The following is a 57,671-nucleotide window of genomic DNA, read 5'->3' as shown; positions in this document are numbered from 1 at the left end:
AAACTTTTCATAAGCGGCATCGGCCGTTTGAAAAAGAAGATATTTAGTAGCTGGACTGCCCCGCTTGATGCGGGCCTCAATCTGACGGGCGTACACATGAAAGAACACGCGCGCGTTCAAAAAAGGGGATTGTGATATTAATGGAGAATGCTTGGCTCATTCCGCTGTTCCCGCTTGTATCCTTTCTATTCCTTCTGCTGTTCGGAAAAAAGCTTAAAGAAGCGAGCGCATTCGTCGGAATCCTTGCGACGCTAGCCTCACTTGTCTACTCCATCCTTGTGCTCCTTGAGCGCCTGGAGAGCCCGACACATAAAGCTGAAGCCGTTTGGCTCACTATTGGGAATCTGGAACTTACTGCGGGTTTTGAAGTAAATCAATTAAACGCACTGATGCTGGTAATCGTATCTCTTGTCAGCTTCCTTGTACATACCTACTCAAAAGGATATATGCATGGTGATGAGCGATTCCCGGTTTTCTATGCTTATCTTGGACTCTTTACTTTTGCAATGCTTGGTCTCGTCATCTCGCCGAACCTTTTACAAACTTATATTTTCTGGGAATTGGTCGGTGTTGGTTCATTCCTGTTGATTGGATTTTACTTTTACAAGGAAAGCGCCAAAGCGGCTGCAAAGAAAGCCTTCATCATGACCCGTATCGGGGATGTCGGACTTTTGATCGGAATGATTCTTTTATTCTGGCAAACTGGAAGCTTCGAATATGATGAAATTTTTGCGGCAGTAGAAGAAGGCGCGATTTCCGGAACGATGATTACCTTGACTGCGATCCTGATTTTCATCGGGGCAGTTGGTAAATCAGGTCAGTTCCCGCTGCACACATGGCTTCCAGACGCGATGGAAGGTCCTACGCCAGTTTCTGCGTTAATCCACGCAGCAACGATGGTTGCGGCTGGTGTGTATTTGGTCGCTTCACTGTTCCCGCTGTTCAACGCTAGTGAAACAGCAATGCTGACGGTAGCGATCATTGGAGCGTTCACAGCAATTTTTGCGGCAACGATCGGCCTTGTCCAGACTGACATTAAACGAGTGCTTGCCTTCTCGACTGTCAGCCAGCTTGGCTACATGATGCTCGCATTGGGATCTGCCGGTTATGTGGCCGGAGTATTCCACTTGATGACCCACGCTTTCTTCAAAGCATTGTTATTCCTTGCAGCAGGAAGCGTCATCCATGCTGTACATACTCAGGATATTGAAAAAATGGGCGGGCTATGGAAAAAGCTGACCTTCACAGGACCTTTGTTCCTGATCGGAACGCTGGCCATCAGCGGTGTCCCATTATTCTCGGGATTTTTCAGTAAAGATGAAATTTTGATCGCTGCATGGGCACATGGCAATTATATTCTGTTCTGGCTGGCAGTGATTGCGGCATTTTTCACAGCGTTCTACATGTTCCGCCTGTTCTTCATGGTCTTCTCTGGTGAAGCACGCAGCGACATGAAGAATGTCCATGAATCGCCATCCGTCATGACGATGCCGATGGTTGTCCTTGCAATCCTGGCAGTCATTGCTGGTTATGTGAATACACCTTGGTTCGGCACATTCCTTGGTGACTGGCTTGTCGAAGGCAACGAAGTACTCGGACATGGCCATATCGAAGGACCTGGCTGGATTATGATTGTCGCGACGGTTGTCTCCTTGCTTGGCATCCTGCTTGCATGGATGATGTACAGCAAGAAGTCGATTTCACGCGACTGGCTGTCCAGCAGGGCGCCAATTGCCTATGGCATTGTGAAAAATAAGTACTATATCGATGAAATATACAATCAAAGCATCGTGTTTGGCGCAAAGGCAGTCAGCTTGTTCCTGCGTTTCATCGAGCTCTTCCTTGTTGAGGGACTCGTGAAGCTGACAACGGCAACTGTCCAGGGCCTTGGTAAAGCCGGTGCGAAAATCCAGAACGGTCAGGTACAGACTTACGGCACAATCGCCTTCGTCGGCCTTGCAGTCCTGATTGTCATCTATGCGTTAACAGGGGGGTATTTATAATGGATTTCAACTATTTTCTTACCTTGCTGGTATTCTCCCCTTTACTAGGAATCCTGCTTTTGGTCTTCATGCCAAAAGCGAACGAGTCAGGCATTAAAATGCTTGGCGTATTGGCAACACTGCCATCTTTGATCCTTGCGCTGATCGCGTACTTTTCGTATCGCGGAGGCAGCGATCTCGCTGGCTTTTCTGAAAAATTCCGCTGGATCCAATTCGGCGGGCAGGGTGCCGAGCAGCAGGGCATGTTCTCTGTCAACTACGAACTTGGCATCGATGGGTTCGGTTTGATCATGGTGGTACTGACAGCGGTAATCGCAACACTTGCGGCAATCGCATCCTTCCATATCAAAAAAGAGTGGAAAGGCTATTACATGCTGTTCCTGCTTCTCGAAATCGGGATGCTCGGAGTATTTACATCGCAAAACCTGATCCTGTTCTTCCTGTTCTTTGAAATCACCTTGATCCCGATGTTCTTCCTGATTGGGAAATGGGGCTATTACGAAAAAGAAAAGGCTGCCTACAGCTTCTTGATTTATAACGGCCTTGGCTCAGCGATCCTGCTGATTGTCATCATGGTGTTGTTCTCAAGAACCGGCACCTCAAATATCGAAATGCTAAAAGTCATGATGAACACAGATAATGCGCCGCTGTTCGCGCCTGTGTCTGATTCCTTGAAGATGGGATTATTGATTGCCTTGCTTGTCGCTTTCGGTGTCAAGCTGCCAATCTTCCCGCTGCACAGCTGGATGCTGCGCGTCCACGTTGAAGCACCGCCATCGATCGTCATGATCCACTCAGGGATCCTGCTGAAGATCGGGGCATTCGGTTTGATCCGCTTCGGGATGGGGATTTTCCCTGAACAGTTCGCTGAATTAGCCGGGCTGCTTGCAGTACTGGGTGTCATCAACCTGCTTTACGGAGCGTTCCTTGCTTTTATCCAGACAGATTTCAAAATGGTCCTTGCTTACTCTTCTATTTCCCATATGGGAATCGTTTTAATCGGACTTGGAGCATTAAATGAGGCGGGAATACAAGGTGCTATTTTCCAGGTTGTATCACATGGCCTGATTTCAGCATTATTGTTCTTCCTTGTCGGTGTACTTTATGAACGCACACACACAACCACACTTGCCAATCTTGGCGGCATGGCAAACGGAATGCCGCTTGCCGCAGGCTTCCTGCTCGCAGGCGCGATGGCTTCACTTGGACTGCCTGGCATGTCAGGCTTCGTCAGCGAATTCATGGCATTCCTCGGTTTGTTCGAAGAGATGCCAGTTCTGGCTGCAGTCGGTACACTGGGCATCATCATGACTGCGGTTTACCTGCTGCGTGCCGTGCTGGCCATCACGTATGGCAAAGCAGAACGTGAATTTGTCGGCGTAAGTGACATCCGTTCATTCGAATGGGCACCGGTGCTTGTCCTTGTCGGCTTGATCGTCCTGATCGGTGTATATCCGGCCGTTCTTAGTGAACCGCTTCAGGCAACATTAGAGACTATCTTGATGGGAATAGGGGGGTGATGAAGGATGGATCTAGATACACTTCTATCATTTGATTGGGGGACGATGGCTCCGGAATTCATCATCCTCGGTTTTATTGCACTTTTATCAGTCGCTGATTTGTTCATGCCAAAGCATGTTGACCGCAAGATCCTTGGATTGGTTGGTTTTGCCGGGGTGGTAATGGCGCTGGTTTCACTGGTAACTTTGATTGGTACCGATACAACATCAATTTTACATGATACATTCAGGCTTGATTCATTCGCGATCGCCTTCAAGTTGATCCTTCTTCTTGGAGCGGCGCTTGTCATGCTATTGGCGATTGACTTCAGAGCGAATGAGGGGCTTGAGGACTACAAAGGTGAATTCTATTACCTGTTCCTTACTGCCTTGCTTGGAACCATGTTCATGGCATCAAGCGGCGACTTGATCACTTTGTTCGTCGGCCTTGAATTGCTGTCGATTCCGTCTTACATCCTTGCAGGAATGCGTAAACGCAACCTGAAATCGAATGAATCAGCAATGAAATACGTCCTGAATGGCGGCATTTCATCTGCCATCACTTTGTTCGGTATGAGCTATGTGTTCGGAATTGCCGGCACAACGAATTTAAAAGGGATCGCCCAGGTTTTCAATGGCTTGAGTGACCCTCAGCATATTTACATTCTTGGACTGGCATTCTTCATGATTTTCGTTGGCCTATCCTTCAAGCTGGCATCTGCACCATTCCATATGTGGGCACCTGATGTTTACGAAGGAGCGCCGACTCCAGTGACGGCATTCCTGAGTGTCGTCTCCAAAACAGCTGGATTTGTCATCATCCTGCGCATCCTGCTATCCATCTTCGGGTATGTACCGGTTGCACAGGAGGACGGCCAGCCAATTCCGCTGCTGTTCGCGATGCAGGATTACATTGCATTCCTTGCGGGAGCAACGATGATCATTGGTAACGTCGTCGCCTTAAGGCAGCGCAACATCAAGCGCATGTTCGCGTACTCAAGCATCGCCCATGCCGGTTACATCCTTGTCGCGCTGACAGCGATGTCGTTCGTGACCTTCGATGCCATCTGGTTCTACCTGCTGGCATACGTTTTGATGAACCTAGGTGCGTTCGCCGTAATCCAGGTCATCACAGCAAAAACCCGTTCAGAGGATATCAGCCATTTTGCCGGACTTTACCGTCGCTCGCCATTACTAGCAGTCGGAATGGGAATCTTCATCCTGTCACTCGCAGGAATCCCTGGTACAGCAGGCTTCATCGGAAAGCTGAACATCTTCATGGGAGCCTTGATGGTCGACGAGGCACATTACGTGCTCGTTTCGATCATGATTGCGACTACAGTCGTATCCTATTTCTACTACTTCGGAGTCATGACACAAATGTTCTTCCGCCCGGCAGCTAACGATGAAAAGATCAAGCTGCCAGCAGGAACAATCGTGGTCATCCTGGTAGCAGTAATCGGTACAATCCTGTTCGGAGTCATGCCAAACCTGGCCATCGACTTCATGCAAAATAACTTCAACCAGTTCGTTGACTTTATGAAATAACCAGAATGAATTTTGGGGAAAATCCATTCATGGAAACAAAGGGGTAAATTCAGCTGGCCTGCGATTTTTGCGGGCCGGTTTTTTATTTGAAACTTTTTCATAAGTAATACGTCTATAAATAAGGGAAAGTATCGCCTTTATGGTAAAATAGCATGTGAAGGGAGGAGAGTATATGCTAACAGGTTTTGGCGGCTTTGCGCTGACCAGCATTCTGACACATCTAGTTTTTATTGCTCTTTCATGGTGGGCTCTTCAGGCACTGCAGTTTGACAAACTGCTGCGAGCGAATCATGTTCTTCAAGCCCGCGTACTATATATCCTGCTTTCCATTGCACTCGGATCTACAGTCAGTAATTTCTTCCTTGATTACCTCCAATGGTCGCAGCAGCTTCCTATGATTTTTCAGTAGCTGTTAAGTCATACCCAAATTGGTAAAAAATTAGGTCTTCATACATGTTTTCAAAACGAACAATATCAAGTATTATTCTCTTTGTGTTTGTTTTTTTGAACAAACATGTTTGTTTTTTCACAATCTATGAACACCCGGGCAAGTTGGTACATAGAATGATGTCAAAAAGTGACGAGAATTCCCAAGTATGTGATTCGCTCTCCTGGTAAGAATGGTAATAAGGGGAGAGTGAAGCAGATATGAAGAAGATTCCATTTATTTTATCAATTTTTGGCATTATTGGTTTTATTGTGTTCCAAGCTGGGAATAAGACGACTGTAGCTGACGCTGATCATGAAATAAAAACTCTGGCCTCGGTTTTGCAGGACGAAGATATTTTAATCACTGGTTGGTCTTTATATGCAAGGGAAACATTGGAACAACAAAATGTCGAAGCATTGGTGAAGGATTTGAAGGTCCAGCTTTCTGAGTGGACATGGTCAGGACACGATGGAGAACTGACAGCTGTCACGAACTCATCTGGGATTCAGGAAAAAATTAAAATTGTTTCTACCGACACAAAGGGACCTTTACATACGTATGTGATGTATGAGGTCAGAGGTCAGTACTGGAATAAAAATACAGAAACCTTTTTAAACGAAAATTTACCAGGCAGAATATTTGACATTTTTCGAGGAAACGCAACAACTTTCTCTTGTGTAATAGGCGAAATCAATGATAAGATAGAGTCGGCTTTACCTGTTTATAAAAGTAAATTGCTTAAGGCTTTCAACGCTCGTGAAGTTGAAGGGCTGGCAGAAGAATCATTCATTTCCTCTTCCGCCGTTTCGCCTTTGTTCGACAAAACACTGAGCAATGAACATGACATGAATATGCAGCTTGGATTACGGAAAACTGAACGATTGGGCGCAAAGACTACCGTCGTAGTTGGCACACCCATCATTACGATTGAATATTAATATAGAGAAATTGGACGCGGAGGGGAATACACTTGGAAAAAATCATCGTCCGCGGCGGACAAAGGCTAAGCGGTTCTGTAAAGGTTGAAGGAGCTAAGAATGCCGTCTTGCCTGTTATCGCTGCAACATTATTAGCAAGTGACGGAAAAAGCGTAATTCGTGATGTGCCAACTCTCTCCGATGTATATACCATCAACGAAGTATTACGTTCTTTAAACGCCGTAGTGGAGTTTGAAAATAACACGATTACAGTAGATGCATCCAGAGAGTTAAAAATTGAAGCACCTTTTGAGTATGTTCGAAAAATGCGTGCTTCTGTATTGGTTATGGGATCCCTGCTTGCCAGGAATGGCCGTGCTCGCGTAGCATTACCAGGCGGCTGTGCAATCGGTTCCCGTCCTATCGACCAGCACCTTAAAGGCTTTGAAGCAATGGGTGCTACAGTCAAGGTAGGCAACGGTTTTATCGAAGCCGAAGCAGTCAATGGTCTGCACGGAGCTAAAATATACCTTGATTTCCCTAGCGTTGGCGCTACGGAAAATATTATGATGGCTGCTGTCCTTGCAAAAGGTACAACAATCATTGAAAACGTCGCAAAAGAACCAGAAATCGTCGACCTTGCAAACTTCCTGAACAAAATGGGAGCAAAGGTAAAAGGCGCAGGCACTGGCACGATCAAGATCGAAGGTGTTGAAGTACTGTTTGGTGCTGACCACAACATCATTCCTGACCGAATCGAAGCAGGAACATTCATGGTTGCGTCTGCCATTACTGGCGGAAACGTGCTTGTAAGGGGCGCAGTTCCTGAGCATCTTTCTTCATTAGTAGCAAAGATGGAAGAAATGGGCGTTACTATCACCGAGGAAGAAGATGGTCTTCGTGTCATCGGGCCTGAAAAACTGAAAGCAGTCGACATCAAAACGATGCCGCACCCTGGATTCCCGACGGATATGCAGTCCCAGATGATGGCCTTGCTATTGCGCGCACAGGGAACAAGCATGATCACCGAAACTGTTTTCGAAAACCGCTTCATGCACGTGGAAGAATTCCGCCGCATGAACGCAAACATCAAAATTGATGGCCGCTCTGTCATCATGAATGGGCCATCTGACCTTCAAGGAGCAGAAGTGGCAGCAACTGACCTGCGTGCCGCAGCATCACTGATCCTGACTGGCCTTGTAGCAGATGGAGTTACACGCGTTACAGAACTGTATCACCTGGACCGCGGCTATGTTGACTTCCATCTTAAGCTTGCCGCACTTGGCGCAGATATCGAACGCGTAAGCGAAGTAGAAGAACAGCCAGTAACTGAAAAATTAGTCTCAGACATGAACGCATAAATAAACTGCTCATAAAACCGGAGAATTGTGCTTTAACGTATAGTTCTGCGGTTTTTTGATTTTAGGATTGGATTTTTTTAAAGGCCCTTTTCTCTAACTTTATTGCTATTGACTACCAAATAGGTTTGAATTCCCTAAGTTTCTTATTATGAGAAAAGGGCTTGCAAAAATCGGCTTAAGGATTATAACAACAATCTTTATGACAAAAACAGCCTTTCTAAAAATAACTGTCCAATTTCGACCGACTTATTATGAGCATCATGAAAGAAAATATACAAATGGCGAGCTTTTTCAATTTCTGTCATAAAAGCTTGTCCGCCTCCATATGAATGGAATGAGACGGTTAACGGCCGTGAAATTTCATAATGGAGGCTTTTTTATGTTAAAATTCAAACCAATCATCGTACTAGCTGCAATCCTTTTCGCGGTCACACTCTTGATCCCATCCTTGCTCGTCCTCCCTTTTATGGAAGAAAAGGCAGGCGGAAAGCTTGGGGAAGAGCTGCAAAATGAAGCAAAGGAGGCTGCCGCTATGCCTACAGCAGATTCAGCAATCGAGGTGGCTGTCTACCGGACAGCGTTATCCAAAACCGAAAAGCTTCCACTTGATGACTACTTGATTGGCGTCGTAGCCGCTGAAATGCCAGCCGAGTTCGAGCTCGAGGCATTGAAGGCACAGGCGCTGTCAGCGAGGACTTATTATGTGAGACAAATGCTAATCCCAAACAAGGTGGGAGTCCCTGAAGGTGCACAGCTGAATGATACCGAAATCCACCAGGTTTTTAAAAATAAAGAAGAGTTGAAAAAGCAGTGGGGTGCCGATTACAAATGGAAGATGAAGAAAATCGCCGAAGCTGTAAAAGCCACCGATGGTCAGGTACTAACTTATGATGGATCGCCGATCGACGCCACATTCTTTTCGACATCGAATGGGTTCACAGAGAACTCAGAGGAATACTGGTCAAATTCACTGCCATATCTGCGCAGCGTAGAAAGTCCATGGGATCTGAAATCACCGAAGTTCCGCAGCCAGGAAGTGAAGACAGTGGCCGAGGTGGAATCCAAGCTGGGCGTAAAGCTCCCAAATTCCGCGGAGATTGGCAAAGTCATCTCCAGAACCACTGGAAACCGTGTTGCAAAAATTGATATCGGCGGCAAAGTCCTGACTGGAAAAGAAGTTCGTGATAAACTCGGCCTGCGCTCAAGCGACTTCAGCTGGGAACTGAAAGGCAACAACGTCATCATCACCACCGAAGGTTTCGGCCACGGCGTCGGCATGAGCCAATACGGAGCCAACGGCATGGCCACCGAGGGGAAGAACTATCAGGACATCGTCAAGCACTACTACAAAGGCGTTGAGATAAGTGAAGCGGATAGTATGCTGGCGAAGGTGACAGCGAGGAAATAAAAGATTAATGACCAGGCCAGGGCGAAGAGCAGCCCTGGCTTTTTAGCGCGGATTGATTTGGTGGTTTGACTTATTAATTCTTCGCGAGTTCAGGATGGCACTTTTCTATGTCGAGTTCAGGATGTTATTTTTTCGCTGAATCGAAGAAGGTTTCGATGTCTGGTGGCATGTGGTAGATGCGCCCATGAGTGGTGCCAGTGAAGGGAAGATTCAATGAAATTAAAAGATCACTGGCTGTTTTCGAAGATATACCAATGCAAAATTCTCTACACATCTTGTTCTTAATTGCTGGATTAATAAGTAGGAAAAAATCTTTTACAGTTTTACGATGAGCAGTTTTGGATTTATGTTCACACACAGCACAACGCCAAAACCATTTTTCCCGATGCATGCCATATGATAAACAGGCTGGGCATTGAACTCCCTTTTGAAGGTCGTCTGGAGTGAGGGAATATTGTTTCAGAATGTCAGGGTGGTGTGGAGAATGATTCTTTACAAGTGACCTGGATAACTTTTTTGCTTCTTTATCAGTAAAAGTTGGATTTGAAGTCCTATCATCAATTTCATGAACCCGACTTAATAATACATCCCCTTTTACGATCAAGTTATTCAGGGAGCGGTCACTTACCTTGATAATAGTAGATGAATTGCTGATCACAACAAGATGGTATATGGGTGGGACACTGAATTTGTGGTTCTGCAGCCACCTTTTCAAGTGCCAGGCTTGCATTCGGACCTGGTTAATGGGATTATCGTATGATTTTTCTTGACCATGCTTAGTTTGAATCATTTGTTCGGAATGTTTGTCGAAGAAAAGGGTTCCGGAATAGGCTTTTGTTTCAATTAAAAGGATATAACGAAGAGTGAGGATGAGGGTATCAATCTGGAAGTGCCATTTTTCATCTAGAAGGCGTAAATCCCTGAATATATGGAAACCTTTTTCAGGCAAAAAGCTTAAACGGTAATCCGTTTGAAGTTCACCTCTATATCCCGCGCGCCAGGCTTTGTAATCTGACTCAATTAATGGGAATTTGGGATGGTTCGGTAAAATTCTTTCCATTAAAGCCTCATACATAAGAAGGCGTATGGGATATTTCCGTTCTTTTTCTATCAAATTATTCACTTCCCTATTAGTTTTTTTATGGATTCTTTATTTTCACTCCGAATACCTGCGGATATAATGCTTTTATTATGAAAGTTTTATGTCCGAAGTAGCTAACCACATTGTAATTCTACGGTTGGGAGCAATAATTTAACGGTTGCAGCCAATAATTTAACGGTTATAGACAATAAATTAACGGTTGGACTAAATGACTGTCCAAAGTCACTGCTGAAAAACAAAAAGCCAGCCCCAATAACAAGGCTAGCCCCTTAAAAACCGTAACTAATACCTATCTTTATAATAAATCTAGCTAAAATCCCCGAACTCTCTCCTCAATCCCGCGCAAAACCTTCCCCAACCACACAAACTTGCCGCTGAAGTAGGCATGATGAATGAAATGTGATGCCGCTAAAACCCCGATTACGTCTTTTATAAAATCAATCACGGTGGCGGACCGCGCCGGGACGAAGCTTTGATGGATTTCGTCGAGCAGGCCGTACAAAATGGCCACGCCCATAAAGGCAAAGCTCATAACAGGGGTGAAGCGCCCGGTCGTCAGCGCGGCCAGGACGAGCAGCACATACAGGATGCCAAACTCAACGAGGTGGAGTGATTCTTTTAAAAAGCGGTCAACGCCACGGTCCGGCAGTTCGATGACCGCGGTATCGGGCAGGCTGGACATGATCCAGATCGCCGCCATATAGGCAAAAGGAAGAATGCGCAGAATCCATACTAATAATTTTTTCATAATAAAACCTCTCTTTATAGTAATAATCCGAACGAACGGAGTGGGAAGCGGGTATCAGCCGACACTTAGCAGCTAAAAATCCGCCCAAAAACTTTTTTGCATAAAATCATAACCTTTGTCGAAAAATAAGCAGTAAAAAATTTTTCAACTCTATGTATATATTTTTTCGCTTCTGTTCAAACTGATTGCTGAGGTGATGAAAATGAGAGAGGAAGAAAAAAGATCTTCTCAAGACAAAAGCAAGAACAGCTTTTTCAAGAAGCGGTGGGTGTATCCAACAGTTTATATTGCTAGTGCCGCAATCATTCTAACTGGTGTCCTTTGGTATCAAAACAGCGCGAGCGATCAACTGGATCAGTCGGAATACAAAGCGACTGACATGCCTGGCAAAAAGATGAATGACCAGCCTGCAGTTGAAGTAAACCGCGCGATGGAGAACTTCGTAATGCCAGTGGTGAGTGAAGACGATGCTGTCATCCAAATGGGATTCTATGATAATGACGGCGATTCGGCAGAGCAAGAAGCAGCTCTAGTGTTCTATGATAATACTTACCATCCGAACACTGGACTGGACATTGCAGCAAAAGACGGCAAGGAATTTGATGTAATCGCGTCACTTAGCGGTACTGTCAAGAATGTCATGGAAGATGCTGTACTTGGAAATGTCATTGAAATCGAGCACGACAAAGGTATTGTAACACAATATCAGTCAGTAAAAGACTATCAAGTTAAGGTTGGCGACGAGGTTGAGCAAGGGCAAGTCATTGCGAAGTCCGGCACAAGCCTGATCAATGAGAAGGCTGGCAACCACGTACACTTTGAAATCCGCAAGGACAATGTTCCTGTCAATCCGCACGAGTACTTCAACAAGCCGATGAGCGCATTGCAGGATGCCAATGTGACAGAAGAGAAGGCTTCATCTGATGCAGATGCAGGAAAGTCTGAAGATGCTGTCGAGGAAGATGCTGAAGGATCCGCTCCATCTGAAGAAGGTGTAGAGGATACAACTCCAGCAGAAGAGAAGCCTGCTGAAGATGGCTCTGATAAAAAAGACGCTGGACAAGATGAAGATAAGGATGCAGGCGAAGACCAAGATTCTTCAACTGACTCTGATACTTCAAGCAACTCATAATAAAATTAAAAATTTTGGGACCCGCCTGGTTTTAAAGGCGGGTTTTTTTATTGGAATAATATGAAATACATCATACTTATCGAAAAGGGTTGAGTATGGTAAAATCAGACAGGAGGAGGGGTACACATGAAACGAGCATTGTTCATAATCATGTCGGTGTTAATAGCCGCAATCATTTCAGGCTGCAGCAAGGAACCGACTCCCGAAGAGCGGTTTTCACAATATGTGAAGCTATGGAATGACCAGAAGTTTGATGAGATGTATGGATTTTTATCAGCGGAAGCGAAGAATTCGATTTCAAAAGAGGATTTCGTCTCCCGGTATAATAAAATTTATCAGGATTTGGAGATAGACAAGCTGAAGGTCAGCTACAAAAAGCCTGAAGAAGAAAAGGAACACGAAGAGAACGCGGAGCTTCCTTTTTCGGCAAATATGGAGAGTGCTGCTGGCCCGATTGAATTCGATCATGATGCCACTCTTGTAAAAGAAAAACGCGATGACGATACAAACTGGTATGTGGACTGGAATACGACCTATATTTTTCCTGAGCTTGGATCAGGCGATAAAATCAGCTTCAAGAATGTCCAGGCAGAACGGGGCAGCATCCTCGATCGTGGTGGAAACGGTCTTGCAATCAACGGTACTGCTGTCCAGGTTGGAGTAGTCCCAGGCGAACTGGGCGAGCAGAAAGATCAGACGATTGCGAAGGTGGCGGAACTGCTCGATATGTCCGAGGAGCAAATCAACAAGGCGATGAGCGCCGGCTGGGTAAAAGATGACCTGTTTGTTCCATTGAAGAAAATTTCAAAGGAAGACAAAGGTCTGCATGAAAAACTGTTTGCGATGAATGGCGTGAAGAGCCAGGAGGTTGGGGCACGTGAATATCCATACGGAGCAGCATTGTCCCACTTAATCGGCTACGTCGGCCCAATTACAGCCGATGACCTCGAAAAGCTGGAGGGAAAAGGATACACCTCGACTGATCTCATTGGCCGCCGCGGCCTTGAACAGGTTCTTGAGGAGCAATTAAAAGGAACAAACGGTGTCCGGATTTCGATAGTGAAGAAAGACGGCACGGTCAAGACACTCGCAGAAAAGCCAGTGGAAAACGGGAAGGACGTCAAGCTGACCATCGATGTAGTCGCACAGCAGCAATTGTATGATCAGCTAAAAGGAAAAGCGGGTATGGCATCAGCCATCAATCCGGCAACAGGCGAAACGCTGGCCCTCGTGAGCGCGCCAGGCTTTGACCCGAATGAAATGACGCTCGGAATCTCGCAAAACAAACGGAAAATGCTAGAGGAAGACCCGCTCAAGCCCTTCCTGAACCGATTCAAACTGACCTATGTGCCAGGGTCTGTGATGAAGCCGATCACCACGGCAATCGGCCTTGAAAGCGGCAAGCTCCAGACGGATACTGCATTTGAAATCAACGAGAAACAATGGCAAAAAGACGCATCCTGGGGCAAGTACAAGGTGACAAGATATTCCGATATAAAAGGCAGCATCAATCTGGAAAAAGCGCTGGTTTATTCGGATAATATTTATTTCGCTCAGGCTGCGCTTGGAATGGGGCAGGAAACTTTTACAGAAGGCCTGAAAAAATTCGGCTTTGAAGACCAGCCGGAATATTTATACCCGATCGAGCCATCGCAAATCGGCAAGATTGACAGTGAAATCCGCCTGGCGGACTCTGCCTACGGACAGGGGCAGGTGGAAATGAATATCCTCCATCTTGCGACCACTTATTCGCCATTCGTGAACAAGGGCAACATGATAAAGCCGATCCTGAATATGGAGGATGAGCAGGGGCAGGTGTGGAAGGAAGGCCTGGTCAGCGCGGAAAATGCCGCTGTGATAAACAGCATGCTGACAAAGGTCATCACCGATCCAAAAGGAACCGCACACAACGGCTTGATAGCCAATTATCCGCTCGCAGGTAAAACAGGCACAGCGGAAATCAAAGAGAAGCAGGGTGAAAAGGGCAAAGAACTTGGATGGTTCGTCGCCTACAACCCGAATGCAGCCGACATGATTGTCGCAATGATGATCGAGGACTCTGGATCCAAGGATGTTGTTTCTCGGGTGAAGTCGTTTTATGAGTTAAAGTTGGATAGTGGACAATAGGAAGTCTGGCCGATACTGGCCGGGCTTTTTTATTTATAGCAAATCAATTAGCCAGTTCCATTGTTGGTCGAAATTTAGTCCCTAGTATATTTTTATTTAGAATTTTCAATTATCTTGGTATAATATTTCGTAAGACGAAAAAATATTGGGGGAATTCAAATGTCTTTGCATACATATCCATATCCGTCCCAGCGAATGGCGGCGGTAGCGCGCAATGGGATGGTCGCTACATCACAGCCCCTTGCTGCGCAGGCTGGGCTGGATATTTTAAAAAAGGGCGGCAACGCGATTGATGCGGCGATTGCAACAGCAGCATGCCTGACGGTCGTTGAACCAACTTCAAACGGGATTGGCGGCGACGCGTTCGCGCTCGTCTGGGTAAAAGACAAGCTTTATGGCCTGAATGCGAGCGGTCCTGCACCGCAATCGATTTCGATTGAAAAAGTAAAAGAGCTTGGCCATGAAAAAATGCCTTCGCATGGCTGGATTCCGGTCACGGTTCCGGGGGCGCCATCTGCCTGGGCGGAGTTGTCAAAGAGGTTCGGGCGTCTACCGCTAACCGAAGTTTTGCAGCCGGCAATCGAATATGCTCGCAATGGCTATCCGCTGACTCCGATTCTCGCAAAATATTGGAAGGGTGCTTATAACGCCTACAAGAGCCGCTTTCAGGGCGAGGAATACGATGAGTGGTTCCGTATCTTCGCTCCTGAAGGCAGAGTGCCTGACGCCGGTGAGATGTGGAAATCGGAAGACCATGCGAATACACTCCAGGAAATCGCCGAAACGAATGGTGAAAGCTTTTACCGCGGCGCACTTGCTGAAAAAATTGCCGCTGCCTCTAAGAAAGCTGGCGCATTCTTAAGTAAGACTGATCTTGAAAACTATCATCCGGAATGGGTAGAGCCCATCTCAGTATCCTACCGCGGGCACGAGGTCTGGGAAATCCCGCCGAACGGGCAGGGAATCGTAGCTTTGATGGCATTGAATATTTTAAAAGGATACGAGTTTACTCATCGTGATGATGTCCGTGGAGTCCACCTGCAGCTGGAAGCGATGAAGCAGGCGTTCACGGATGGAAAGGAGTATGTCACCGACCCTAAGACGATGCAGGCGAAGGTAGCGGACCTGTTATCAGAGCAGTATGGTGAGGAAGCGCGAGCTAAAATTTCCGATGAAGCAAGAATGCCTGAACCGGGTTCACTTCCAAAAGGAGGAACGGTCTATCTTTCTACAGCGGATGGCGAAGGCAACATGGTTTCGTTCATCCAGAGCAACTATATGGGCTTCGGCTCTGGTGTGGTCGTTCCGGGAACAGGCATCGGCCTGCAAAACCGCGGACATGATTTCTCGCTTGACCCCACTCATGCGAATGCACTTGCTCCTGGCAAAAAGACGTACCATACTATCATTCCGGGATTCATCACGAAGGATGGCCAGGCAGTCGGCCCATTCGGCGTAATGGGCGGCTATATGCAGCCACAGGGTCATGTCCAGGTTGCGATGAATATGATTGATTTCGGAATGAATCCGCAGGCTGCGCTGGATGAACCTCGCTGGCAATGGACTAGCGGAAAACAGATTGAAGCAGAGCATCATTTCCCAAACCATATCGTCAAAGAACTAGCTAGACGAGGGCATCAGATGAAGGTGGCGTACGATGGAGGAGGTTTCGGCCGAGGCCAGGTTATTATTCGTGATCCAAAGACGGGCGTCCTGACCGGCGGAACCGAAATGAGAACTGACGGCGCCATTGCCTGCTGGTAATATTATAGTCTAATGAAGGAACACTCCGTCACGAGTGTTCCTTTTTGCTATTCTGTAAAATCATTACAAACAGTCCATTTCTCTGGAAACAAGCAGAAAAAAATTTTTTCGACAAACTCCTTAGCCTGTAATCCTTATAAACCCTTACTGTTACTGACGAATTTACCACGGTATGAAAAATATCGACATAGTAAGCGATTACATTTTTTAAACATAATGTATTGACCAGCCTGGACATTATATGGATAATTAAATTAAATTTTCTAAAGATTTAGTTAAATGACATATTTAAGAGTTGGAGGGATTTACTTGATTATTTTAATTGGACTGCTGGTGATTACCGGCATCAGTCTATTCATGGGTTTACGGAAAAACAAGGTGGTTTTTCTGGCAATACCATTCCTGAGCATCTTTCTCTACTTCCTCATCCAGATTATCATGGTCCCGGCCCCATTTTTCGAAACGTTAAAGTTCATCTTCAGTCTGAGCTAAATTTTTTTCCGTAAACAAATCGGTATCAACCTTGCCTGGCGCAGGGTTCATATAATCAAAATTTGAAAAAGGAGTGGGAAAGCTTTTAGAATGATAGACTGTGACCGTCAATCATGAAGGGATATAAAAAGGGGATTAGCAAAACAAAGGGGTGTAAATGTGAAGAAAATTGATAAGTCAGTTGCTGACGCGTATTTCCGTGAAAAAACCCGTAACATGATCGTATATTTTGTCATCTGGTTTCTCGTTTCGTTCGGCGCAGTGTTGATCGCCGAGCCTCTGAGCGAGATTTCAATCGGCGGCTTCCCGTTCCACTACTTCATGGGAGCCCAGGGTGCGGTTGTGACCTTCATCATCCTGCTGTTTGTCAACGCCAAGCTTAGCGACAGCATCGACAAGAAGTATGGAATTGACGAAGAGAAGAATGTAAAGCTGAGCGAAGGAAAGAGCCTTGATCATTAAGCCTTTGGAAATGACAAAAAGAGCGTTTGAATAAGGGGGAGAACTTTGGATACACAATTCTTGGTCTCATTATCTATTATTTTAGCTACATTCGGTTTGTATATCGGGATTGCGGTCTACAATACAGCTAAACAAACGTCAGACTTCTATGTTGCCAGCCGCGGCGTCCCGCCAATCTTCAACGGCATGGCAATCGGAGCTGACTGGATGAGTGCCGCTTCCTTCATCGGGATGGCCGGTACGATCATGCTGCTCGGCTATGACGGCCTGGCGTATATCATGGGCTGGACTGGCGGATATTTGCTTCTGACCTTCCTGCTTGCACCGCAGCTCAGGAAGTATGGGCGATACACGGTTCCTGAATTCATCGGTGACCGCTTCAACAGCCATACAGCACGCGTTATTGCGGCCATTTCAACAATCATCATCAGCTTCACGTATTCAATCGGCCAGCTATCCGGTTCCGGCGTGGTTATAGGGCGCCTTTTCGAAATCGATGCAAAGGTCGGCACGATGATCGGGGTTGTCCTGATTGCATTCTATGCCGCTTTCGGAGGTATGAAAGGAATTACCTGGACACAGGTTGCTCAGTATATCATTTTGATCATTGCCTATTTGATTCCGGTAATTTTCATGTCCCTGCAAATTACGAGCAGCCCGCTGCCATGGCTTTCTTACGGCGAACTGGTCGGTAAAATGGGTGAGCTCGACCGTGAGCTTGGCATTTCAGAATACTTCGCACCATTCACGAACGGTACAAAATGGCAGTTCCTTGCCCTTATGTTCACATTGATGGCCGGTACGGCGGGCCTTCCGCACGTAATCGTCCGTTTCTATACGGTTTCTACGATGAAGGCTGCTCGCTGGTCAGGCGCCTGGGCACTTCTTTTCATCGGCTTGCTTTACCTGTCTGCACCTGCGTATGCGGCATTTTCACGTTTCATCCTGATGACAAAAGTAGCCGGCAGCAAAATCAGCGAGCTTCCTGCATGGACGAAAACCTGGGTCGATACTGGCAAGCTTCAGGTTGCCGACGGAAACGGCGATGGAGTCCTGCAATGGAGTGAATTGATCATCTCCAACGATATCGTCGTAATGGCGACGCCTGAAATCGCCAACCTTGGCGTATTCGTCATCGGCCTTGTAGCGGCAGGCGCTATGGCTGCAGCCCTTTCTACAGCAGGCGGCTTGATGATCGCCATTTCCTCAGCGTTTGCGCACGATATCTATTACCGTGTTATGAAGCCAAATGCTACTGAAAAAACACGTCTTAACGTAGCGCGTATCTCGATCGTTGTAGCGACTTTATTTGCAGGCCTGATTGCCCTTAACCCTCCTGGCGCGATTACACAAATCGTGGCCTGGGCATTTGCGCTTGCCAGCGGTACATTCTTCCCGGCGCTAATCCTTGGTGTCTGGTGGAAGCGTTCCAATGCCCAGGGTGTCATCGCCGGCATGATCGTCGGTCTGGCCGTGACATTGGGATATATTTTCGCCGCAAAGTACGGCGGCTATACGATTCTTGGCATTATCGACACAGGTGCTGGGGTATTCGGCGCTACAGCTGCGATTTTAGCAAACGTGATCGTATCGCTTGCGACTCCGGCTCCATCACAAAAAATTCAGGAAGAAGTCCTCGACCTTCGTTATCCTGAACAGATGTCTTACAAGAATGGCGAAGTCTGGATGAATGATGATGGAAACAAAGCTTTATAAAGAAATCTGGAAGGCCGTGCAGTTCCATCCCCTGTTTCAGGGGTTGGATGAACGCACGGCCCTTTCCCTTGTCGAGGAATGTGAAGCATTTTCTTATGGGAAAAGGGAAATGATGCTCCAGGTGGACACGCCACGCCAGGGGCTTTTGTTGGTTTTACAAGGAATCGCCGAGGTATTCGTGAAAAATGCCGCCGGGCAGGATGAAGTATTGGAGGTAATTCAAAAAGGGGAGATCGTCGGTTTTTCAAGCCTTGCGGAATTCCTTGGCATTGTAAAGGCCGATAAAACTCAATCCAATGTTGAGGTCAGGGCAGTTGATGATGTCCGGGCCCTGCTGATTCCTTTTTCCGTTCTGGCAAAGAGATGGGATGACCAGGATGTCCATGACTATCTGCTGACCCAGGTGTCAATCCGGCTAAAAGATGTGTATGGATCGCTTGCAGAGCAGGTGAAAATGGCCAGGGGAATCGGCGAAGGCGAGACGATTCTAGCAAGGGTGCAGGACATGATGTCGGAGAGCATCGTCTCCGTTTCCCCGGAATCAAGCATAAAGGACACTGCCCTGAAAATGTCCGAGCATAAAACAAGCTCCGTGCTGGTACTGGAACAACAAGAACTGAAAGGAATCATCACCGAGCGGGACATCGTCGGCAGGGTGGTGGCGGAGGGTCTGTCATTTGATGAACCATCCAGACTCGTCATGACTAAGGACCCGGTGACGATTTCAAGGTTCTCTTATTATTACGATGCTTTTTCAGAAATGCTTTTGAACGGCATCAAGCATTTGCCGGTCGTGGACCATGGGCAGGTATCAGGTATTGTGACATTAACCGACTTGCTTAGAAAAAAGAATGACAGTGTGATGAGGACAATCAAGAAAATCGAGGGGGAAAATGAAGCGAGCCTGCCTGAGGTTAAAGCGGCAATCTATGAAATTACCGATACATTGATGCGGGACTCTGTTCCTTCACTGGCGCTGCTAGATATCGTGACAAAACTGTATGATAGATTGATCGGCAGGGCAGTGGAGCTATCTGTTGAGGCACTTGGGGAGCCGCCTGTACCGTTTGCGTTCTACTTGATGGGATCTGCGGGCCGCGGTGAGCAGTTCATGCTGACAGACCAGGATCATTTTCTTGTATATGCCGATACGAAGGAACATGGCTATTTTGAAAAATTAGGCGCGGAAATCACCGCCAAGCTCGAGGCAGCAGGCTATGCACGCTGCAAAGGTCTGATGATGTCGAGTGAAGAACAGTGGAGAGGGACGGTGCTGCAATGGCAGGAGCGTGTTCGGAAGTGGATGCTGCAATCGACGAATGAGAATATCCTGCTGGCCCAGAATTTTTTCTCTTATCGATTTGCGGTTGGAAGCGAACAACTGAACAAGGAATTCGAAGCAAAAATCGGCGAACTGCTCGACCGCTCTAAAATATTCCTGTATCGCATGGTCCAGGCAGAAAAGGAGCAGGAAATCCCGACTCTGGATGAACCAATACGCGCCCTGTTCAGACTCGGCCGGAAAAGCATCGACATGAAAAAAGAAGTCTTGTTCCCATTCCATCACAGCCTGCAGATTCTTTCGCTGTATTATGGCGGCATCCCGGGAATGCCCCTCGAGAAAATCGGAGCATTAAAGGAGAAAGGCGTTTTTACGGAAGGATTCACACAAGACCTGAGAGAAGCCATCAGCCATGTACTTGACCTCTATATCAGGCAAAGATGGACAAATAGCGAAAGCAGCACCATTCTATCATTCGCCACCATGTCCACCAGACAAAAAGACGAACTTATCCTGAGCCTGCGCACACTCCGTGAACTGCAGGGAATGGTATATGCTAGATTCTCAGTCTGAGAAATCGACAAGGGTGGTGACAGGCACCATGAAAATCCCACGAACGTAAACCTGATCGTTACTGGATTCGTCAAAATTGGGCGGTGCCAGGCACCGAAGTGGAAAGGAGGCTGGCATGTTTTTTCAAAAAAGGAATATTTCCTGCCCGCTTTTGTATGAAAGGATTCCTTTATCGACTGGAATCGATGATCTTTCTTTTATTGTTTTCGACACGGAGACGACTGGTTTTCAGGTTGCGACCACTGACCGGCTCATCGAAATCGGCGGTGTTCCGGTAAAAGGCTTAAAGGTGGTGGAAAATGACCGTTTTCAGACATATGTGAACCCTGAGCGACAAATTTCTCGGGAAATAATTGAGCTGACGTCGATTACAAATGAAAAGGTGGCCGGCGCTCCCAAGGCGTCTGAAGCGATCTCTGACTTCTTTGATTACGTCGAATCTCATGAGACAGTATGCCTCGTCGGCCACTATGTCGGCTTCGACCATCTCGTGCTGAAAAGCGAATTGAAACGGGAAAAGCTAGCGCTGAAAAAGCTGTTCACCATCGATACACTCGACCTGATTGGCTTCATTGCGCCTTCCTATGATATGCGCGATCTGGAGCGATACGCCATGGCTTTCGGGACAAGAATTTATGACCGCCATAGCGCAGTCGGCGACGCATTGACAACGGCATATTTGTTCACCGAGCTGTTGAAGCAGTTCAAGGACAGGGGATATTCCACTTGGGGTGAGCTAATCAAAGCGACCGACAGCCAGATGCGGTCGATGCAGTTTTGATTGTTTCGCGCATTTGGGATAATGTGTAAAATAGGAGGTGTGAAACAGCCTATCTTTCAATTATGGTTTGCTCGGTTTTCATCTGCTTGTTATGTAAATGAGGGAAATGCATGGATGTAGTCCAGATTGTCTTTTTAATTTTGTTATGGGGAATACCACTCGTCCGGTTTATAAAGATTTATAGAAAACTGGATAAAGAGGAACAATCAGAAATAAAAGCAGCCTTGAAAAGTCCCTTATATTATCTTGATGATGGATTTAGGCATATCGGTATGCTTTTGATGTTTACGGGGATGATTACATGGATTTCTATAATCCAGCATATCGGTATCTCGTTGATTTGCATTAGCTGGTTTTATGGCGGCCTAACTCATAGATGTGAGCTATAAAAAAGGTTTTGGAATGATGTCATTTTCTGTGATAGCAGCAGGGGCTTATTATTTGCTATGGATATAGTAAGAGTGCGATTTCAGCAAGAGGAAGGGTGTAATATGTTAAAAATACAAAATATCATACCTAATCTTTCTGTTATTATGGTCTTACTTATTGTTTACTTATCTACTATTCCTGGATATATAAAAGTAGTCCTTGCGATCTTTGGATTAACATTCATAATACCGGCAGCGAGAGAGGTTATGTTCGAAAATAAACTGAGAAAGATAAAAGTGGCTCTTTATACTTCACTTGCTTTTTCGATCGGATTGCTGCTTTTTTCTGCCATGCAGAGTATAGCACATTTAGGCCACGAAATTTTTGTTGGCTTCATGCTTGTCTTTTTCTTTAGCGGTATCGGGATTTTCTGTTATGGAATTCCCTCCTCTATCATCGCAGAGCTTGTTTCTCGACGGTTCAAGAAGTTTCGTGCTCTGGTATCTGGTTCAATACACATCGGATTTGGACTTCTTACTGCGATTTTTGGACTGTCAGACTACATGGAACCAGGTGTTTTCATGTTGCCGACATTATGTTCGGCCATTTTCTTTTTAATTGATGAATATACAAGAAGACAAGTAAAAAATGCTTAGAGATCCCTCTAAGCATTTTGTGTATTATTGAATATTGATCAATGCCCCGTTTTTAAAAGTAACAATGACTTGTTGTCCGGCCAGCTCTTGATATTTCCGGGCTGTACCGTATGAAACCTTCAAAGGTATCGCCTTCCCATCTGTTTCGAACTCGACGGTGAAATTATCGGCTGCTCCGTTAACGGTTGATTCCATAACTTCAATGTTACCTGGGATGAGCAGGTGTTGGCCAATCAACACCATATCTTTCTTCAACCCATTTGCTTCTTTTAATTCTTTTAGACTAACTCCAAAACGCTTGGATATATTAAATAACGTGTCTCCAGCATTCACTTCATAAAATTCTTCGTGTGTATCATAACCATGAGTCGGTACGGATATGGCCTGTCCAACATAGATGGAATCAGTGACCAATTTGTTTTCCTTTTTCAAGTCGGTAATGGCCACTCCATATTTCTTTGCCAGGGAAAACAATGTGTCCCCTTTTTTAACAATATAGGTTCCTGCTTCTGCCTCTACTGGCACCTCAAGTTTCTGGCCGGTCCTAATGAAATCTGAACGGAGCGAATTAACCTCTTTCAGCATTTCAACTGAGGTATCATATTGCTTTGCCAGGCTGTAGAGGGTGTCTCCTTTTTTCACAGTATAAAAGGATCCGACCGCATCTGTTTTCTTTTGACCGACCCCGTTCAGCAATCCTGCCGCAACCGATCCGGCTACCGCTGCACCAATTAATTTTCGATTCCTTTTTAAGGTTTTTCTGCGTTTTTCTTCTCTGATTCTCTGTTTTCTAGTCTGTCTGTAGGTAATCAAGTCTGCTTCTCCCCCAATGAAAAATAAACTCCTTTACAAAAATTCGTGCGGGAATAAGTTTTTATGTACTAAAAATGGGTATATAGGAAAGTTTTTCTGTAAAAAATAGTTGAATTTTTCAAAAAACTTACCTAAACCTTGTCCCTATTGCTTTTTTCGTGCATATATCCTCAACCAAGCTAATAAAATGTTACAAACCTGACAAAGAGAGTGTTTGAGGTGAGGAATCGTTTGAACAATATGAGGATTCAGCCGGGGACATGATTAATCTTAGTAATATCCAGAAGGACCATCCTTCTGCCGCAATGGGAGAGCATTCGCGGAATACAGTATTGGCCGATAAAAGCGAGTCTCATTTCACGCTTCTCACATCCAATTTAGGGAGGGCGAGTGGTGTGCACGATTACATCAAAGAGAGAACAATCAAGATTGGAAAGTATATCGTGGAGACGAGAAAAACAGTTCGCGTCATAGCGAAGGAGTTTGGCGTATCCAAAAGTACAGTCCATAAAGACCTGACAGAAAGATTGCCTGAGATCAACCCTGACCTTGCCAACGAAGTAAAAGAGATCCTTGATTATCATAAATCCATCCGCCATCTAAGAGGCGGGGAAGCCACCAAAATGAAGTACCGTAAAGAGGAAAGGGAAGAAGAACCTGTGAAGTGAAAAAATCCGAATGAAGCAGATGGGAGGGACCGTAATTCAGCTTTATAATCACTGCCGACATATCAAAAAAAAATGCCCAGCTTAGATCCAGAAAAGCCGGGCATCGCCACAAAAGGCGTGTATGATTCTGCTTTGATACATAGCGGAGGCTGCCGCCTTTTTATTATGGGGGGAAAAGGGACAGGCAGCCGAATCCATCCACCCGTGCCCCCTGTTCGTCTACCGTAAGCCGGTATTCTTCAGTCTTGCTTCCCGTTCGGCAGCTGCGCGTTCTGCTGCTGCCTTTTCCGCTGCTTCCCGAGCCTCTTCTTCCCTTCTGATTTCATTCGCTGCTGCGACGATATTCGGTCCAATAGAAAAAAGAAGCGTCTGCAGTTCTGAAATTTCCCTGCTTATGCTATTGATGGCGTTATTGATATACACCATTTCCTGCGCCTGCCAGCCGCTGTTAAGACTCCCCTTGAAGTCCTGCAGCCTGCTTTTAACCTCATTCAATTCCTGGGCGTATTCACTGATTCTATTTGCCTGTGCATACGCCTGGCTGACATTGATTTTCATCTGGATCACCTGCTCATATTTTTAGATTCTTTGATTATAGTATGTTTTTGAAAAAAATCCCAATGTTTTATAAAAATAAAATGGATTATTTTAGTTAAATTAGGGTTTATGTTACATTTTTTCAGGGTAAAAAGAACTAGTTTTATGATTTTGGAGAGCAAGTTGGCACCTTTAACATCCTTAGATACTTACATATAGTAAGTAAATTTAGGACCAATATCCCTATTTTTCCAATTAAGGGGGTAATTAGTTGAATATAATTCCTAATATTGTAAGATATTTATATATTTAGAGATGAATCTTAAGTTTGATGTAAAATTACACTTTTTGAGCTAATATGGTAAAAAATATGAAATTGCCACTATACATACTGTAGGAATATAAATATTGGGGCTGGGGAGGTTTTGAAGTGATTTTAACACTTTTTGACCGGAATCGGGTATTCGATCTCGTTTTACCTGAACGAGTCACTGGGAGATACATACTGAACACGGAAGACCAGGAGCAAAATCCGGTCGATATGCTGGCGGTGGAAGCGGAAGATGGCCAGTGGTACCTGAAATCCAATAAGCATGCATTCATAAAGAACAACGCCAACGAAATACAATCAAAGGTCCTCATTGAACCATTCAAAACGTATAGTATCCACCGCAACGATGATCAATCCGCGTTAGTCTATGTCGAGCCGCAAACGGCAGACCGCAATGAATTCACAAAACATATCGCAACAAGCAATCTCATAAAAATCGGCCGTTCCCAGGACAGCCAGATTTGCTTCTCGAACAAACTAGTTTCAGGTTCACACTGCGTCATTGAATACAGCAGCAAGGGCGAGGCTGTGATCAAGGACTTCAACAGTTCGAACGGTACATATGTCAATGGCGAAAGAATCAAGGAAAAGCAGCTGGCTGTTGGCGATGTCATTTTTATCATGGGCCTTAAGATCATTTTCAACGGCCGCCTGTTGTCGCTTAACAATCCACATAAATCTGTATTCCTTGACCGGAATGCGTTCAATTCCTTCATTGCCGAAAAGCCGGTAGTAGAGAAAGAAATCAACCTCGATGAAATACATATTGAAGAAGAAAATGATCAGCTTTTTTACCGTTCACCGCGTTTCAAGAGGGATATTGAGGAAACGACGATAAAAATCGATCCGCCGCCGCCGCAGCCGAATGTTGATGAAACACCGCTGATGCTCCTGTTGGGACCGTCCATCACGATGGGGATGGCATCCTTGTTCACCGGACTCCTGATGTTACAGAACGTCATGAGCAATGACGGGAATATCATACAGGCGTTGCCAATGCTTGTTATGTCGTTCAGCATGTTGATCGGTACCGTACTTTGGCCGATTTTAACAAAAAGATACGAAAAGAAGCGCCGGATCAAGCTTGAAGGCATCCGCCAGGAGAAATATTTGAAATACCTTGCAGACATGAAACAGGTCATCGCAGATGAGTGCAAGCACCAGAGCGAGATTCTGTTTGAAAACCATGTCACATTGGAAAACTGCCTGACAAGGATCAAGCGCCGCCAGCGGAATCTGTGGGAGCGCGGGATCGGGCAGAATGACTTTTTAAAAGTGCGTCTTGGAATCGGCGATTTGCCCCTCAACGCAGAGATCAAATATCCGGAAAAGCGCTTCATGCTTGAGGATGATAATCTTCAGGATGAATTGTATCAAATCGTGGAGCAGCCGCAGATTTTAAAGGATGTTCCGGTCACGGTCGACCTGACGGATGAACGGATCAGCGGCATCATCGGCAGAAGGGAAGAAGTGAAGAGCTTCGTTCAGGGGCTGATTTTCCAGCTGACAGCATTGCACAGTTATGACGAGCTGAAGTTGGTGTTCATCTATGATGACCATGAGCATGATACATGGAATTTCGTGAAGTGGCTGCCGCATGTCTGGGATGATGGCAAGACAATCCGCTTCGTCGCTACAGATGCGAATGAAATCAAGGAGCTTTCGGCTTACTTTGAAAAAGAAATTGCAGCGCGCCAGGCACTCGACGAGGAAGACCTAGCTGAAATCGAACAGCATTATATCGTGTTCTCAATGAGCAAGAGCCTCGCGTCAAAGGCTGAGATGATCAACCTCATATTAAAAGAAAAAAAGAATATCAGATTCAGCCTGGTCACCCTTTATGACGAGCTGAAAAACCTGCCGAAGGAATGTACGAATGTCATCGAGCTTGACAAGAGTTTTTCAAAAATCTATGACAAAGACGATATTTCCGGGAAGTATGTTGGTTTCAATGCAGACAGCTACCTGGAGGGGAATGCTGAAAATCTGGCTGTAAAATTGGCCAATATCCAGCTGAATACCTCACAAAAGGCATATACCCTGCCTGACATGCTGACATTCCTGGAAATGTTTGGCGTCGGAAAAATAGAGCATCTCAATGCGCTGACAAAATGGAAGGAAAACAATCCGGTCCATACGATTCAAACGCAAATCGGTGTCGATACGCAGGGCGACCCGTTCATGATCGACCTGCATGAAAAGTACCATGGACCGCACGGGTTGATTGCCGGGATGACCGGTTCCGGTAAAAGTGAATTCATCATGACGTTCATCTTATCGCTTGCGGTCAATTACCATCCAGATGAAGTTGCATTCATCCTGATCGACTATAAGGGCGGCGGCATGGCGAATGCATTCGAGGATCTGCCACACCTGGCAGGTACAATCACCAACCTTGACGGAGCTGCGGTCAATCGGTCACTTATTTCAATCCAGAGTGAGCTGAAGCGCCGCCAGGCCATTTTTAGCGAAACGAGCCGTGTTGTTGACCAGAGTAATATCGATATCTATAAATATCAGAAACTATACCGTGAAGGCATGGTAACAGAGCCGCTGCAGCATTTGTTCATCATTTCCGATGAGTTTGCCGAACTGAAGGCCCAGCAGCCAGAATTCATGGAGCAGCTTGTCAGTGCGGCGCGTATTGGCCGAAGCCTTGGTGTCCACCTGATTCTGGCGACACAGAAGCCATCAGGTGTCGTTGATGACCAGATCTGGAGCAACAGTAAATTCCGCATCAGCTTGAAGGTGCAGGAAAAAGCGGACAGTATGGAGGTCATCAAGCGTCCTGACGCCGCGGAGCTGAAGCAGACTGGACGTTTTTACCTCCAGGTCGGCTTCAATGAATTGTTCGAGCTGGGGCAGTCCGCGTGGGCAGGTGCACCATACTATCCGTCCGACAGAGTTGAAAAGCATAAGGATGACAGCGTCATCGTCATCGATGACCTCGGCCGCGTCATCAAGAATGCCCGTATCGATAAGCGCAAGTCGGTGGTGAAGAACCCGCCGAAGCAAATTGATGAGATTACCGAATACCTGGCGAAAATGGCGCAGCAGGAGAATATCAAGGTCCGCCAGTTGTGGCTTGAGCCGATACCTGAACTGATTTACGTAGATAAGCTGAAAAAGAAATATGGTGTCGTCCAGCAAGGCTTCCATCTGAATCCGATCATCGGCGAATACGATGATCCTGCGAACCAGAGACAGCTGGTCATGAGGATGCCGATCACTGAGGAAGGAAATGCCGTCATTTACGGAATCGCAGGCAGCGGCAAGACGACCTTCCTGACGACGATGCTTTACTCATTGATGGAAGAGCATACGCCGAACGAAGTGAATTTTTACCTGCTGGACTTCGGTTCCGAGACACTGGTCTGGTTCAAGGAAGCGCCGCATGTCGGCGATGTCATGCTGTCGCATGAAAGCGAGAAGATCCACAACCTGTTCAAGATGCTGACAGGCGAGATTGAACGGAGGAAGAAGCTGCTTTCAAATTACGGCGGCGATTTTATTACCTACAACGAGATGTCGGGTGAGAGCCTGCCGTCAATCATTGTGGCAATCCACAATTACGCAGCATTCTCGGAAATGTTCGAGGAACTCGAGGAAGGGATATCATTCCTGACGCGCGAGGGGCTGAAGTATGGCATTTACTTCATCGTCACCGCGATCAATACGGGGGCGATACGCTACAGGCTGCTGCAGAACTTCAAGCAAATGTATGTGCTCCAGCTGAATGACCAGAGTGAATACTCGGGAGTGCTTGGCAATACGGACGGAGTTTATCCATCCAAATCAAAGGGCCGCGGCATATTCAAGAACGATACCACATATGAATTCCAGACGGCCCATATCACAAGCGATATAGACAATATGTATACCTTCATTACCGATTACTGTAAGGAACTGCGTGAAACCTGGACGCAGCCGGCCGCAATGCGCGTTCCGATCCTTCCGGAAAAAGTGGATTTGAACTATCTCCGTGATGAAGCAAAAAATATGACCAGCAACAAAGTGCCGGTTGGCATCGAGAAAAACTCGCTGAAGACAGCTCATTTCGATTTCCTTGGCAATTATATAAATGTCGTGACAGCAATGCAGAACGACCAGTGCTCAAGCTTCATGCAGGGTGTCGCTGAAATGTTCAACGCTTCTGAAGGCAGGGAGCTGATCGTCATCGACCCTAATGAGCACTTTGCGGCGGGCCGCACGCAGGATTACAAGTATATCGCTGAGCCTGCTGAACTCGAAGACACAATCGTCTATCTGTTCAACACGCTCGTCCACCGCAACAATACGACGAAGGACGCAATCGAAGCGGGCGAACAGCCGCCAGTATTCGGCAACATCACCTGCGTCATCGACTCCTTTACCGACCTGATGATGTATCTGTCGCCGGACGGCCAGGATAAACTCAAGGTCTTCCTTGAAAAAGGAAATGGCCTGAATGTGAACCTGATCATCTCCGACAGCGCCGATAAACTGAGCTCGGTTTCATTCGAAGCCTGGTTTAAGCAGCACGTATCGCTAAGCGATCTCATCTGGGCAGGCAACGGCATCACGGATCAGTACATCATGAAGATCGGCAAGGTGACAAACGATATGTACCAGGAAATACCTCCAGGCTTCGGTTACGTTGTGACAAAAGGGAAAGCAACACTAGTGAAGCTGATAACCTCAGTTGAGAGCATGCAAGAGGAGGTAGCGTACCATGGATAAGGTGCTCGTAGAGGTCTTCATCCCCGCCTCGGAAAAATCATACGACGTCTTCCTGCCGCCCGAGAGCAAACTGCACGAAGTCGTCTTCCTGCTCGCCGGCACCATGACCGAACTGTCACAGGGATACTTCTCAGCAACAGCCGACACCATCCTCTGTGACCGCAAAACCGGCACCATCTTGAATATCAACCAGACCGTCGAGGAACATGGGTTGATGAACGGGGCTAAGCTGATGCTGATCTAGAGACATGGGGACGGTTCTTGTGTCACGGAAAGAGCGACGCAGGGGCGATGCACGTCTCACAGAATATGAACATATGACCTTGGGGGCGGTTTTCATAACCCGACCGCTCCTGTTTTTAAATACGGAAGGTGTGGAGAACTTGAAAAAATGGATCAAGCTGACTGCAGTGATTTTATTCGTAGTAATGGGAGGTGCGGGGTGTATGAGTTCGGAGAGTAAGGTTATGGAGCATTTGGAAGAAAAATATGGTGAGAAGTTTGAGATTGAAAGTGTAAAAGAAGGCAGTGTTATCTTTCCGGAAATGTATGGAAAAGACAAAGTGATGGCTCATCCAGAAGGAAAGCCGGAGCTTGTTTTCCTTGCAGGTGAAAGTAGAAATGAAGATGGAGTATACTATGACACCTATATTTTATCCGTTTGGTCAAATCAGCTTGACCAGCTTTATAAGGATAAGGTGAACCAGGCTTTCAATGAAGATGTCGAGTTCAAGACAATGCTGTTTGTGGAAGAAGAGAAATACACTGCAGAAAAGAAAGATTCATCTGTCACTGATTTTTTACAAACAGATGAAAATGGTGCTTTGCTTACGTTAAATATTGCAGTGAAAACCGACGGAGAACCGGAAGTAGAGAAATATTTGGAGCCGGTATATCAATTGCTGAACGAACTAAAGGAGTCTAATGCGAAATATTATGGAGTGACTGTCGGCTTTGTAGATCGTTCTGAAAATGTATCTGACTATATGAGGACATCTAATGTGAACAATATTGACTGGTCAAATCTGGATGCTAAGGTGTACGGAACTATTATGGTTGATGATTCAATGGATATTAGCAGCCCTGAGCAGATTAAAGAATATTATCAACCGCAAGAGGGGTGATAATATGTCCCTTAATAAACTAACTGATGAAGAGAAAAATGTCCTGTTAATGTTGTCATACTATGATTTGCCTAATAATCAACCTCTTAACGGCAAAAGCATAGAGCGGATTTGGGATTATGCAAAAATGAGTGCTGATAAAAATGAGGATAGCTATAAACAGCTAGAGGCTTTTTTTTCAAGTGGTAGTTTTAAAAGTTCAAATCTTCATAACGTAAAATTATCAGGCTACCAGAACTTTAACCCTAATGAAGGAAACAATTCTAAAGGTGCATCCGACTCCGGTTTTGTTGGATATGCATTCGAAGATAAGAGCGGAAACGCGACTGCTGTTTTCCGAGGCAGTGAGGCGATGGGGGATATGGGTCACTTAAGGACTGATTGGACCTCCAATTTTGAAGCTTCAATGGGAGTGGAAATCAAGCAACAGAAAGAAGCAAATGAATTTTATCAAAAATATCTTGGAGAGGCATCGGGTGAAAGGCTGCTGCTTGGCCATTCCAAGGGCGGCAACCTGGCGGATTACGTTTTTATCAACAACCTTGATGATAACACCAAGGCATATGTAATAAATGCTGCCCCATTATATTGGTGGTCTCTATCCAAGAAGGAACAAGAGGCATTGATGGGAGATCGGCATGATTTCATCGTTTATGCTTATGATCCTGTCTCGCAACTTGGCAAAGTACCGTATGTCGATAAAACGATTGGTATTAAAGAGGATTATGATATTAAAAAACCATTCTATCCTCATTCATTAACGAGCAGTGCTGGATTTGATGAAAATGGCAATTTCAAAGTTTATGAGAATGGTCAATCGTTTGGCAGGTCTGTCCTAAACAATATGATTTTTGAAGACATCTTCCGTGAACTATCTAACTCCACTCCGATCAGGGTTTATAAGGCAGCTTACGTAGTCGCTAATGCCGCGGTAGCTGTCATGCATTACACGGCCAAAGCAATGACAGCAGCTGCCCATTTAATCCGTGAACAGACGGTGAAGCTTGTCGTGGGACTGGCAAAAGCAAAAAAAGAGTTCGAGGAAAAGGTAAATTCATTCTTTGCCGAGCTCATATCAAAGGCTGCAGTTAAAATCGGCAATTTTATAGACGGCCTGAACGGCAACAACTTCCCAATCGAACCCTATATAAAAGTAGACATCCCAAGGCTGTACTATTACGCCAACCGGCTCCGTTCGGTCCAAAGGCGGATCGCGCAGCTCAACGACATGATTGACAATCTATACTGGGAAGCGGGATTGTCCGGGCTGGATAATGTCCTTGCTGCCGATATCAGCACGTCTTTCGACTTCCGGATTCCGGATAGCATCAATTACCTTTACACCACGGCAGAACTTTTACAGAAGAATGAAAGATATCTTGCCGGAAAAGCCGGTTCGATCAGGGGGTAAACAATGGATGCGAAAGTGAAAAGCAAGATTAACAGGATTGCCAACGAAGCGAACGCAATCGCCAGGGAGCTTGATGATATTTCGAATGGGATCAGTCACGAATTTAAAGGGATCGGTTCTGTAAAAGCAGCGTCGGGTTTGCGCCGGTCTGCGGAAAAGTACCGCTATGTAAGCTACAAATTAAGAAGAATATAACTCTATCAGACTTGAAAGGAGGTGAAAAATGATGGCAAGATCAATCACTGTTGAACCAGCGAAGCTTGAAACGACTGCTAACAAGATTGACCAGCAGGCAGCTGACTACGAAAGAAACTACAAAGCTCTTTTCAACGAAGTCGAAGGCATGGCTGCAGCGTGGCAAGGTGCTGACAACCAGGCTTACACTGCACAGATCAAAGGCTTCATGGACGACTTCCAGAAGATGACTCAGTTGATGAGACAATACTCTGAGTTCCTGAAGATGAGCGCGAAGACATACCGCGACACTCAATCTGAAGTCATTAACCAGGCTAAGAGATTGAGCAACTAATCCATAACATAATGCAGGAGGTGAAATACATTGGCAGGAGATGGAATCAAAATCTCGCTCGGCGAGGTTAGCAAAACGGCGGGCCAGATCCGCACGCTGAACCAGCAACTATCCACTAGATTGGAAGAAATCAAGAAGGACATGAATGCACTTGCGTCATCATGGAACTCTGATGCATCCAACACAATCCGCGGCAACTTCAACTCATTGGCACCACGATTTGAAGAATATCGCCAGGTCGTCGACAGCTACGCCAAGTTCTTGGATAACACTGTCACAAACTACAACACCGCAGAAACAGCAATCAACAACAACGCCAGCTCTTTTAAGTAATCACTTTTTACAGAGGGTAGGGGGCAAGCGGCATTGGCAGTTTGCCCTTCTGTAAAATGTACCCCTAATTAAGGGCAATTTTCATATATGAGGAGCAACCTGGAAAAAAAGTGCTCCAACAGGAAATATCCATGATTTTGCAGGAGGGAAAGCTTTTGTTTTCCTCTAAAAATGGGATTCGCTGTAAAAAATCACCAAACTGGAGATAAAAGCTCTTCAACTGGAAATAAAAGTTCTTCAACTGGAGATAAAAGCTTTTCAACTGGAGATAAAATGGGCCCAACTGGAGATAAACGTCCTTAAAGGATGGTCTCAACCTAAAACCATACATAAATTCAAAATTGGAGTCGAAGCGCGATGATCAAACAGGTGGAATTTAAATTGGAAAGCTACGGAATTTCGAAATTCCTTTATTATCATGCAGAAAGCAAGGCGGATATCGATGCCGGCCAGGTGGAGCTGCTGAGAGCGAGCCGGGTTCCGGGAATCCTGCCGTGTCATGCGATTTTAGAGGGAGAGAACTGCTTTCTTCGCTATGACATGATTTCCGATAACACGCTTGAAATGCTGAATTCCGCGCCGGCGACGAAGGAGCGGCTGTACAACAGCTTCCTCAACATTGCCGAAACCTTGGCGGATGCTCAAGCCAGCGGCCTGGATATCGCGAATTTTGTGTTCAGCCAGCGTGACATCTTTATTGATAATTTTTCAAACAGATTAGTTTTTATCTACCTCCCAATAAAAAATAATATTTTTGAAAAGGTATCACTTAAAGGATTCCTGCAGGAATTGCTGCTGTCGGCTCCTTACGACGAAAATGATGATGCCGTATTTTTCATCAAACTCCATAACTTCCTGATTGAGTCAGAGGAAACCACGCCGGAACGTCTATTAGAAAAGATGAATGAGCTTGGCGGGGATGAAACGCTCGTACGTCAGCCATACAAAATGCCCGAAAAACCGAAGCAGGAAGCGGCACTACAAGCAGCAACAACAGACGAAGAACCACTGCTGGAATCCTCAGAGCTTGAAATTCCGGCGATCAACCCGAACTTTTACAGCCCGGGCAGCGAAGTTCACACTATGAAAACGAGTGTCGACAATGGCGTGCTGACCTCCGAGTATACAAGCCAGAAGAAGGATGTAAAAACAGGACGCAAGCTTGAAATCGAGGAAGAGGTCAATTACAAGCGAATCACGAGGGCTGAGCTCGGTGACAACAATGCCTTGTTAAAAGATGCTTCAGCACTAGGCGGTGGTACGTCAATTAATATCCAGCCGGCCATTGCCAGCAGTGAACCGGAGCACGAAGGGACAACAGTTCTGGGAGTTTTTCCGGACGATGAGGATGAGGGAACAACAACCCTCGGCCATTCGACCCGAAGGCCATTTTTACTGGCGGTATCAAAGAACGAAAAAATTACAATTGCCAAGGACTTTTTCAAAATCGGCCGCGACCCCATGAGGGCGGACTTTGCCTCTGAAAATAAAGTGATCGGCCGGGTTCATGCCCATGTGATCGTATTGAACGGCGAATACTTCCTGGAAGACAATCACTCGACCAACGGCAGTTACGTGAATGGCGTGAAGGTCTCGCCTAAGGAGAAAGTCAAAATCAAGCATGAAGACAAAATCAAGCTCGCGAACGAGGAATTCATCTTCAGGCTTTATTGATGGATAGGAGGAACTACGATGGCATTTCAAGTGGCCTATCATACCGACATAGGAATCAAGAAGAAAACGAACCAGGATGGCCTGTTGCTGAAAACAGCGAAGACACCTGCCGGGGAAAACGGCTTGTTCATCATCTGCGATGGCATGGGCGGACTATCTCATGGGGAGCTTGCAAGCGCGACGGTGATCAGGGGCATGTCCGGCTGGTTTGACAATGATCTGCCGGAGATGCTGGAGACCGGCATTGCTGAACACGAAATCCCCGCAAGACTTGAGGAACGTATCCGCGACCTGAACACTAAAATCCTTGAATATGGCGAGGCTTCGAACATCAAGCTTGGGACAACAATCACGGCTTTGCTCATCCTCCAAAAGCAATATTACATTTTGCAGATTGGAGACAGCAGGGCCTACAGTATCACTGACCATCTGGTAAAACTGACCGAGGACCAGACCCTCGTGGAACGCGAGCTGCAGCGCGGCAACATCACTGCGGAGCAGGCAAGAATTGACCCGAGGCGGAATGTGCTCCTTCAGTGCGTGGGCGCAACAAAGGACATTAACGTCGTCACTACTTCAGGCCAACTCGAAAGCAGGAGCATGTTTATGCTCTGCACCGACGGATTTTACCATGAAATCACTGAGGAAGAAATGCTCACAAACCTGAATCCGCAACATTTTACCAATGAAATAACCATGAAAGAAAAGCTCGTTCAACTCGTCGAGCTGGCAAAAGAACGCCAGGAAACAGACAATATCTCGATTCTTTTGGCAAAAAAGGAAGCATAGGGAAGGTTCAAGATCACGATAAATCATTAAGAACCAGCCCGCGTTTCTGGGAGGAATGACTTTGATACAAATTGGCACGATTATTGATGACAGATATGAAATATTGAAGGAGATCGGGCGCGGCGGCATGAGTGTCGTCTATCTGGCAATGGACAACCGGCTCAACAAATCGCTCGTCGTCAAGGATATCCGCAAGCGCAGCAACAGCAACAACGAGCTGCTGATCAACAGCCTTGTCGTTGAGGCGAACATGCTAAAGAAGCTCGACCACGGTTCACTGCCGAAAATCTATGACATCATCGAGTCCGAAGGCGACATTTATGTGGTGATGGACTATATCGAGGGTGAGTCGCTGAAGGAACGCCTGAAGCGCGACGGTAAAATCCCCGCAAAAGAAGTGATCGAGTGGGCGAAGCAGCTGAGCGATGTGCTCGGATACCTTCACACCCGAAAGCCTTATCCAATCATCTACCGCGACATGAAGCCGGACAATGTCATGCTTACGCCTGAGGGGAAAATCAAGCTGATTGACTTCGGGATTGCGCGGGAATTCAAAACCGAGAATCTCTCTGACACTACGAATCTCGGAACGAAGGGGTATGCGGCCCCTGAACAGATTTCCGGCAGGCAGACCGACGCGAAAACGGATATTTACAGCCTGGGAATTACGCTTTACCATCTCGTCACCGGCAAAAGCCTCAGTGAGCCGCCGTTTGAAATCAGGCCGATCCGAGAGTGGGATCCGACACTTCCTGAAGGCCTCGAGCATATCATCAAAAAATGCACCCAGGCCGAACCAGCAAATCGATATCAGAATTGCGAAGAGCTGAGCTATGACCTCGAACATATCAACAGGCTGACAAAGGGCTACAAGAACATGCTGATAAAGAAGCTGGCGATGTTCCTTGTTCCGGCTGTACTGTTCCTCGGATTCTCGACGACTTCTGCCCTTGGCTACAAAGGGATGAAAAATGAACAGTTCCAGGATTATATGAATCTTGTTAATCAGGCCAGCATTGCCTTGATGGACGGAGAGCAGACCGAGGCGATCAAGCTTCTCGAAAGTGCCACCCGCGTCGACAAGAGCCGTCCGGAGGCATACATCAATCTGCTTGATTTATATATTAATAGAAACCAGACCGACGAAGGACTCGCCAAGCTGGAATCATACATACAGGATGAATACGGAGGAGTCCATAAGAATAACGAGGTCCTTTTCAAAATGGGGATGACCTATTTCGATGTAAAAAGGGACTATAACAATGCGCTGAAATACTTCCAGCAAATCGATGAAAAAGACCTGCCGGATGCGAAATATTACAAGTCGCTGGCAACGACAATGAGCAGTCTGAACGTCGACTATGCCAAATTTGCCGGAGACCTTATGGAATTCCACGAGTACAATGATGGCCTTGCCAACGACAGTAGGAAAATCGATAACTACAATTCACTTGCCAACATCTATATTTCTTACAAAAGCCAGATTCCAGATGCCAATACCCAGGCGATCGAAATTGTGCAGAAGGCGAAGGAAGTACTGGCAAAGCTCGAAAACGAACAGCTCCAATTCAAATATGAAATGGAATTTGAACAGAAGCTGGCTCAGGCATACTACAGCCGCGGCGTGAATTCCGAGGACAAAGCCACCGCGCGCGGCGATTTTGAACAGGCGATCGAGCGTTATAACAATCTGCTCGATTTGAATGTCGCCGACCAGGAAGAAGTCTATGTCAAAGTTGGCGTTATATATCAGGAGATGGGTGAATTCTCACGGGCAGTCGAACATTTCCGTAACACGACGCTAAAAAAATTCCCTGACAGCATCGACGCACATGTGAAATTCGGGAACCTGCTCCTCGACATTGAACAAAACAAAGAGGAAGGCAGCCGAAATTATGCCGAAGCGAAAAAGGTCTATGAAAAAGCAGGCAGCCTGCCTGGCGTCAAAGACGATGAAGGCTTCAAAAAACTCACCAGACGTATGGAAAACTTGAATATTCTCTAGGGGAGTAAAGGGAAGGCCCCAAGTAGCAAAGGGGCACTTCTCAAGAAAGGCAGTTGAAAGAGATTGGCATACCAGATTATGTTTTACGGCGGAATGGCAGGGGCAGCGGTTACGCTGGTGATAGCCATCACAGTCTATATGAAGCTCAATATTGCCCAGGTGATTACGGACCTTACCGGATGGAATTGGCCTGGGGCGGGAAGAAAAGCCCGGAAGACGACCAGTAAACAGACCGACACAAGCACCAAGCCGACAACAAAGGAAATCCATGTCCGCAAGAATGTTGAGAAGGAAGTCGCAGCTGGTGAATATGTGGAGCCGACCGAAAAGATGGCAAGCGAGAAGATGGATCCGACTGCTCTCTTAAGCCAGGAGAGCTTCAAAAAGACAGCTTTGCTTAAACAGGATGGCCTTGAGCCGACTGCTCTTCTTACTCAGGCTGGATACGAGCCTACAGCATTATTAGCTGAAGTTCCGGTGCGGGAACCAGTGGCAGCCGGAGTTTCAACAAGCCAGAGTACCTCCCATGATTCACCAACCGAGACGACCATTCTGTCCGAATGGAATGAAACTACCGTCCTTACAGCGGAACCGGATGACATGGATGAAACAACACCATTAGACAACATCAATGAGACCACCTTGCTGACAGAAGAGGAACCAAGTTTTCAGAAACAAGTGGATATCATGATTGTCCACTCCAAAACCATTATTTAAAAGGAGAAAAAGAGATGCTTGAACCTAGGAAAAAGAAAAAGAAGCCCCGAAATAAATGGGCAATCGCTCTTCCACTCGTGCTGGTGTTAATTTCTTCGGTTTTGATTTTAAATGGAAAGGTTCTGTCGGAGCAGACAGAGCCCAAAAGGTATATTTCTTTTGATGGCCAACAATGGGAGATGAAATCACAGCCTTTGGGGACTCTGTGGACAAACAAAGAGAATATTTCCTTTGTTGTCGATTTGCAAGATGATTATGGAAGAATTGAAGACAAATCTAATATAAACCCAGACGTTGATAAGCCTATCACAGTTTCGGCAACACAAGGAGAAAACTCCATTAATAATATAGCTGTTACTCCTCAGGGAATAGGTGAAGCTTTTACGGGGTTATACAATATTACCGTTCCAGTGGCTGCTGACGGGGCTGTAAAGATCAACATTGATATAGCACATCTTGAAAAATGGAAAAATCCTGCTTCAGCAAGTTCCTTTGCTGTCCATCGTGACATTACAAAACCTGCAGCAGAGTTAAATGGTCCTGATGGCTCCGTTAACGATGATTTTTACACAAAAGATGTTACTTTAACGGCAGAAGTGAATGAAGTAAACCTTTTACCGAATTCGATTAAGATCTCCAAGAAAAAGAATGATGAAGCGGCAGTGGTATTTACAGCTGATGTTGCGGAAACTGGAAAGTATACAAAGGATATCCTTTTTAAAGAAAACGGCAATTATGAAGTAACCATTGAAGCAAAAGACAAAGCAGGAAACGAAGTATCAAAAATTTTCTATTTGACAGTATCAAAGCCTGGAAATGAACCAAAAGTATCTGTGTTTAACATGACAGATGGGGGAAAAGTCATCAAGGATTATGCAATAGCAAAGCGAATTGGTGTCAAGGTTGACAGTGAAATTTTGATTGGGGAAGCAAGTCTGGTCATTATCAAAGATGGTGAGGAACTTCCCGCGCAGCAAATGGTTCCTACAAAAAGAACAACAGAAATATTCGAGTATGATCTCACAAAGGGTGGTACTGCAAATCCGGACGGAATTTATTTAGTCAAAGTAACCGTTAAGGACCATCACAATAAGGGGATTCTCCATGACCCCGTCTCATATTCTTTCGTGGTTGATAATACAAAGCCTGAATTCACTTACAGTTTCGAGAAAGATAAGGCTTATAGCTTGCAAAGCGATGAGAATATGGAAGTTGAGATCGCACTGGATGAAGCTAACATACAATCTTCTAATGTAACGGTGAAATTGCAGTATGCCAACGGAGATAAAAAGGACGTCTCGACAAGGAATGGTAATGGTAAAACAACATTCACAGCGTCTGAAGAAGGTGAATATACCATTCAATCAAATGCCATCGATAAAGCTGGCAATGAAATAAACGAGACTGCCAAGTTTAAAATCGATAAGGAATCCGGCCCTATCATCTCGATGAAGGCGGGAAGTCTGGAAAATGAACAACTTCAAGGCAAGTATTTTAACAAGGATACTCAAATTGATTTTTCCGTCACAGATTTAACCCTGATTGAAAAGTCTCTAACCATAAAAAAAGATGGTGCAGAAGTTAAACATGATCCATTTACACAATTTCTATTCACAGCTTACACAAAACATATTTTTAAAGAAGATGGCAAATACAGTGTTGAAGTGACAGCAAATGATTTCTTCAATAACCCGAACTCTAAAGGTCCATTCACTTTTATCATGGATCAAAAACCTCCTATCCTTGAAATCCAGGATTTAAATGATGGTGAAGACTACGGCGGAAAACAGGAATTCACCATCAAGGTGACGGACGAGAACTTTGATTTTGATAATACAATGATCTCTGTCTGGCGTGACGGTGAGGACTTAAAGGCTAAACCGGTAATCGAGAAGATAAAAGAAGGTGACCTTGAAGGCGCACTATATAAGTATAGCTACAATGCTGACGGTAACTATGAAATCCGTTTTGACATCCAGGACAAAGCAACAAATAGACCGGTGAATGATTCAGCAATCACTTTCACGATTGACCAGAATGAACCGAAGCTAACGGTAGAAAACCTGCAGCAAAGTGGCCATTACCCAGGATTGAAGGATGCGACCTTCACCATAGAAGACTTAACACTTGACCTGAGCAAGTCCCTGCTGAAAGTCACAAAAGAAGACGGGACAATTGTTGAATATGACAAGTGGACAAAAGAAAATAAAGGTAGACTGAAAACTGCTTACCAGGTCCTGTCTTTTGAAGAAGAGGGAGACTATAAGTTAGAATTCTCAGGCTATGACAAAAAGGGAAATAGCTATGCCATTAAGCCGATATCTTTCACGATTGATAAGGCGAAACCGGAGCTTACTTTAAGTGGAATAAAAGATAGGGACTTTGTAAAGGGCGGAAACTTGATTAAGGTCCAGGTTGATGAGCATAACCATGAATACATGAATGTAGAGGTCTATTACAAGATAAATGGTGGGGAGAAACAAAAACTTTCCTGGACCGATAAGGGTGAAAAAACTACAAATGACTACACATTCAAAGGCGACGGAAACTACGAATTCACCGTCATAGCAACGGATAAAGCAGGAAACCAGTCAACCATGAAAAGGACTTTCACTGTGGACGATACTCAGCCGGAAATTAAAATTACTGGCGCTGAAGATAATTCGTTCAATAACAAAGACCGAGAGATTAAAATCCAGGTAAACGAGCGAAACTTTGAAAATAATAAAGTGGAAATCGAGTTTAAAGTGAATGGGGAAAAGGTCAAGTATCCTGTTAAGTGGGAAAACGTTGATCAAGAAACAATTTTAAAGCACAGGTTTGAAGTTGATAATGACTATGAAATCATTGTTAAATCAGAAGATGCAGCTGGAAATCGTGCTGATATGAAAACTCTCAAGTTCACGATTGACAAGACAGAGCCTAAAGTAGAACTAGCGACAGAGATTCAAGATGGTAATGACTACAGAAAGAACATGCTGGTCAAAATGAAAGTTGAAGACCGCAATATCAATCTTTCAAACACAGAACTAAACGTTGAGAAAAATGGTAAGCCGTACAATGTTGGCAAGTTAAAGTTGCTTGCTGATTCAAAAACAGTTGCGGTAAATAGCTATACATTCTTTGAAGAAGGCAAATATATCATCAACCTAAAGTCAACCGACAAAGCCGGCAATTCAAAGAGACATGATCAACTTGCTTTCATCATCGACAAAACCAATCCAATCGTAAAAATCGATGGAGCAGAAAATAACTCTTTCAATCCTGAAAGCAAATATGTCACCATCTCGATTGACGAACTGAATTATAAAACGAACAATGTGAGCATCAGCGCGACGAAAGATGGAGCTGCATTCCCTATTGGTACATGGAAGAACAGCGGAAAACTTTCGAAGCTGGGCTACAATTTTACCAGGGACGGCCTATACACAATCCTCGCGACTGCAGAGGACAAAGCCGGTAACGGTCCAATCACTGAAAAAAGGACCTTTACAATCGATAAGACCAAACCTGAAATTGACATCACTGGTGTCGAAAATAACGCCTATTACAATGTTGATAAACCTGTTAACGCTACAATCAAGGACGTAAACCTGGATATCAACAGAATCGCTGTGACTAGAAACGGTGCAAGATATAACGCTGGCGGCTTCTCTGTTAATGGAGATCTCGCTTCCTTCCGCCACAACTTCAGCGGAGAAGGTGAATACAACATCCTGGTTGAAGCAACCGACAAAGCAGGCAACAGCTTCAGCAAGACGATGAAGTTCACCATCGATAAGACGAAGCCTGTCATTACGCCGAAGTTTAAAGGACAGAATCGTGTCATTAAGAATGGCGAGTATATCAATGAAGTATTCACTCCAGAGTTTGCCCTGGATGAAGCAGAGGATATGATCGTATCGGCTACTCTGAACAACGGCGCAAACCTTGGCAGAAACATCCCTGTTGCAGCAAAGGAAATGAAATACACATACAAGGTTCTTGCTCGCGACAAAGCCGGCAATGAATCAACACTGGAAATAGGCTTCACACTTGATACTACAAAGCCAATGCTGAATATTTCCGGCGTACTCGATGGATTCTTCAATAAAAACATTGCGCCGAAAGTGACGTATTCAGACATCCATCTGGATAGCAGCAAGACATCCGTAACCTTGAACGGCAAGACATTCGAAAACGGAACAAAGCTTGAATACGAACAGGATTATATTTTAAAAGCAGTCGTAACAGACCTGGCGAATAATATTTCATCAAGAACGATTGTCTTCACAATCGATAAAACATCGCCAGTCATCAAGTTCAAAGAGCCGATTTCGAATAAGTATTTCAACACCGACCTTCTGCCTCAGCTTTTGATCGAGGACATGAGTTCTTATGACATCATTGCGATGATGCTTGATGGAAAACCATATGAAGCTGGCGACCCGATCAAGGAAGAAGGAAAGCACGTCATGTTCTTCGAAGTAAAGGATAAGGCAGGCAACATCCAGCAGCTGAGCGTCGAGTTCATTATCGACAAAACCGCGCCAAAGGTAGTTTATGAAGGTGTGAAAAATAAAGAAAAATACTATGACCCTGTTGACATCGCCATCCGCCTCGATAACCCGAATGACAAAATAAAATCTGTCATGATTAACGGCGAAATGTTCGAAGGGGACGTATTAGAAGAAAATGGCTACAAAGTAATCAAAACCAAATTGGCTGAAATCAAGCCTTACGAAATCGCAGTTACCGCATATGACGAAGCAGGCAATGAAAAAACAACAGTCATTTCATTTGAAATCGTCGAAAAGGGAGCATTGGTGAAGTTTTATGAAAATAAACCTTTGCTTGGCGGTACACTGGCCGGAGTAGTAGGTCTTGTAGTTGCCGCAACTACGGTAGTGATACGCAGAAGAAGGATGAAAGTTGAAGAATAAAGAAAAAGAATCCAGAGGAATCCATCCTCTGGATTCTTTTTTTCGACAATAATTAGGAAAATTGTCCTATTTTATAAAAAATAATCAGAATTTGTAAAATAATGTAGTATAGTTATATTGAACTATAACTTTATAACTATTCAAGTAAAAGGCAAACCCGTTGAAAGGCGGGGACGCAAAGCTTCAGGCCTAAGGTGGGTATATCCTATTATGGCGGCTGGGTTGCCGTGAATCATTCATCCTAGTAAACTCCTTTTTTACCGGTAACCAAAAGGCGAAGTATGCCCTTTTACAGACGGAAAGAAAGGAGTTTTTATGTATTTTAAAAGATTTACCGTAATATTTTTATCTGCAATCATCCTATTCAGTAGTGTTGGGGTCTATCCAGCACAGGCATTTGCTGAGAAGAAGGCTTTTGAACAGGAGTTTTATTCGAATCCTGAGAACCTTCTTGGCCTGCTGCCGGAAATCGACCAGCATCAGCCGGTCAACAATCCAGCCCAGGGAATCAAGCCCCCGGTGCCAAATACTTCACCGGAAATTCCAAACAGCCAGGTGGCTCCACGAAAGCAGCAGCAGGCACCGCCGCCTGCAAACACGACTGCTGAACCACCTATCAACATCGAAAACGGATATTTGGAACTGAAGGAAGAAGATATTCTTGTTCCGGAAGTATTGCGTCCGTTTGGCATCAAGAGAGATTACTCCAGCAATAATACCGAAGATGGTCCTTTTGGGAAAGGCTGGACCACATCACTGGAATCAAGACTCGAAATGTATGCCGAGTTTTCAATGGGAGAAAGCCGCCTAGACGGCAGCACCCAAAGCTACGCATTCGACAAGAAAGATCCGAATGCCTATGTGACCGAATACGATGAAGACTCCATGACAAACTATGAGCTTGACAAGGGCGAGTATATTACAGCGGCCAATGGCGATAAGCTTACAAGGATTAGCCAGTTTGAGTATGTTGTTGAAACAGCTGATAAAACAAAATATACCTATTATGGCTACTATGCATCGTGGAGAAAAGGCCAGGACGAAAAAGTCGGAAGATTGGTCAAACAAACAGATCGTTATGGCAACAGCATTCAATACGGTTACGACAATAAAGGCAAGCTTGAAACGATGACAGACGATTACGGCCGCACGATCCAGATCAAATGGTCAGGCAGCCATATCAGTGAGCTGATTGATCCAGAAAACCGTAAAATCAGCTTCTCTTATGATGGCTCTGGAAGACTGGAAAACGTAAACTACCCAGGAAATAAATCAATCACTTATTCTTATGACGGCGGCCGTATTTCAGGGATCACAAATGGTGAAGGGGAAACCACTTCATTCACGTATGACAGCAACAATCGTGTCAAAACGGCGAAAAATCCTGCTGGCGCTGTCCTGTATAGCTATTCTTATACAACTGACGGTTCAGGAAAACTGACGAAAACCATTAAGCAAAATCCAGCAGGAGAAGCATGGACTTATCATATTGCAAAAGAGAAGGCTGTCCGTGTCACTGACCCGCTGGGATATCAGACAAACTTTGAAAACAACGATAATGGAAAGATAACGAAGAAAATTTCCAGCACAGGAACAGAAAGCTTTTCCTATGATGATAAGGATCGTATTAAGACAAAGACTGACATATTTGGCGTAACCACAACCTATACATATGAGGACTTATGGAATCAGCCAAAAACGATCAATGAATCCACTGGAAAATCAACCGTTTATGACTACGATTCCAACGGAAAATTAACAAAGAAAACGGAAAATGGAATTGTTACGACTTATGGCCACGACAGCAAGGGCCGCATGCTTTGGGCGAAGGATTCTGCTGGCGCTCAAATCACCTTCGAATACGACGCTTTTGGCAACATGAAACAGGCGAAGAACGCAAAAGGTGAAATCACCAGCTACACTTTTGACAGCCTTGGGCACATCAAATCGATGCAGGAGCCTAACGGCTATAGAGAGCAATATCAATATGACGGGGATGGGAATCTCCTTAAGATCACCTATGCTGATGGGAAGACGCTGCAGTATTCCTATGACAAGGCTGGCAGGATCCTGACGATTACCAACCAGCTGGGTCAGGTGACATCCCATAAGTATGATAACGCTGGCAAACTGGAAACCATTACAAACCCAAAAGGATACCAATATGTCTATTCCTATGACAGCAAGACTGGAAGGGTAAAAACTGTAACGGCACCAGGAAACCAGGTGATATCCTATGATTGGGACGGACTTGGCAGACTGAAAACCTTTAAAACAATCGAGGGTACAACCTCTTATGTTTATGGAGAGCACGGGGCGGAGAAAGTGACATCGCCACGGGGTACACTCGAGTATGTTTATAACTCAAAGGGCCTGGTTGACACAATCAAGGATGAGCTTGGCCGCACAACCAGCTATAAGTACAATAACTCCCAGCAGATTACATCAATCACTGATCCAGCAGGAAGAGTACAAAGCTATGAATATGATTCAATCGGGCGTTTGAAAAAAGAGAAATCTTTTGATGGCCAGACAGTCCAGTATGTCTATAACGGACTTGGCTTATTAAAGGATAAAGTATATGAGGACGGCACAAAAGAATCTTATTTATATGATTCTATTAGACAGGTTTATAAAAAGACGCTCCGTGACGGAACCACCGAGGAGTATACTTACCATCCTGGCGGGCAGCTCGCCACAGTGAAAAATGCTCTCGGACAGGTCACGAGTTATGATTATGATAAAAACGGCCATGCAACAGGGGTAATCAACCCTGCAGGAGGAAAGATTACCTATTCTTATAATGCGATAGGGAACCTGACGGCGATTAAAAATCCGCTGAACCAGGTCACTTCATTCTATTACGATGAATTAGGCCGTACCGAAAAAATCATAGGTCCAAAAGAAAGCACTCAAACCTTCAAATACGATGAACTGGACCGCCTGGTTGAAACAGTAGACCAGATGGACAGAGTCCATAAGTGGACCTATAATGCAGCAGATAACACATCAACTTACACTCGTCCAGATGGAACGAAACTGACATACAAATACAATAGCCTGGGCTTGATCAGCGAGTTTAGCAACGCTCTTGGCGAAAAGACAGCCTGGACCTATGACAAGGCAGGCCGTCCAACCATCATTGAGGACGCACTCGGCCAAAAAACACAATTTTACTATAACGTCCTTGACCAGGTCACAAGGGAAACACGGCCGGATAATGCTGTTACAGAATACAAGTACAATGATGCAGGCAGATTATATGAGGCCATTAATCCGCTAGGGCAGAAAACGACACTGTCCTATGATTCATTCGGCAGAGTGACAAAATCGGAAGATATCAAGGGAGCAACCAGCTATACCTATGATGTGATGGGCCGGACCCTAACCATGACGAACCCGCTCAAGCAGACGATGACATGGGCATACGACAAGCTTGGCCGGGTTAAAGAGATGGTGGATCCGCTTCAAGGGAAGACAGAGTATCAATACAATCCATTAGGACAGGCAGAGTTGGTGACACAGCCTAATGGAGCCGAACAAAAAATGAAGTATGACGCCTTGGGAAGGGTTACGAGCATGACTGACCCTCTTGGCAATAATACTTCCTACCAATATGACGAATTCGGCAACGTAAAGACAGTAACCGATGCCCTTGGCCAGAATTCCGAAATGGAATACAGCCTTGCAGGTGAGCTGCTTTCAGTGACGGATCCTGCAGGAAATAAGACACAATACCAGTACGATAAGCTTGGCCAGCTGATCAAAACAATCAACGCGCTTAATCAGGCAACATCCTATGAATACGACCAGGCCGGCCGTTTAAAACAGGCAATCATGCCGAATGGTGCAGTCACTTCACATAATTATGATGCACTGGGAAGAAATATAGAAACAATCGATCCAATGGCCGGGGTCACCAAGTACCAATATGATGAGGTCGGAAATATCCTTGAAACTGTCGATCCTATGGGGAAAAGCAGTTCATTTGATTATGATGCCCTTGGCAGGCTGGTATCTGAAACAGACCGACGCGGCAAAACGACGAAGTATGAGTTCAGTGATCAGGCAGGAATCGTAAAAGTAACCGATCCAACTGGAGCAGTCATTAGCCAAAAATTTGATGCGCTCCAGAATCTGATTGAGGAAACGAATCCTTTAGGGAACAAGACATTTTATAAATACGATCCTCTTAACCGTCTGACGGAAGTGAAGGATGCACTCGGCAATATTGAAAAAACAACTTATGACTCAGTGGGCAATGTCCTTTCGGCAGTCGATAAAAATGGCCATGCAACAAGCTATGAATATGACCTTGCTGGCAACATGACAAGCATGACGAACCCGGCGGACGGGAAAATTTCCTACCAGTATGACAAACTGAACAGATTGGCTGCCCAGTCAAACCCAGACGGCGGAAAATCTGCTTACAAGTATGACAAGCTTGGCAATCTCGTACAGGAAATCGATCCTGAAGGCGGAATCTGGGCTTACGAATATGACGCCATTGGCAGGAATACAAAAGCAATCGACCCGCTGATGCGCGCAACAAAGTACAAGTTTGACAGCGCCGGGAATCTTGAAGTGCTGACAGATCCGGCTGGAGGGGAAACCGGATTTAAATATGACCTGCTCTCCAGGACCCTCGAGAAGACAAATCCTGCGGGAGAGACATGGAAATACACATACAATAAAGTAGGCTACCTCCTTGAGGAAACCAATCCTCTTGGTTTTAAAACGAAGTATACGTATGATGCGGAAGGAAATGTATTAAGCGAAACAGATCCGCTTGAGCACCAGGTTTCGTACCAATACGACGAAATCGGCCGTCCTGTCCAGGTAACAGATGCAAAAGGCTACAAGACTCACTGGGAGTATGACAAAGCCGGGAACATGCTGACTGTTAACAATCAGGTTGGTGCCGTAACCAGCTATAAATACGACCCACTGAACCGTCTTGTTGAGGAAATCTCTCCTCAAGGAAATACGAGAAAATATGAATATGACAAAGCGGGCAATCTTGTAAAAGAAACAGACCCTTTAGGCTACAATACCTCTTATCAATATAACTCTTTGAATCGGTTATCCAAGGTAGAGGATGCTTTAAAGGGAACTGCCCAATATGAATATGACAAGCTCGGCCAGATGATCAAGCAGACCGACCCGAATGGAAACATGAGAAGCTGGCAGTATAATCTTAATGGCCAGGTTTCAAAAGAGACAAATCCGCTCGGCAAGCAGACGCAATATTCATATGACCCTGCAGGCCAGCTCGGAAGCGTCACGATGCCGAATGGCAATACGGTTGCTTATCAATACTCACAGCTGAGCCAGGTGAAAAGCGCCGACTATGGCGATGAAAAGATCAACTATCAATATGATAAAGCCGGAAGATTGTCGGAATTGTCTTCCCCTGCATCCCATGAAAAATATCAATATGATGCGATGGGCAGGATGACATTGCAGGACAATGTAAAGCTGGAAAAACAGCTGCAATTCAAGTACGATGCAGTTGGAAACATGCTCCAGGTAACAAACAGCGAGGATCGGACCACTGCCTATACCTATGACGAGCGGAACCAAATGTCCAGTGTGACGGATCCTGATGAAAACGTCACATCCTTTAAGTTCGATGGCCTGGGCCGTGAAATCAAGAGAAGCATGGCGAACGGCAACACCATTGCCAGAAGCTATGACAAAGATGGAAACCTGTCTGAAATTGAAAACAAAAATTCAGATGGAGTCTTCTCTTCCTTTGCGTATCAGTATGATAAAAACGGCAATCGTACTGCGCAGATCGAGGAAGACGGAGCGGCTACAAAGTATAGCTACGATGCCTTGAATCGATTGACAGAAGTCATTTATCCAAAGGAGAAGATCAAAGGACTGAGGAATGAGCCGGATACTCCTTCCGATGGCAGCAAGAAACCGGGGAAAATTTCAGAGTCGATTGAATCAGGAATAGAGTCGATCGAATCTGGAATGAAGAAAATACAAGAAAAAATTGTTGCCCTTCCTCTTATTGGTGACATGATTGGCGGTTCTGAGGAGAAAGACGCAACAGGCACCTCAGTGTCCGAATCAGAAAACCCGGAAAATGGAAAGGTTGGCAAAGAAGAAGCTCTGGATTCCACTCTTGATTCTTCTAATGCTGAGGATGAAGTGAAGGAAGCAGCAGCTTCGTCAGACTCAAAAGACAAAAAGACTGAGGAAGAGAAAAACGAAAACAAAATCATTGCCTTTATTAAAGAAAAAATAAAAGCAGCGGCAGAGGCAATCGGAAGGTTCTTTAAGAATCTGTGGGAAAGCATAGTCAGCTTCTTTAGCGGCTCTAAGGCCGAAGCAGCAAAAGCTGATGTTTCTGAAACGGCACCAGGTTCGGAGAAAGGACAAAAAAATAAAGAGCCTAATGCTTCAGATGAGAAGAAGGCCAAAGAGGAGAAGACTACAGGAAAGCCAGAAGAGAAAACTACTGGTGAAACTAAAGACAAGGGCAAGTCTCCTGCTCGAGAAGACAAGAACAAGTCTGATAAAGGAAATAATCCAAACAAGGGCGGAAAAGACAGCTCTGAAAAAGGAAAAGGAAAACCGGCAGAAAAGGAAAAACCGTCTAAGGGCAAAGAAAACAACGGCAAAAATAACAAATCACCTTTATCATGCGGACCTGATGGAAACATCGAACTTGACCTAAGCAACGGACCAGTGGATAACCTGCCAGATTATTTGGTGAATCCACAAAGCAAAGTCAAGTACACCTACGATGCAGCCGGAAACAGGCTGACGATGACGGATGACGAAGGAACCAGCGAATACACGTATAATGCCATGAACCAGCTGCAGACAGCTGGAAAAGAGCGTTATGAGTATGACGACAATGGCAATGTCATCTCCAAGACAAACAGTGAAGGCAAGGTTCAGTATAGCTACAACAACAGGGACCAGCTGACCCTCGCCGAGTTCGAGGATGAAAGCTATGTCGGCTACTCCTATGACGGAATGGGACGCCGCATCTACCGGGAAGAAATGTCCTGGAAGGATTTCGACGGCCTGAAAAAAGGGCAGGAAAAAGGGAAAGGCAACGAGAATAGTAAGGGCAAGGCCAAAGTCAAAGCCAACTGCAATGACAATGCCAAATCCGGAAACGGCCCATTCAACAACCCGGGACAGGGCAAGAAGCTTGGCCTGTACAAGAAATACGGTGAGAATGGCAAGGATCATGTGTACCACAAGGAAACGACCTACCTGTACGAAGGCCTGTCCAATGTTCTCCATAAGGAATACAGCGCGACCGGATCTCCTTATGCAGAGTACTACAACGGACCGGACAACCAGATCGTCTCACGTAAGATGTTCGGCATGCATGGATTGTCCAACCCGGCACACGACCCGGCTTTGAAAACAACTGGCGGCATGCTTTATTACCAGTATGACGGCACAAGAGCCGTATCCGAGGTGACCGACCGCCACGGCGACATGATCGAGCGTTACCGCTATGACGCGTTCGGCAGCATCTTCACCGGCACGACGACGCCATATAACTACCATGGCTACACCGGCATGCGCTACGACGGCAAATCCGGACTTGTCGACATGAACGCCCGCTGGTACAACCCGGGCACAGCACGATTCATGAGCGAAGACACCTATCCAGGTGATGTCAGTCAGACCCAGACACTCAACCGTTACGCCTACGTCATGAACAACCCGGTCAACCAGTGGGATCCGACGGGGCATATGGCAGAAGATTTATTCGGAGCGGCAGTACCAGCATGGGTGAAAGCAGGGGAGACCAACCTGATCCAGGTGGGTACCAATACCCATGAATATTGGGAGCCAGTCTATCCGGGCACATCACCGAAACCAGTGCCATCGGAAATCATGCTGGTCAACACAAGCACGGCGAAGGATGGAATCACTGACACCTACCAGCAGTCATTCACCACGACGTGGTATTACCAGTACACGACGATCCTGATCCAGGATGATATTTTCAAAAGGCTTCATGACCCAAGGGAGCAGTCCTTCTCAGAAACAGAAACTTATCAGTGGGATGTCTTCATCTCCGCAGAGGAAATCGCCAAAGGCAACCAGGAGAAGATCAGGGCCATGGTTGGGTTCCCGGTTGATGCCAAGCTTGTCTCGGTGGATGTATCGTTGCCGCAGGCCTATGATCGATTCCTGCAGAAGGAATTAGCGAAGCTAGCCAAAGTGACGCAGCCTGAAACACCAAAAGCCCCGAAACCAGAGAAGAACTGGTGGGATATTGGATTAGGTGCTCTACAGGTAGTAGGAGGAGCAGCAGAAGCAGTCGGCGGTGCGGCATTGGCAGTCTTTACAGCCCCTACCGTAGCGGGAGCATTAGCGGGATCCTATATGATCGTGGACGGCTATTACAACATGAAAGCTGGCATCAACCAGATGAGGAATGGCTTTATCGGAGAAAAACGGTACGACACGACTCATGGGTTGGAAGAAGCCTTCGCATCCTTAGGAGCGATGACAGGGCATGAAACCCTGGGAAGGGGAACGTATTACGCCGTTTCCATCCTCAACCCGTTAAGTGTTTCCGGGAAAATCAATTCAGGGGTAAACATCAGCAAAGCCGTGACAAGTACCACCAAGAGCCTGAAAGCAGTCGATACAGCGACGAAGGAAGCTCCACTTTTAAGAATGGATTTGCAGACCTTTGCGAAGAATCCAAGTGATGATTTAGCTGCTAAGGGTAAGGGTAATGCGAAGTTTACACAGACAACTGCATCACCAAATTTCAGCCAAGAAGGAAAATTTGCTGGCAAAACAATTGGAGAAGTTTCAGGTATGATTCGAAATGGTCAAATAAATGTTAAGGATGTTCCTGTGGTTTATATCGAAAGGAATGGTGTAAAATTAATCGAAAATACTAGATCTTCATTAGCACTAAAACGTGCAGGTATTGCAGAATCAGATTGGAATTTAGTCAATAAAACTGGAGACTCAGTAATTGAAGCCAAAATAACCGAGAGATTGTTGCGAAATGGATTGGACAATTATGGAACGGATGTTCTTAGAATTACTGGTGTAGGAAAAAATGCTAGTAGTTTAAAATGAGGAGGTTAGGCATGGAAGTTGAAAAAGTTTTAATAATTGATGAGTTAGCTCAAGACTTTATGCATACTCCCAAGGTTGAACAAAGGGGAAGAGATTATATCCTCATGTTTGATTTTGAATCAGAATCGGGTTCTTATGAATGGACAGGAATTACATTTAAAGACGTTGCTAAGTATAGGCATACTCCTGATAACATGGTTAACGAGGATATGCTAAAGGCGTATAATGCTGTGGGAATTGTAAAAATGTCAAATTGGTTAAAAGAAGAAAGTCCTATAAAAAACGACAAGACTTATTATAACCATTATTTGATTTATTTTGATGGCTTTGGTGCTTATGAATTTCTAGGAACCAATTTCATTAAAGGGTTAAATTTATAATCTAAAGCCCTCTTTTTAAGGGGGCTAAAACAAAAGGTTGGAGGAGTATGGATTACTTTAAACTAAGTAAAGAAATTTCGTATGCGCTACGTCATGCTCCTTGGGAGTATGAATTAGAGTTAGATGATGAAGGTTGGGTAGATATTGAACAACTATTAATAACCTTTCGAGTTAACAATCTCTGGAAACATCTAGATGTTAATGATTTGGTTAAAATGATTGAAGTATCAGATAAAAAACGACATGAGATCTCAAAGGGGAAAATTAGAGCCTTGTATGGACATTCTATACCTCAGAAAATAAAAATGAGAACAGGGATTCCCCCTTCAATCGTTTACCATGGCACAGCAAGACATTTGGTGGAGCAAATATTAAACCAAGGTCTTCAACCTGTGAGTAGACAATTTGTTCATCTATCAGCTGACAAAGATACGGCATTTTTAGTAGGAAAAAGAAAAGACTTTTCCCCCGTTATACTAAGAATTGATTCCGAGAAGGCTCTGAATGAAGGAATAAGGTTTTACAAAGGTAATAATACTATATGGTTGGCGGACTATATTCCATTCGAGTACATCTCTAAAGAGTAAGCATAGATAGAATTTAAAGACCTTGATTAGCCTTTAGCTTTTCAAGGTTTTTACATTATGGTGAATTATGGTTAAAGCATAACTTAGAATTTGAATCAAAAGCTCATGACGGTAAGTAAGTAAGTATACGAGATTGGTTACATTATTGAAGATGTAAATCAGCCACATTTAGCAAGTGGTGAAAAATAACTGTATTTAGTGAATTGTTCAGATTTAACTTGTTCATGATTAATAAATTGAATATTTTAGAATTCAGAGCTCATGAAGGTAGGACCAACATGGAGTTTTATTTTAATACTGCACTAGGTAGAAAAGCGTGAGAACTGGGCGAGATGACATTTTACATGGCAGGGATAGTTATGATATGGAATGGCTAACAAACTAACGAGAATGAAAAGCTCGTGGCGATAAACAATGGGTATCGTGAAAGTGTGTTCTTTTGCTACCTTGGCTTATAAATTATGGGTTGTATTTTTGCTAGAGACGGTCGTATAATATTCGCTATTCGTTTAAAAAGCGTTACGGAAATTAAAATATGTGTAACGGTAACCAGCTGCAGACAGCCGGAAAAGAGCGTTATGAGTATGACAACAATGGCAATGTCATCTCCAAGACAAACAGTGAAGGCAAGGTCCAGTACAGCTACAACAACAGGGACCAGCTGACCCTCGCCGAGTTCGAGGATGAAAGCTATGTCGGCTACTCCTATGACGGAATGGGACGCCGCATCTACCGGGAGGAAATGTCCTGGAAGGATTTCGACGGCCTGAAAAAAGGGCAGGAAAAAGGAAAAGGCAAAGAGAATAGTAAGGGCAAGGCCAAAGGCAAAGCCAACTGCAATGACAATGCCAAATCCGGAAACGGCCCATTCAACAACCCGGGACAGGGCAAGAAGCTTGGCCTGTACAAGAAATACGGCGAGAATGGCAAGGACCATGTGTACCACAAGGAAACAACGTACCTGTAGGAAGGCCTGTCCAATGTCCTCCATAAGGAGTACAGCGCGACGGGATCTCCTTATGCAGAGTACTACAACGGACCCGATAACCAGATTGTCTCACGGAAAATGTTCGGCATGCATGGCTTGTCCAACCCGGCACACGACCCGGCCCTGAAAACAACCGGCGGCATGCTTTACTACCAGTATGACGGCACAAGAGCCGTATCCGAGGTGACCGACCGCCACGGCGACATCATCGAGCGTTACCGCTACGACGCGTTCGGCAGCATCTTCACCGGAACAACGACGCCATACAACTACAATGGCTACACCGGCATGCGCTACGACGGCAAATCCGGCCTGGTTGATATGAACGCCCGCTGGTACAACCCGGGCACAGCACGATTCATGAGCGAAGACACCTACCCAGGAAACTTCAGCCAGACCCAGACACTCAACCGTTACCGCCTACGTCATGAACAACCCGGTCAACCAGTGGGATCCGACAGGGCATATGGCAGAAGACTTTTTCGGAGCGGCAGTCCCATCATGGGTGAAAGCAGGGGAGACCAACCTGATCCAGGTGGGTACCAACACCCATGAATATTGGGAGCCAGTCTATCCGGGCACATCACCGACACCAGTGCCATCGGAGATCGTCCTGGTCAATACAAACAGCGAAGGATGGAATCACTGACACATACCGTCAGTCATTCACTACGACGTGGTATTACCAGTACACGACGATCCTGATCCAGGATGATATTTTCAAAAGGCTTCATGACCCAAGGGAGCAGTCCTTCTCGGAAACAGAAACCTATCAGTGGGACGTCTTCATCTCCGCAGAGGAAATCGCAAAAGGCAACCAGGAGAAGATCAGGGCGATGGTCGGGTTCCCGGCTGATGCAAAGCTTGTCTCAGTGGATGTTTCGTTGCCGCAGGCATATGATCGATTCCTGCAGAAGGAGTTGAATAGACATTCTTTCGTTAATAGACTTACAGGATCGGACTACTCTTGTGCTGTTAAGGGTTCAGGATATTATGAGAAAGATTTAGCCCTTTTATCGCCACAGGAACAAATGATGCTTTTAGAAAGCCCATACACCTCTCCTCTAGATAAACCTAAAGTATTATTAAGGATGGGATACGACAGTCTTTTAGTGACCAGAGTTCCTCAAGTATTAAAGAAAGTGGATTCGATTTCGAATGAGGTAAGTGGAAAAGTTGATAATAAAATAAAATCGATAATAGAAGAAGTTATGACCTTCTTTACTAAGGGAAAAGGTAATCTGAAATTTAAACCGGGTTTTGATGACCACTTGATTAATGCACAAGGAATCGTTAGAAAAGGTAATAAGGGAGTAGTGGGAGGACATAATCTTAATAGTTTTAACAATGTAATTAAAGAAAACGGTTGGAATATTGATGACATAATAATCAGTAAAACACCTCATCAGACTATTGATGGTATCTTTGAGATAAGATATAGAATCCCTGCAATTGATAACACAGGAGAAATTATTAAAGGACAGTTCAAGAATATCCCTTACCCAAAAACTGTATTTGATCCAAGTAAAATTACTAATGATACCATGATAAAATGGGGTAAAGAAGCAATGAGGAATGGGACACAAAATGGTAGAATTATTGATGGAACTGCTAAAAATGGATTGAAGTTTAGAGGATATATTGATGAGGTTACTGGGGAAATTACAAATTTCTTCCCTGTGCTAAACTAGGAGTTGAGTTAATGGATTTTAAGAAATTGAATGAAAGATCAAATGATTATATTATTGATCTATACTTTGAATATATTGGTAAAATTAATTTTTTAACTGCTCTAGAAGAATTTAGTCATGGGAGTGGATTTGGAATACTTGATGCAGGCTGTGAATTTGCTCAAAACTTCAAGAATTGGGAAGATGGATATTTTGGTGATAATGGAGTGCAAATATTATTTTCTCCTCCGTTGGTTGAGCAAGATGAATCATTCGTAATCAATGCTGATGATTTTTTCAGAGGAATAGAAAGAGCTATTACTAGATTTGGTTTTAATCACCTACAATGTGAGGAACACTTAAAACATATCAGAGAAAAAGTTAAGTAGGTCAAGAATTGAAAACTTTTTTGAAACTATCTATAATTTATTGATTTTAAAACCATAGTTTTTATTTTAAGAACCTTGATGAGCTATATGCTTTTCAAGGTTTTTTAATAAAGAAAATCAAGTGTAATCAGAAATAATTAGAGCAGTAATAAAGCGTATAGATCAAACGGTCAATACCTTTCCTTAGTAAGACGGTAAGTCATTGGTAAGACTCTTTAAATTTTTCCATTGATGACCTTGAAATTATATCAAGGTCATTTTTTATGGTTTAAGGGGGTGCAGGGTGTCGAATAAACCGCTTGTTAATAATAGAATAGGAATAACTCTTGTAATTGCCATGTGATGTTTTAACAAATTCTTTAATACGTACAACCACTTTAAAATTATAGTAAGGGCAAGACCAAAGGCAAAGCCAACTGCAACGACAACGCCAAATCCGGCAACGGCCCATTCAACAACCCGGGACAGGGCAAGAAGCTTGGCCTGTACAAGAAATACGGGGAAAACGGCCAGGACCATGTGTACACTAGGAAACGACGTACCTGTACGTAGGGTTGTCCAATGTTCTCTATAAGGAGTACGGCGCAACCGGATCTCCTTATGCAGAGTACTACAACGAGTCGGACAACCAAATCGTCTCACGCAAGATGTTCGGTATGCATGGATTGTCCAACCCGGCTAGTTTACTATCATGATTCACCATATACCTATGTTAAAGTGTGCAATTACTGTCCTAGAATTAATCCCCACTATCCCCTCCATCATCATCCGAATCACGTCCTTCCCCTCCGATGCTGTCGGGTGCTGAGGATGGATTGCTGATATCTGGTGCCTCGCCGCGCTGTGCGGATTGACGCAAATTTTTAATGACTGTATAGGAAAGAAATAAGATTACGACGACTGCTGCTGTTATTAAGCCCATATGATTCCTCCGTTCTCCATTTTTTCTATTTTACCATTTTACAAAAAAACCGTGAATTTTCGCTAATATGACAAATTTCCGCAAAACCTATCAAATTTATTAACAGTTAGTTACTTCTTTATTACAATTGTGATAAAATAAACAATTAGGGTAGAATATGGTTCGCAGATTGCGGCAACGTCTGAATATTCTCGGACATAGTGGTCTATTTTTACATAGATGAGGGTTTCGACAGCTGAGATAACGAGGCTAAAGTCAGCCGCAGCCAGCGCATTTGTCAAGGAGGAAAAAGAAGAATGTTTGCTAGGGATATTGGGATTGACCTTGGTACTGCCAATGTGTTGATCCATGTTAAGGGCCGTGGAATTGTCTTGAATGAACCGTCTGTTGTGGCGATTGATAAGAATACGAATAAGGTTTTGGCTGTCGGGGAAGAAGCGCGCAAAATGGTTGGGCGTACACCTGGCAATATCGTAGCGATTCGCCCATTGAAAGATGGCGTAATCGCGGATTTCGATGTAACAGAATCCATGCTTAAACATTTCATTAACAAATTGAATGTAAAAGGGTTCTTGTCGAAACCGCGCATCCTGATTTGCTGCCCGACGAACATCACAAGTGTCGAGCAAAAGGCGATCAAGGAAGCGGCTGAAAAGAGCGGCGGCAAGAAGATTTATCTTGAAGAAGAGCCAAAGGTGGCGGCCAT

The 57,671-nt window shown here is 45.0% G+C and carries 44 protein-coding genes and 1 riboswitch (1 of these 45 only partly in view); of the genes, 38 read left to right on the top strand and 6 right to left on the bottom strand.

The genetic code is table 11. The features are described from left to right. Window positions 1–140 precede the first annotated feature (140 nt). From nuoL to spoIID, 7 genes are all read left to right on the top strand, one after another. Complete coding sequence (gene nuoL / locus QNH36_RS22905; RefSeq protein WP_283904357.1) at window positions 141–2,003, top strand: NADH-quinone oxidoreductase subunit L; 1,863 nt, start codon at window positions 141–143, stop codon at window positions 2,001–2,003. Next, window positions 2,003–3,523 carry an NADH-quinone oxidoreductase subunit M gene (locus QNH36_RS22900; protein WP_144479103.1) on the top strand — a complete coding sequence of 507 codons (1,521 nt, stop codon included), beginning with the start codon at window positions 2,003–2,005 and terminating at the stop codon, window positions 3,521–3,523. The genes nuoL and QNH36_RS22900 overlap by 1 nt, the downstream gene beginning before the upstream one ends. A 6-nt stretch (window positions 3,524–3,529) precedes the next feature. Next, window positions 3,530–5,050, top strand: a complete 1,521-nt coding sequence (nuoN, locus tag QNH36_RS22895) for an NADH-quinone oxidoreductase subunit NuoN (RefSeq protein WP_144479101.1) — start codon at window positions 3,530–3,532, stop codon at window positions 5,048–5,050. Window positions 5,051–5,222: 172 nt separating this feature from the next. Beyond that, window positions 5,223–5,459, top strand: a complete 237-nt coding sequence (locus QNH36_RS22890; protein ID WP_144479099.1) for a DUF1146 family protein — start codon at window positions 5,223–5,225, stop codon at window positions 5,457–5,459. 239 nt (window positions 5,460–5,698) lie between these two features. After that, complete coding sequence (locus QNH36_RS22885; RefSeq protein ID WP_144479097.1) at window positions 5,699–6,418, top strand: YwmB family TATA-box binding protein; 720 nt, start codon at window positions 5,699–5,701, stop codon at window positions 6,416–6,418. Between the two features lie 32 nt (window positions 6,419–6,450). Then, on the top strand, window positions 6,451–7,758 hold the full coding sequence (gene murA / locus QNH36_RS22880) for a UDP-N-acetylglucosamine 1-carboxyvinyltransferase (RefSeq protein WP_144479095.1): 1,308 nt from the start codon (window positions 6,451–6,453) through the stop codon (window positions 7,756–7,758). 379 nt (window positions 7,759–8,137) lie between these two features. Next, window positions 8,138–9,166 (top strand): stage II sporulation protein D, encoded by a 1,029-nt coding sequence (gene spoIID, locus QNH36_RS22875; RefSeq protein WP_283904356.1) that lies wholly within the window; start codon window positions 8,138–8,140, stop codon window positions 9,164–9,166. Window positions 9,167–9,290: 124 nt separating this feature from the next. Here the strand turns inward: spoIID and QNH36_RS22870 are convergent, their stop codons facing one another. Further along, window positions 9,291–10,280, bottom strand: a complete 990-nt coding sequence (locus QNH36_RS22870; RefSeq protein ID WP_283904355.1) for a nuclease-related domain-containing protein — start codon at window positions 10,278–10,280, stop codon at window positions 9,291–9,293. A 298-nt stretch (window positions 10,281–10,578) separates the two neighbouring features. Further along, window positions 10,579–11,016 carry a VanZ family protein gene (locus tag QNH36_RS22865; RefSeq protein ID WP_283904354.1) on the bottom strand — a complete coding sequence of 146 codons (438 nt, stop codon included), beginning with the start codon at window positions 11,014–11,016 and terminating at the stop codon, window positions 10,579–10,581. Window positions 11,017–11,218: 202 nt separating this feature from the next. Between QNH36_RS22865 and spoIIQ the strand changes: the two genes are divergently transcribed. The 10 genes from spoIIQ to QNH36_RS22815 all read left to right on the top strand — a co-directional run bounded on the left by spoIIQ (window position 11,219) and on the right by QNH36_RS22815 (window position 22,370). Next, the gene (gene spoIIQ, locus QNH36_RS22860) at window positions 11,219–12,148 is read left to right on the top strand and encodes a stage II sporulation protein SpoIIQ (protein WP_283904353.1); all 930 of its coding nucleotides are present in this window, start codon (window positions 11,219–11,221) and stop codon (window positions 12,146–12,148) included. Between the two features lie 126 nt (window positions 12,149–12,274). Further along, a complete protein-coding gene (locus tag QNH36_RS22855) occupies window positions 12,275–14,275 on the top strand; it encodes a penicillin-binding transpeptidase domain-containing protein (protein ID WP_283904352.1) in 2,001 nt (666 codons plus the stop codon). 159 nt (window positions 14,276–14,434) lie between these two features. Beyond that, on the top strand, window positions 14,435–16,039 hold the full coding sequence (gene ggt / locus QNH36_RS22850; RefSeq protein ID WP_283904351.1) for a gamma-glutamyltransferase: 1,605 nt from the start codon (window positions 14,435–14,437) through the stop codon (window positions 16,037–16,039). Between the two features lie 309 nt (window positions 16,040–16,348). After that, complete coding sequence (locus QNH36_RS22845; RefSeq protein ID WP_144479082.1) at window positions 16,349–16,531, top strand: hypothetical protein; 183 nt, start codon at window positions 16,349–16,351, stop codon at window positions 16,529–16,531. A 159-nt stretch (window positions 16,532–16,690) separates the two neighbouring features. After that, a complete protein-coding gene (locus QNH36_RS22840) occupies window positions 16,691–16,993 on the top strand; it encodes a DUF4212 domain-containing protein (RefSeq protein ID WP_251542597.1) in 303 nt (100 codons plus the stop codon). A gap of 45 nt (window positions 16,994–17,038) precedes the next feature. After that, complete coding sequence (locus QNH36_RS22835) at window positions 17,039–18,709, top strand: sodium:solute symporter family protein (protein ID WP_283904350.1); 1,671 nt, start codon at window positions 17,039–17,041, stop codon at window positions 18,707–18,709. Beyond that, entirely contained in the window at window positions 18,684–20,564 is a 1,881-nt protein-coding gene (locus tag QNH36_RS22830; protein ID WP_283904349.1) for a DUF294 nucleotidyltransferase-like domain-containing protein, read from the top strand. The genes QNH36_RS22835 and QNH36_RS22830 overlap by 26 nt, the downstream gene beginning before the upstream one ends. Window positions 20,565–20,679: 115 nt before the next feature. Then, on the top strand, window positions 20,680–21,345 hold the full coding sequence (locus tag QNH36_RS22825) for a 3'-5' exonuclease (protein ID WP_283904348.1): 666 nt from the start codon (window positions 20,680–20,682) through the stop codon (window positions 21,343–21,345). 110 nt (window positions 21,346–21,455) lie between these two features. Then, window positions 21,456–21,734, top strand: a complete 279-nt coding sequence (locus QNH36_RS22820) for a hypothetical protein (RefSeq protein WP_283904347.1) — start codon at window positions 21,456–21,458, stop codon at window positions 21,732–21,734. A 102-nt stretch (window positions 21,735–21,836) separates the two neighbouring features. Then, window positions 21,837–22,370 carry a hypothetical protein gene (locus QNH36_RS22815; protein WP_144479072.1) on the top strand — a complete coding sequence of 178 codons (534 nt, stop codon included), beginning with the start codon at window positions 21,837–21,839 and terminating at the stop codon, window positions 22,368–22,370. Window positions 22,371–22,394: 24 nt separating this feature from the next. Here QNH36_RS22815 and QNH36_RS22810 read toward each other — a convergent pair whose 3' ends face one another. After that, window positions 22,395–23,183 carry a LysM peptidoglycan-binding domain-containing protein gene (locus QNH36_RS22810; RefSeq protein ID WP_283904346.1) on the bottom strand — a complete coding sequence of 263 codons (789 nt, stop codon included), beginning with the start codon at window positions 23,181–23,183 and terminating at the stop codon, window positions 22,395–22,397. A gap of 395 nt (window positions 23,184–23,578) precedes the next feature. Here QNH36_RS22810 and spoIIID point away from each other — a divergent pair, with 395 nt between their 5' ends. Beyond that, window positions 23,579–23,851, top strand: coding sequence for a sporulation transcriptional regulator SpoIIID (spoIIID, locus tag QNH36_RS22805; RefSeq protein ID WP_031307660.1), 273 nt, complete (start codon window positions 23,579–23,581; stop codon window positions 23,849–23,851). 219 nt (window positions 23,852–24,070) lie between these two features. Here spoIIID and QNH36_RS22800 read toward each other — a convergent pair whose 3' ends face one another. Beyond that, complete coding sequence (locus QNH36_RS22800; RefSeq protein WP_283904345.1) at window positions 24,071–24,409, bottom strand: hypothetical protein; 339 nt, start codon at window positions 24,407–24,409, stop codon at window positions 24,071–24,073. A 409-nt stretch (window positions 24,410–24,818) separates the two neighbouring features. Between QNH36_RS22800 and essC the strand changes: the two genes are divergently transcribed. The 19 genes from essC (at window position 24,819) to cdiI (ending at window position 56,043) form a co-directional block, all read left to right on the top strand. Next, window positions 24,819–29,438: a type VII secretion protein EssC gene (gene essC, locus QNH36_RS22795; protein ID WP_283904344.1), complete on the top strand. Its 4,620-nt coding sequence runs from the start codon at window positions 24,819–24,821 to the stop codon at window positions 29,436–29,438. Further along, complete coding sequence (locus tag QNH36_RS22790) at window positions 29,431–29,682, top strand: methyltransferase (protein ID WP_144479064.1); 252 nt, start codon at window positions 29,431–29,433, stop codon at window positions 29,680–29,682. Before essC ends, QNH36_RS22790 begins: the two co-directional genes overlap by 8 nt. A gap of 139 nt (window positions 29,683–29,821) precedes the next feature. Next, window positions 29,822–30,562 (top strand): hypothetical protein, encoded by a 741-nt coding sequence (locus QNH36_RS22785; RefSeq protein ID WP_144479063.1) that lies wholly within the window; start codon window positions 29,822–29,824, stop codon window positions 30,560–30,562. 4 nt (window positions 30,563–30,566) lie between these two features. Further along, window positions 30,567–31,973 (top strand): Mbeg1-like protein, encoded by a 1,407-nt coding sequence (locus QNH36_RS22780; protein ID WP_186326816.1) that lies wholly within the window; start codon window positions 30,567–30,569, stop codon window positions 31,971–31,973. Window positions 31,974–31,976: 3 nt separating this feature from the next. After that, window positions 31,977–32,168 carry a hypothetical protein gene (locus tag QNH36_RS22775; protein ID WP_144479059.1) on the top strand — a complete coding sequence of 64 codons (192 nt, stop codon included), beginning with the start codon at window positions 31,977–31,979 and terminating at the stop codon, window positions 32,166–32,168. A 28-nt stretch (window positions 32,169–32,196) separates the two neighbouring features. Continuing rightward, window positions 32,197–32,502, top strand: a complete 306-nt coding sequence (locus QNH36_RS22770; RefSeq protein WP_260983630.1) for a WXG100 family type VII secretion target — start codon at window positions 32,197–32,199, stop codon at window positions 32,500–32,502. Between the two features lie 30 nt (window positions 32,503–32,532). Continuing rightward, the gene (locus QNH36_RS22765; RefSeq protein ID WP_041964573.1) at window positions 32,533–32,835 is read left to right on the top strand and encodes a pore-forming ESAT-6 family protein; all 303 of its coding nucleotides are present in this window, start codon (window positions 32,533–32,535) and stop codon (window positions 32,833–32,835) included. A 381-nt stretch (window positions 32,836–33,216) separates the two neighbouring features. Further along, on the top strand, window positions 33,217–34,509 hold the full coding sequence (locus QNH36_RS22760; protein ID WP_283904343.1) for a DUF6382 and FHA domain-containing protein: 1,293 nt from the start codon (window positions 33,217–33,219) through the stop codon (window positions 34,507–34,509). Window positions 34,510–34,527: 18 nt separating this feature from the next. Continuing rightward, window positions 34,528–35,298 carry a PP2C family protein-serine/threonine phosphatase gene (locus QNH36_RS22755; protein ID WP_283904342.1) on the top strand — a complete coding sequence of 257 codons (771 nt, stop codon included), beginning with the start codon at window positions 34,528–34,530 and terminating at the stop codon, window positions 35,296–35,298. 55 nt (window positions 35,299–35,353) lie between these two features. Next, the gene (locus tag QNH36_RS22750) at window positions 35,354–37,303 is read left to right on the top strand and encodes a protein kinase domain-containing protein (RefSeq protein WP_349654830.1); all 1,950 of its coding nucleotides are present in this window, start codon (window positions 35,354–35,356) and stop codon (window positions 37,301–37,303) included. Window positions 37,304–37,366: 63 nt separating this feature from the next. Then, the gene (locus tag QNH36_RS22745; RefSeq protein WP_283904340.1) at window positions 37,367–38,020 is read left to right on the top strand and encodes a hypothetical protein; all 654 of its coding nucleotides are present in this window, start codon (window positions 37,367–37,369) and stop codon (window positions 38,018–38,020) included. A gap of 14 nt (window positions 38,021–38,034) precedes the next feature. Beyond that, complete coding sequence (locus QNH36_RS22740; RefSeq protein WP_283904339.1) at window positions 38,035–42,942, top strand: Ig-like domain-containing protein; 4,908 nt, start codon at window positions 38,035–38,037, stop codon at window positions 42,940–42,942. Window positions 42,943–43,082: 140 nt separating this feature from the next. Then, window positions 43,083–43,172, top strand: a riboswitch (cyclic di-GMP riboswitch). 85 nt (window positions 43,173–43,257) lie between these two features. Beyond that, window positions 43,258–52,029 (top strand): RHS repeat-associated core domain-containing protein, encoded by an 8,772-nt coding sequence (locus QNH36_RS22735; RefSeq protein ID WP_283904338.1) that lies wholly within the window; start codon window positions 43,258–43,260, stop codon window positions 52,027–52,029. 11 nt (window positions 52,030–52,040) lie between these two features. Then, complete coding sequence (locus QNH36_RS22730) at window positions 52,041–52,409, top strand: hypothetical protein (protein ID WP_283904337.1); 369 nt, start codon at window positions 52,041–52,043, stop codon at window positions 52,407–52,409. A 47-nt stretch (window positions 52,410–52,456) separates the two neighbouring features. Beyond that, window positions 52,457–52,996: an RNA 2'-phosphotransferase gene (locus QNH36_RS22725; protein ID WP_283904336.1), complete on the top strand. Its 540-nt coding sequence runs from the start codon at window positions 52,457–52,459 to the stop codon at window positions 52,994–52,996. 535 nt (window positions 52,997–53,531) lie between these two features. Beyond that, window positions 53,532–53,963, top strand: coding sequence for a hypothetical protein (locus QNH36_RS22720; RefSeq protein ID WP_283904335.1), 432 nt, complete (start codon window positions 53,532–53,534; stop codon window positions 53,961–53,963). Between the two features lie 99 nt (window positions 53,964–54,062). Further along, window positions 54,063–54,539 carry an RHS repeat-associated core domain-containing protein gene (locus QNH36_RS22715; protein ID WP_283904334.1) on the top strand — a complete coding sequence of 159 codons (477 nt, stop codon included), beginning with the start codon at window positions 54,063–54,065 and terminating at the stop codon, window positions 54,537–54,539. Continuing rightward, window positions 54,536–55,675, top strand: coding sequence for a CdiA family toxin C-terminal domain-containing protein (locus QNH36_RS22710; protein ID WP_283904333.1), 1,140 nt, complete (start codon window positions 54,536–54,538; stop codon window positions 55,673–55,675). The genes QNH36_RS22715 and QNH36_RS22710 overlap by 4 nt, the downstream gene beginning before the upstream one ends. Before the next feature lie 11 nt (window positions 55,676–55,686). Then, window positions 55,687–56,043, top strand: coding sequence for a ribonuclease toxin immunity protein CdiI (cdiI, locus tag QNH36_RS22705; protein ID WP_283904332.1), 357 nt, complete (start codon window positions 55,687–55,689; stop codon window positions 56,041–56,043). A gap of 261 nt (window positions 56,044–56,304) precedes the next feature. On the opposite strand, the gene QNH36_RS22700 is transcribed toward cdiI, so the two are convergent. Both QNH36_RS22700 and QNH36_RS22695 read right to left on the bottom strand, forming a co-directional pair. Further along, window positions 56,305–56,631 (bottom strand): hypothetical protein, encoded by a 327-nt coding sequence (locus QNH36_RS22700; RefSeq protein WP_283904331.1) that lies wholly within the window; start codon window positions 56,629–56,631, stop codon window positions 56,305–56,307. Window positions 56,632–56,782: 151 nt separating this feature from the next. Further along, entirely contained in the window at window positions 56,783–56,965 is a 183-nt protein-coding gene (locus QNH36_RS22695) for a hypothetical protein (RefSeq protein ID WP_283904330.1), read from the bottom strand. Window positions 56,966–57,261: 296 nt separating this feature from the next. Between QNH36_RS22695 and mreB the strand changes: the two genes are divergently transcribed. Further along, on the top strand, window positions 57,262–57,671 hold the 5' end (the start) of the coding sequence (mreB, locus tag QNH36_RS22690; protein ID WP_283904329.1) for a rod shape-determining protein. 595 nt of this gene lie beyond the right edge of the window; 410 of the gene's 1,005 nt are visible here — the first part of the coding sequence; it begins with the start codon at window positions 57,262–57,264; the stop codon falls past the right edge of the window.

The sequence above is a fragment of the Mesobacillus sp. AQ2 genome (assembly GCF_030122805.1).
GTDB lineage: Bacteria > Bacillota > Bacilli > Bacillales > Cytobacillaceae > Mesobacillus > Mesobacillus oceanisediminis_A.
Note: the sequence above shows the minus strand (reverse complement) of the source record. Positions and strands in the feature narration are given on the sequence as shown.

What these genes read in the sequence shown, in the direction of transcription:
- QNH36_RS22730 (WP_283904337.1), top strand. Translation starts at nt 52,041, where the DNA reads ATGGAAGTTGAAAAAGTTTTAATAATTGATGAGTTAGCTCAAGACTTT.
- spoIIQ (WP_283904353.1), top strand. Translation starts at nt 11,219, where the DNA reads ATGAGAGAGGAAGAAAAAAGATCTTCTCAAGACAAAAGCAAGAACAGC.
- QNH36_RS22720 (WP_283904335.1), top strand. Translation starts at nt 53,532, where the DNA reads ATGTGTAACGGTAACCAGCTGCAGACAGCCGGAAAAGAGCGTTATGAG.
- QNH36_RS22830 (WP_283904349.1), top strand. Translation starts at nt 18,684, where the DNA reads ATGATGATGGAAACAAAGCTTTATAAAGAAATCTGGAAGGCCGTGCAG.
- QNH36_RS22740 (WP_283904339.1), top strand. Translation starts at nt 38,035, where the DNA reads ATGCTTGAACCTAGGAAAAAGAAAAAGAAGCCCCGAAATAAATGGGCA.
- QNH36_RS22735 (WP_283904338.1), top strand. Translation starts at nt 43,258, where the DNA reads ATGTATTTTAAAAGATTTACCGTAATATTTTTATCTGCAATCATCCTA.
- QNH36_RS22790 (WP_144479064.1), top strand. Translation starts at nt 29,431, where the DNA reads ATGGATAAGGTGCTCGTAGAGGTCTTCATCCCCGCCTCGGAAAAATCA.
- QNH36_RS22715 (WP_283904334.1), top strand. Translation starts at nt 54,063, where the DNA reads ATGTTCGGCATGCATGGCTTGTCCAACCCGGCACACGACCCGGCCCTG.
- QNH36_RS22900 (WP_144479103.1), top strand. Translation starts at nt 2,003, where the DNA reads ATGGATTTCAACTATTTTCTTACCTTGCTGGTATTCTCCCCTTTACTA.
- QNH36_RS22800 (WP_283904345.1), bottom strand. Translation starts at nt 24,409, where the DNA reads ATGAAAATCAATGTCAGCCAGGCGTATGCACAGGCAAATAGAATCAGT.
- QNH36_RS22825 (WP_283904348.1), top strand. Translation starts at nt 20,680, where the DNA reads ATGTTTTTTCAAAAAAGGAATATTTCCTGCCCGCTTTTGTATGAAAGG.
- QNH36_RS22885 (WP_144479097.1), top strand. Translation starts at nt 5,699, where the DNA reads ATGAAGAAGATTCCATTTATTTTATCAATTTTTGGCATTATTGGTTTT.
- QNH36_RS22695 (WP_283904330.1), bottom strand. Translation starts at nt 56,965, where the DNA reads ATGGGCTTAATAACAGCAGCAGTCGTCGTAATCTTATTTCTTTCCTAT.
- spoIID (WP_283904356.1), top strand. Translation starts at nt 8,138, where the DNA reads ATGTTAAAATTCAAACCAATCATCGTACTAGCTGCAATCCTTTTCGCG.
- ggt (WP_283904351.1), top strand. Translation starts at nt 14,435, where the DNA reads ATGTCTTTGCATACATATCCATATCCGTCCCAGCGAATGGCGGCGGTA.
- QNH36_RS22780 (WP_186326816.1), top strand. Translation starts at nt 30,567, where the DNA reads ATGTCCCTTAATAAACTAACTGATGAAGAGAAAAATGTCCTGTTAATG.
- nuoL (WP_283904357.1), top strand. Translation starts at nt 141, where the DNA reads ATGGAGAATGCTTGGCTCATTCCGCTGTTCCCGCTTGTATCCTTTCTA.
- nuoN (WP_144479101.1), top strand. Translation starts at nt 3,530, where the DNA reads ATGGATCTAGATACACTTCTATCATTTGATTGGGGGACGATGGCTCCG.
- QNH36_RS22815 (WP_144479072.1), top strand. Translation starts at nt 21,837, where the DNA reads ATGTTAAAAATACAAAATATCATACCTAATCTTTCTGTTATTATGGTC.
- QNH36_RS22855 (WP_283904352.1), top strand. Translation starts at nt 12,275, where the DNA reads ATGAAACGAGCATTGTTCATAATCATGTCGGTGTTAATAGCCGCAATC.
- QNH36_RS22750 (WP_349654830.1), top strand. Translation starts at nt 35,354, where the DNA reads ATGACTTTGATACAAATTGGCACGATTATTGATGACAGATATGAAATA.
- QNH36_RS22710 (WP_283904333.1), top strand. Translation starts at nt 54,536, where the DNA reads ATGAATATTGGGAGCCAGTCTATCCGGGCACATCACCGACACCAGTGC.
- QNH36_RS22755 (WP_283904342.1), top strand. Translation starts at nt 34,528, where the DNA reads ATGGCATTTCAAGTGGCCTATCATACCGACATAGGAATCAAGAAGAAA.
- QNH36_RS22770 (WP_260983630.1), top strand. Translation starts at nt 32,197, where the DNA reads ATGATGGCAAGATCAATCACTGTTGAACCAGCGAAGCTTGAAACGACT.
- cdiI (WP_283904332.1), top strand. Translation starts at nt 55,687, where the DNA reads ATGGATTTTAAGAAATTGAATGAAAGATCAAATGATTATATTATTGAT.
- QNH36_RS22890 (WP_144479099.1), top strand. Translation starts at nt 5,223, where the DNA reads ATGCTAACAGGTTTTGGCGGCTTTGCGCTGACCAGCATTCTGACACAT.
- QNH36_RS22725 (WP_283904336.1), top strand. Translation starts at nt 52,457, where the DNA reads ATGGATTACTTTAAACTAAGTAAAGAAATTTCGTATGCGCTACGTCAT.
- QNH36_RS22820 (WP_283904347.1), top strand. Translation starts at nt 21,456, where the DNA reads ATGGATGTAGTCCAGATTGTCTTTTTAATTTTGTTATGGGGAATACCA.
- QNH36_RS22775 (WP_144479059.1), top strand. Translation starts at nt 31,977, where the DNA reads ATGGATGCGAAAGTGAAAAGCAAGATTAACAGGATTGCCAACGAAGCG.
- QNH36_RS22865 (WP_283904354.1), bottom strand. Translation starts at nt 11,016, where the DNA reads ATGAAAAAATTATTAGTATGGATTCTGCGCATTCTTCCTTTTGCCTAT.